General features: G+C 42.6%; 48 protein-coding genes, 4 tRNA genes and 2 riboswitches (1 of these 54 running past the window's edge). Of the genes, 44 read left to right on the top strand and 8 right to left on the bottom strand.

The window, feature by feature from the left end; genetic code table 11:
- Positions 1–175: 175 nt before the first annotated feature.
- The gene (locus P8629_RS03975; protein WP_278164669.1) at positions 176–787 is read right to left on the bottom strand and encodes a superoxide dismutase; all 612 of its coding nucleotides are present in this window, start codon (positions 785–787) and stop codon (positions 176–178) included.
- Positions 788–915: 128 nt separating this feature from the next.
- Positions 916–1,209 (bottom strand): YcgL domain-containing protein, encoded by a 294-nt coding sequence (locus P8629_RS03970; RefSeq protein WP_278164668.1) that lies wholly within the window; start codon positions 1,207–1,209, stop codon positions 916–918.
- Positions 1,210–1,363: 154 nt separating this feature from the next.
- On the opposite strand from P8629_RS03970, the gene P8629_RS03965 reads away from it, so the two are divergent.
- The 10 genes from P8629_RS03965 (at position 1,364) to fba (ending at position 16,879) form a co-directional block, all read left to right on the top strand.
- Positions 1,364–2,335 (top strand): NAD(P)H-binding protein, encoded by a 972-nt coding sequence (locus P8629_RS03965; protein ID WP_278164667.1) that lies wholly within the window; start codon positions 1,364–1,366, stop codon positions 2,333–2,335.
- 93 nt (positions 2,336–2,428) lie between these two features.
- Entirely contained in the window at positions 2,429–3,688 is a 1,260-nt protein-coding gene (locus tag P8629_RS03960) for a multifunctional CCA addition/repair protein (protein ID WP_278164665.1), read from the top strand.
- 61 nt (positions 3,689–3,749) lie between these two features.
- A complete protein-coding gene (locus tag P8629_RS03955) occupies positions 3,750–4,658 on the top strand; it encodes a cation diffusion facilitator family transporter (RefSeq protein WP_278164662.1) in 909 nt (302 codons plus the stop codon).
- A gap of 182 nt (positions 4,659–4,840) precedes the next feature.
- Complete coding sequence (locus P8629_RS03950) at positions 4,841–6,085, top strand: efflux RND transporter periplasmic adaptor subunit (protein WP_278164661.1); 1,245 nt, start codon at positions 4,841–4,843, stop codon at positions 6,083–6,085.
- A gap of 4 nt (positions 6,086–6,089) precedes the next feature.
- Positions 6,090–9,254: an efflux RND transporter permease subunit gene (locus tag P8629_RS03945; protein WP_278164659.1), complete on the top strand. Its 3,165-nt coding sequence runs from the start codon at positions 6,090–6,092 to the stop codon at positions 9,252–9,254.
- A gap of 412 nt (positions 9,255–9,666) precedes the next feature.
- Entirely contained in the window at positions 9,667–11,655 is a 1,989-nt protein-coding gene (gene tkt, locus P8629_RS03940) for a transketolase (RefSeq protein WP_278164657.1), read from the top strand.
- Positions 11,656–11,718: 63 nt separating this feature from the next.
- Positions 11,719–12,720: a type I glyceraldehyde-3-phosphate dehydrogenase gene (gap, locus tag P8629_RS03935; protein ID WP_278164654.1), complete on the top strand. Its 1,002-nt coding sequence runs from the start codon at positions 11,719–11,721 to the stop codon at positions 12,718–12,720.
- A gap of 164 nt (positions 12,721–12,884) precedes the next feature.
- Entirely contained in the window at positions 12,885–14,066 is a 1,182-nt protein-coding gene (locus tag P8629_RS03930) for a phosphoglycerate kinase (protein ID WP_278164652.1), read from the top strand.
- Between the two features lie 205 nt (positions 14,067–14,271).
- Positions 14,272–15,714: a pyruvate kinase gene (gene pyk / locus P8629_RS03925; protein WP_278164650.1), complete on the top strand. Its 1,443-nt coding sequence runs from the start codon at positions 14,272–14,274 to the stop codon at positions 15,712–15,714.
- Between the two features lie 100 nt (positions 15,715–15,814).
- The gene (gene fba, locus P8629_RS03920; RefSeq protein WP_278164648.1) at positions 15,815–16,879 is read left to right on the top strand and encodes a class II fructose-bisphosphate aldolase; all 1,065 of its coding nucleotides are present in this window, start codon (positions 15,815–15,817) and stop codon (positions 16,877–16,879) included.
- A gap of 269 nt (positions 16,880–17,148) precedes the next feature.
- Here fba and bioD read toward each other — a convergent pair whose 3' ends face one another.
- Genes bioD through P8629_RS03905 form a run of 3 tightly spaced genes read right to left on the bottom strand, consistent with a single transcriptional unit; the run spans position 17,149 to position 19,132 of the window.
- Positions 17,149–17,808, bottom strand: a complete 660-nt coding sequence (bioD, locus tag P8629_RS03915) for a dethiobiotin synthase (RefSeq protein WP_278164646.1) — start codon at positions 17,806–17,808, stop codon at positions 17,149–17,151.
- A complete protein-coding gene (locus P8629_RS03910) occupies positions 17,808–18,695 on the bottom strand; it encodes a phosphoribosylaminoimidazolesuccinocarboxamide synthase (RefSeq protein WP_278164644.1) in 888 nt (295 codons plus the stop codon). Before P8629_RS03910 ends, bioD begins: the two co-directional genes overlap by 1 nt.
- Positions 18,696–18,709: 14 nt before the next feature.
- Positions 18,710–19,132 (bottom strand): phosphate-starvation-inducible PsiE family protein, encoded by a 423-nt coding sequence (locus P8629_RS03905; RefSeq protein WP_278164642.1) that lies wholly within the window; start codon positions 19,130–19,132, stop codon positions 18,710–18,712.
- Positions 19,133–19,409: 277 nt separating this feature from the next.
- Between P8629_RS03905 and rpe the strand changes: the two genes are divergently transcribed.
- From rpe to P8629_RS03840, 13 genes are all read left to right on the top strand, one after another.
- Complete coding sequence (gene rpe, locus P8629_RS03900; RefSeq protein WP_278164641.1) at positions 19,410–20,114, top strand: ribulose-phosphate 3-epimerase; 705 nt, start codon at positions 19,410–19,412, stop codon at positions 20,112–20,114.
- A gap of 118 nt (positions 20,115–20,232) precedes the next feature.
- Positions 20,233–20,916: a phosphoglycolate phosphatase gene (locus P8629_RS03895; protein WP_278164639.1), complete on the top strand. Its 684-nt coding sequence runs from the start codon at positions 20,233–20,235 to the stop codon at positions 20,914–20,916.
- A gap of 27 nt (positions 20,917–20,943) precedes the next feature.
- Complete coding sequence (locus P8629_RS03890; protein WP_278164637.1) at positions 20,944–21,090, top strand: hypothetical protein; 147 nt, start codon at positions 20,944–20,946, stop codon at positions 21,088–21,090.
- On the top strand, positions 21,083–22,588 hold the full coding sequence (gene trpE, locus P8629_RS03885; protein WP_278164635.1) for an anthranilate synthase component I: 1,506 nt from the start codon (positions 21,083–21,085) through the stop codon (positions 22,586–22,588). Before P8629_RS03890 ends, trpE begins: the two co-directional genes overlap by 8 nt.
- 20 nt (positions 22,589–22,608) lie before the next feature.
- Entirely contained in the window at positions 22,609–23,202 is a 594-nt protein-coding gene (locus tag P8629_RS03880; protein ID WP_278164633.1) for an anthranilate synthase component II, read from the top strand.
- An 18-nt stretch (positions 23,203–23,220) separates the two neighbouring features.
- Positions 23,221–24,243, top strand: coding sequence for an anthranilate phosphoribosyltransferase (gene trpD, locus P8629_RS03875; RefSeq protein WP_278164631.1), 1,023 nt, complete (start codon positions 23,221–23,223; stop codon positions 24,241–24,243).
- A 79-nt stretch (positions 24,244–24,322) separates the two neighbouring features.
- Positions 24,323–25,135: an indole-3-glycerol phosphate synthase TrpC gene (trpC, locus tag P8629_RS03870; RefSeq protein ID WP_278164629.1), complete on the top strand. Its 813-nt coding sequence runs from the start codon at positions 24,323–24,325 to the stop codon at positions 25,133–25,135.
- Positions 25,136–25,227: 92 nt separating this feature from the next.
- Entirely contained in the window at positions 25,228–25,605 is a 378-nt protein-coding gene (locus P8629_RS03865) for a DUF6627 family protein (RefSeq protein ID WP_278164627.1), read from the top strand.
- Positions 25,606–25,740: 135 nt separating this feature from the next.
- On the top strand, positions 25,741–26,628 hold the full coding sequence (locus P8629_RS03860; RefSeq protein WP_278164625.1) for a PA2778 family cysteine peptidase: 888 nt from the start codon (positions 25,741–25,743) through the stop codon (positions 26,626–26,628).
- Positions 26,629–26,947: 319 nt separating this feature from the next.
- Positions 26,948–27,451 carry an adenosylmethionine decarboxylase gene (gene speD, locus P8629_RS03855; protein ID WP_278164623.1) on the top strand — a complete coding sequence of 168 codons (504 nt, stop codon included), beginning with the start codon at positions 26,948–26,950 and terminating at the stop codon, positions 27,449–27,451.
- The gene (gene speE / locus P8629_RS03850) at positions 27,435–28,304 is read left to right on the top strand and encodes a polyamine aminopropyltransferase (RefSeq protein WP_278164621.1); all 870 of its coding nucleotides are present in this window, start codon (positions 27,435–27,437) and stop codon (positions 28,302–28,304) included. The genes speD and speE overlap by 17 nt, the downstream gene beginning before the upstream one ends.
- 49 nt (positions 28,305–28,353) lie before the next feature.
- The gene (locus tag P8629_RS03845) at positions 28,354–29,550 is read left to right on the top strand and encodes a type III PLP-dependent enzyme (RefSeq protein WP_278164619.1); all 1,197 of its coding nucleotides are present in this window, start codon (positions 28,354–28,356) and stop codon (positions 29,548–29,550) included.
- A gap of 11 nt (positions 29,551–29,561) precedes the next feature.
- Positions 29,562–29,978 carry an OsmC family protein gene (locus P8629_RS03840; RefSeq protein ID WP_278164617.1) on the top strand — a complete coding sequence of 139 codons (417 nt, stop codon included), beginning with the start codon at positions 29,562–29,564 and terminating at the stop codon, positions 29,976–29,978.
- A 99-nt stretch (positions 29,979–30,077) separates the two neighbouring features.
- Here the strand turns inward: P8629_RS03840 and P8629_RS03835 are convergent, their stop codons facing one another.
- Together P8629_RS03835 and P8629_RS03830 are read right to left on the bottom strand one after the other, a co-directional pair.
- Positions 30,078–31,133 (bottom strand): peptidase M42, encoded by a 1,056-nt coding sequence (locus P8629_RS03835; protein WP_278164615.1) that lies wholly within the window; start codon positions 31,131–31,133, stop codon positions 30,078–30,080.
- A gap of 103 nt (positions 31,134–31,236) precedes the next feature.
- A complete protein-coding gene (locus P8629_RS03830; RefSeq protein WP_278164613.1) occupies positions 31,237–32,529 on the bottom strand; it encodes an adenosylmethionine--8-amino-7-oxononanoate transaminase in 1,293 nt (430 codons plus the stop codon).
- 262 nt (positions 32,530–32,791) lie between these two features.
- A riboswitch (cyclic di-GMP riboswitch) is annotated at positions 32,792–32,870 on the top strand.
- A 101-nt stretch (positions 32,871–32,971) separates the two neighbouring features.
- A riboswitch (cyclic di-GMP riboswitch) is annotated at positions 32,972–33,050 on the top strand.
- Positions 33,051–33,109: 59 nt separating this feature from the next.
- Here P8629_RS03830 and P8629_RS03825 point away from each other — a divergent pair.
- On the top strand, positions 33,110–33,559 hold the full coding sequence (locus P8629_RS03825; RefSeq protein WP_278164611.1) for a hypothetical protein: 450 nt from the start codon (positions 33,110–33,112) through the stop codon (positions 33,557–33,559).
- 55 nt (positions 33,560–33,614) lie between these two features.
- On the opposite strand, the gene P8629_RS03820 is transcribed toward P8629_RS03825, so the two are convergent.
- Positions 33,615–34,382: a pseudouridine synthase gene (locus P8629_RS03820; RefSeq protein WP_278164609.1), complete on the bottom strand. Its 768-nt coding sequence runs from the start codon at positions 34,380–34,382 to the stop codon at positions 33,615–33,617.
- 113 nt (positions 34,383–34,495) lie between these two features.
- Here P8629_RS03820 and P8629_RS03815 point away from each other — a divergent pair, with 113 nt between their 5' ends.
- The 20 genes from P8629_RS03815 to rplC form a co-directional block, all read left to right on the top strand.
- Positions 34,496–34,987: a GlcG/HbpS family heme-binding protein gene (locus P8629_RS03815; RefSeq protein ID WP_278164607.1), complete on the top strand. Its 492-nt coding sequence runs from the start codon at positions 34,496–34,498 to the stop codon at positions 34,985–34,987.
- Between the two features lie 329 nt (positions 34,988–35,316).
- Positions 35,317–35,401: transfer RNA gene (locus tag P8629_RS03810), tRNA-Tyr, on the top strand.
- A gap of 20 nt (positions 35,402–35,421) precedes the next feature.
- Positions 35,422–35,496, top strand: a tRNA-Gly gene (locus P8629_RS03805).
- A gap of 75 nt (positions 35,497–35,571) precedes the next feature.
- Positions 35,572–35,647 (top strand) — tRNA-Thr (locus P8629_RS03800).
- Positions 35,648–35,713: 66 nt separating this feature from the next.
- A complete protein-coding gene (gene tuf / locus P8629_RS03795) occupies positions 35,714–36,904 on the top strand; it encodes an elongation factor Tu (protein WP_278164585.1) in 1,191 nt (396 codons plus the stop codon).
- A gap of 81 nt (positions 36,905–36,985) precedes the next feature.
- Positions 36,986–37,062: transfer RNA gene (locus tag P8629_RS03790), tRNA-Trp, on the top strand.
- A 60-nt stretch (positions 37,063–37,122) separates the two neighbouring features.
- Positions 37,123–37,506, top strand: a complete 384-nt coding sequence (secE, locus tag P8629_RS03785; RefSeq protein WP_278164605.1) for a preprotein translocase subunit SecE — start codon at positions 37,123–37,125, stop codon at positions 37,504–37,506.
- A gap of 2 nt (positions 37,507–37,508) precedes the next feature.
- Positions 37,509–38,042, top strand: coding sequence for a transcription termination/antitermination protein NusG (gene nusG / locus P8629_RS03780; RefSeq protein ID WP_278164603.1), 534 nt, complete (start codon positions 37,509–37,511; stop codon positions 38,040–38,042).
- Between the two features lie 72 nt (positions 38,043–38,114).
- Complete coding sequence (rplK, locus tag P8629_RS03775) at positions 38,115–38,543, top strand: 50S ribosomal protein L11 (RefSeq protein WP_278164601.1); 429 nt, start codon at positions 38,115–38,117, stop codon at positions 38,541–38,543.
- Positions 38,544–38,548: 5 nt separating this feature from the next.
- Positions 38,549–39,238, top strand: a complete 690-nt coding sequence (gene rplA / locus P8629_RS03770; protein ID WP_278164599.1) for a 50S ribosomal protein L1 — start codon at positions 38,549–38,551, stop codon at positions 39,236–39,238.
- Positions 39,239–39,410: 172 nt separating this feature from the next.
- Positions 39,411–39,911, top strand: coding sequence for a 50S ribosomal protein L10 (rplJ, locus tag P8629_RS03765; protein ID WP_278164598.1), 501 nt, complete (start codon positions 39,411–39,413; stop codon positions 39,909–39,911).
- Positions 39,912–39,950: 39 nt separating this feature from the next.
- Entirely contained in the window at positions 39,951–40,322 is a 372-nt protein-coding gene (gene rplL, locus P8629_RS03760) for a 50S ribosomal protein L7/L12 (RefSeq protein ID WP_278164596.1), read from the top strand.
- 185 nt (positions 40,323–40,507) lie between these two features.
- Positions 40,508–44,566 carry a DNA-directed RNA polymerase subunit beta gene (gene rpoB, locus P8629_RS03755; protein ID WP_278164594.1) on the top strand — a complete coding sequence of 1,353 codons (4,059 nt, stop codon included), beginning with the start codon at positions 40,508–40,510 and terminating at the stop codon, positions 44,564–44,566.
- Positions 44,566–48,792, top strand: coding sequence for a DNA-directed RNA polymerase subunit beta' (gene rpoC / locus P8629_RS03750; RefSeq protein ID WP_278164592.1), 4,227 nt, complete (start codon positions 44,566–44,568; stop codon positions 48,790–48,792). Before rpoB ends, rpoC begins: the two co-directional genes overlap by 1 nt.
- A 138-nt stretch (positions 48,793–48,930) precedes the next feature.
- Positions 48,931–49,305 carry a 30S ribosomal protein S12 gene (rpsL, locus tag P8629_RS03745; RefSeq protein WP_011369712.1) on the top strand — a complete coding sequence of 125 codons (375 nt, stop codon included), beginning with the start codon at positions 48,931–48,933 and terminating at the stop codon, positions 49,303–49,305.
- 58 nt (positions 49,306–49,363) lie between these two features.
- Complete coding sequence (gene rpsG, locus P8629_RS03740) at positions 49,364–49,837, top strand: 30S ribosomal protein S7 (RefSeq protein WP_278164589.1); 474 nt, start codon at positions 49,364–49,366, stop codon at positions 49,835–49,837.
- Between the two features lie 61 nt (positions 49,838–49,898).
- The gene (fusA, locus tag P8629_RS03735) at positions 49,899–52,001 is read left to right on the top strand and encodes an elongation factor G (protein ID WP_278164587.1); all 2,103 of its coding nucleotides are present in this window, start codon (positions 49,899–49,901) and stop codon (positions 51,999–52,001) included.
- Between the two features lie 34 nt (positions 52,002–52,035).
- On the top strand, positions 52,036–53,226 hold the full coding sequence (tuf, locus tag P8629_RS03730) for an elongation factor Tu (protein ID WP_278164585.1): 1,191 nt from the start codon (positions 52,036–52,038) through the stop codon (positions 53,224–53,226).
- A gap of 133 nt (positions 53,227–53,359) precedes the next feature.
- Positions 53,360–53,671 carry a 30S ribosomal protein S10 gene (gene rpsJ, locus P8629_RS03725; protein ID WP_011369715.1) on the top strand — a complete coding sequence of 104 codons (312 nt, stop codon included), beginning with the start codon at positions 53,360–53,362 and terminating at the stop codon, positions 53,669–53,671.
- A gap of 61 nt (positions 53,672–53,732) precedes the next feature.
- Positions 53,733–54,230, top strand: partial view of a 50S ribosomal protein L3 gene (rplC, locus tag P8629_RS03720; protein ID WP_278164582.1) — the 5' portion only. Its footprint extends 141 nt past the window's final position; the window shows 498 of its 639 coding nt (coding positions 1–498); the start codon lies at positions 53,733–53,735; its stop codon lies off the right edge, out of view.

The following is a 54,230-nucleotide window of genomic DNA, read 5'->3' as shown; positions in this document are numbered from 1 at the left end:
GTCTCTCAGTTGGAAATAGATACGGTTGTTGAACAACTCAACAACCGTCCCAGAAAGTGTTTAGGATACAAAACACCAAATGAGGTGTTTTGGAATAAGAACGTTGCACTTACGAGTTGAATGTATGATATAAAAAAACCCCGCAGTGCGAGGTTTTTTCTGAAAACAAGAGCGATTATGCTTTTGCAGCTTGATATAGTTCTGAAACTTTGTTCCAGTTGACGACGTCCCACCACGCTTGCATGTAAGCTGGGCGTAGGTTTTGGTAACGCAGGTAATAAGCATGTTCCCAAACATCCAGACCTAAAATAGGCGTTCCTTTCACTTCTGCAATGTCCATTAACGGGTTGTCTTGGTTTGGCGTTGAAGAGATTTGCAGTTTGCCGTCGGCAGAAACGGTTAACCATGCCCAACCTGAGCCGAATTGTGTTGCACCGGCTGTATTGAATTTTTCTTTCATCGCATCAAGGCTACCGAAAGTGGCGTTGATGTCATTTTCTAATGCACCCGTTGGAGCGCCCATGCTGTCACCTGTCATCACTTCCCAGAAGAAAGAATGGTTCCAGTGTCCACCACCATTGTTACGCACAGCAGGAGAAATAGACCCTGCATTCGCAATCAAATCTTCCAAAGACTTATCGGCATTTTCCGTGTCTGCAATGGCATCGTTTAGTTTGGTTACATAAGTGTTATGGTGTTTTGTATGGTGAATTTCCATCGTGCGAGCATCGATAGAAACTTCCAGTGCATCATAATCGTAAGGTAAATCAGGAAGAGTAAAAGCCATATTGCATTTCCTTTTTGTGTAATTGAATTGAACGTCCATTTTAACGACAAACAACGAATTATCAATACCCGACCGAAATAATCGGGTATTCATTTTAAAACAGCTTGCCGAACTTTGCTTGGATTCGTTTAAAAAATGTTATCAAGATGTTCCGGCGGTGGCGGCATGTCACCCATTTTTTCAATTTCCGAAGACGGCATTTGCATGAAGTAGCCTTTGGTTTCGAGGGCTTTCTTTACTTCTTCGGCGTCTACGCGTGCCAGCTTACGTTTTTCCGTCAGATCAAAATCAATGACATGTTGTGGTTCTCCGAACATGACTAACAGTTCATCGGATAATTTGTCCAAACCATCTTCTTTAGGCACAAATAAATAGAGTTCGTCTTTTTTTGCACTTTTATAGGCTGAAACCAATAAAGCCATAATGTCTTCCTTTTAAATTTGAGATGGGAAGTATTTTATCAAATTGAGACCAAACACTTTAAGGAGAATCTTCGGCAATTTCTTGACCTTGTGACCGATTTTCTTTATTCTTACGGGCTGTTTAAATTCCAATCAAATAAAAGCGGGAAGGGTTATGACGGGCAATAAAGTAGTTGTATTAGGCGGAACGGGGTTTATTGGTCGTTCGGTTGTCAATGAGTTGTCAAAAAGTGGCTATGAGATTTCGGTCGTTGTACGTCGCCCAGAAAGATTTCGTGACTATATGTTGTACAAAAACACGAAATTGGTTCAAATCGATAGTTTGCTAGACTCAGAAGGGCTGAAAAAAGCTTTTATGGGAACGGATGTTGTGGTGAACCTAACCGCTGATCTGACCGCGAAAACAGAAGCGGTTTCGGAAAAAGACATTGTTGCGGTCAATCAACAAATTAAGAAAGCGGTTGAGTCAGCGGGCATCAAGCGGGTTGTGGCCTTGTCTCAAATTGGTGCCGATGCCAATAATGCGCGTAACAACTGGTTGTATAACTTAGGCGAGTCCGATGCCATCATGCATACGATTTCTTGTGCTCAAGTGACGATTCTAAGAGCCGGATTATTGTTGGGCGAGGGAGATGAAGTGGCGACTCGATTTAAAAATCAGTTGAACCTGTTCCCTGTACTTCCGGTGGCCAATGCCAGTGTTGCGGTTCAGCCATTGTCCGTGAAAGATTTTGCAAAAGCGTTGGTGCTAAGCATTAAAGACACGACGTTATTCGGTAAGAAAATCGAAGTGGTGGGTGAAGAGCGCATGGTGTTGAAAGACTTGGCGAGTCTGATCAGAGACATGATGCAAAAAGACGATGCCTTGGTGATTCCAATGTGTTCTTTGAATGCAAAATTCATGAGTTTTTTAAATGCATTTGCGCCAATTCGTTCGGTCTCTAAAGTGCAGTTAAGTCTTTTAAAATCCGATTTGATTTCAGATCAAGATTTTTCAAGTCGTTTTGGGTTTGTGCCAATGAGTGTGGAACAAACGTTGGCCAGTTATGTGTTGCCGACCAATATACGAGAGCGTTACAATTTCTATCGACAGGAAGCCGGTCGAAATGAAGATGAATTGGTTTAATTTTGAACCCGTTACTCGATTAAAAGCCGTCATATGACGGCTTTTTTAGTTTATGATGGCCGAAAAAGCAAAAAGACGTTTTAAGGTGAAATGATGAAAACCTATCTTGTTGGCGGGGCAGTGCGAGATGCCTTATTGAATATTCCGGTGTATGACCATGACTGGGTTGTGGTGGGGGCGACGTCGCACGATATGCTGGAACAAGGGTTTTCACAAGTCGGGAAAGATTTCCCGGTGTTTTTGCACCCTAAGACAAAAGAAGAATATGCTTTGGCGCGCACAGAGCGAAAGAGTGGTCAGGGGTATCATGGTTTTGAGGTCTCTTTTGACCCAACGGTTACGTTGGAAGACGATCTCATTCGCCGTGACTTGACCATCAATGCGATGGCGCAAGATGCCGAGGGGCAAGTCGTTGACCCTTATGGTGGTCAGCAGGACTTGGCGGATAAGGTGTTGCGTCATGTTTCTGAGGCCTTCGCTGAAGACCCTTTACGGGTGCTGAGAGTGGCGCGTTTTGCCGCTAAACTGTCGGCCTTTGGGTTTACGCTGGCACCGGAAACGACCGCTTTAATGAAGTCGATGTCGGCGTCTGGCGAATTGTCGGCCTTAACACCTGAACGTGTTTGGCAGGAAGTGGTGAAGGCACTCAATACGCAAACCCCCAGTGTCTTCTTTGAGGTGTTGGATCACGTCAATGCGTTGTCGATTTTGTTTCCCGCGTTAGACGCTTTAAAGGGGGTTCAGCAACCTGAAAAACATCACCCGGAAGGCGATGCTTGGGTGCATACAATGATGGTTTTAGATGCGTCGGCCGCTTTGTCGAATGATGTGTCTGTACGGTTTGCGGCTTTGGTGCATGATTTAGGAAAAGGCTTGACCCCTAAAGCGCTTTGGCCAAAACATCATGGCCATGAAAAAGCAGGCGTTCCTCTGGTTACTGATCTTTGTCAGCAGTATCGTGTGCCGAAGAAAACGCAGATTTTTGCGGAAAAAGTAACGGAATATCATGGTTTGATTCATCGTGGATTGGATTCGGAAGGCCGCCCACATCTTAAAACGGCGACCTTTTTAAAGGTTTTGTCCGCTTGTCAGGCGTTTAAAGAGATGGCTCAATTTGAATCTTTATTGATTGCGTGTGAAGCGGATGCCCGAGGACGGCTTGGTTTTGAAAGTCGTCCTTATCCTCAAAAGGATTTTTGGTTAGAATTGGCTAAGCGAGCAAATGCCGTCGATAATCAAGCTATTTTGGCGACTGGGGTAAAAGGCGCTGAGATTGGTGAAGCGATAGTGCAGGAAAGAATGCGTTTGATTGATGCGTTCACCAAGCAGTATTCAGGTGTTAAGAGCGTTTAAATTTAGCCAGGCCTGGTTATTATTTTAAGCGTTAATGAGTGTGTAGCAGAAAGGAAATCGTTTGAAATTGTTAAGATTAACGCGCATTGCGACGTATGCTTCTGTCATGGTGGCGCTGACATTATTGGTTGTTAAAGCATATGCCTGGTGGGAAACCCGTTCGGTAGGTGTGCTGGCATCATTACTGGATTCAGGACTGGATTTAGTGGCCTCGATTATGATTTTATTTGCGGTGCGTTTAGCGCAAGTTCCGGCAGATAATGAGCACCGTTTGGGGCATGGAAAAGCAGAGCCGTTAGCTTCGTTGGCGCAAAGTGTCTTTATTGTCGGGTCGGCTTTGTATTTGATTTTGCATGCTATTGATCGCCTGCTGTTTCCTCAAGCCATTCAGACACCGGAAATCGGGATTTGGGTCATGTTGTTTTCAATGTTGCTGACGCTTGCATTGGTCGGGTTTCAACGTTATGTCATTCGTCGCACTGGCTCAACAGCGATTACATCGGATAGTTTGCACTATGTCTCGGATTTAGGCGCTAACTCTGCCGTTTTGATTGGGTTGTTGTTGGTTTCCTGGCTTTGGGTGGATGCTTTATTAGGGCTGTTAATAGGTATATGGATTGCTTGGCAAGCCTTAAAATTAGCCTATGTTTCATCCAATCAACTATTAGATCATGAATTACCAAATGATATGCGAAAGCAAATTCAAACAATTGTGTTAAGTCATTCTGATGTTCGAGGGTTCAATGATTTGAGAACTTTCCGCTCCGGGCCGACGATTTTTATCCAGCTGGATTTGGAATTGGATGATGACATTAGTCTGGTAGAAGCGCATGCTATTTCTGAAGAAGTGACCGCTCGCTTGTTAAAGCAATTCGATAATGCGGATGTGTTGATTCATCAAGAACCGGTCAGTCTGCGAGACGATCCAGATCATCACCAATGGAAAGGGAAGCCCAATTCATCGTTGTAAGTGATTGTTCAGGTTTTTGTCAGCATAACTTGCTATTATCTTGAGTTGTGTCTGATAAAATGAACAATTAAGCGTTTTCTAATCCTTATCGTGGGCAATTCGCAAGCAACAGAAACTGGAGTAAGGTGGTTGTTTTGAGGGGTGCCGTTCATAATTAAACAGTTTAAATTAAGTAGGTAACAATGGCTTTAACTGGCTTTAAAAATCGTTTGAAAGCAGCGATGGTGCCTTTGCTGATTTTAGCGGGCGTGATTGGCATTTTTGTTTTTTTAAAAGCGACCAAACCGACCCAGCCACCTGTAGAGATTCAACAAAAGGTTTGGCCTATTCAGGCGATGACCGTTCAAGTACAGTCCTTATCCCGTGTTCAAACCCTTTATGGCAAAGTCGAGTCCTTCCGGCTAGTGGAAGTGTCTGCTCCTGTTACTGGGATTGTGGCTGAGTTTCCGGTCAAGGCAGGAGATGATTTTCAGAAAGGGATGAAGTTAGTCGCTTTGGCAGACTCTGACTTAGATCTTCCGTATCAAATAGCAAAAGCCGATGTCGCAGATACTCAGGCGCAGTTGAATCTTGAAAAGTTAGCTTATGATGCAAACCAAAAACGTTTGGAGTTTGAGAAAAAAGTCTTAGCGCTTAAAGAGAAAGATGTTGACCGTAACGCCAAGCTGTTAAAAAAAGATTTGGCCTCCAAGTCGGTGTTGGATAAATCAAAAGAAGCACTGGTTCGCCAACAATATGTGGTGGTGGGAGCCAAGCTGTCTGTACAGGAACATAAGGTCAAGGTTTCACAGCTGCAAGCTCGGTTGAAAAAGTCCCAAGCCAATTATGAGCAGGCCAAAATTAACTTGGAGCGAGGGCGTGTCATTGCACCTTATGATGGTCGGGTTGCTCAGGTATCAGTGGCACAAGGCAATCGCGTCAATGCAGGGACTAAATTATTAAGTTATTACGCGTTAGATAGCTTGGAGTTGCGCGCTAAAATTCCTGCTGAGCAGTTGAAGAGCGTATACGAAGGGCTGCAATCGGGTGAAACCTTATCTGCTCAGTTGGAAATGAATAATCAACAATTTGAGTTACCGCTAAAACGGTTAGCGGGGGAAGCTGAAACCAGTGGTGTGGATGCATTTTTTGCATTGCCGGATGCGTTGAAGATTCTTCGCCCGGGCGAATTACTGCAGGTTGATTTCTATGGTGAGCATTTAAAAGATGTTTTTGCCGTGCCTTATTCGGCATTGTATGGCGCAGACCGTATTTATGTGATTGAACAGGGTGTCTTACAGGTTAAACATGTTAAAAACCTGGGAGAAACCCGTATCAATGGTCAGTCGATGGTGCTTTTACGAGGCGAGATTGCTGAAGGTGCGCAGGTGATGACGACGCATTTGCCAAATGCGATTAGCGGGTTAAAAGTATCGGTGATGGAGTAATTGAATGTCAGACCATGATGAACTCTTTCGACCGGAAGCGCACAGTCAAGACTTTCCTGGTTATCATCCTCATGAAGGCCAATTTAAATCCCGCGGATTTATTGGGATGTTCGCACGCCACAAGGTTGCTCCGAATTTATTGATGATGATTATGATTTTGGCAGGGGTTGTCGCGCTGCTGAAATTGAATGTGCAGTTTTTCCCCAATTTTGATCTGGACTATGCCACGGTGAAAGTGGTGTGGCCTGGCGCGAATGCGGAAGACGTTGAAACGTCTATTACCGAGCCGGTTGAACGCGTTCTGCGTAACCTTGATAATTTAGATGAAATGACTTCAACCTCTTCTTTAGGGGCTTCGATGGTGACCCTGAAATTTGAAGAGGGCACGAATATGATCGAGGCACTGGATCAAGTGAATCAGCGGGTCGGAGAGCTCCGGAATCTGCCGCAAGATTCTGAAAAGCCTATCATTGAGCGGGTTGTTCGTTATGAACCGATTGCTCGTTTGTTGTTGATTAGCGATCACGGCTCAGTTGAAGAGATGCGCCCCATTGCACGTCGTTTTGAGCGAGATCTGTTGGATGCCGGGATTGATAAGGTTGAATTTAAGGGGTTACCGTTAGAAGAAATGGCTTTGGAAGTGCCTCAATCGAAGTTGGAGCATTATCAGCTAACCTTGGAAGATATCGCCAATAAAGTGGCTGGTATGAGTCGTGATTTACCCGCTGGGTCAGTGGGTGATGATCAAAGCGTGAGAGATATCCGAGCCATTCAGCAAGGGCGCAGTGAAAGCGATTTTGAACAGCTTACAGTGTTGGTGTCGGATACGGAAAAAGTGCGTTTGGGAGATATTGCCCATGTCGAGCGCCGGGCCAAAAAGGACTCTCCGTTATTAGACGTGGATGGTCATCCCGCTATTGAGATGCGGTTGATGCGCTCTGAGTCGGGAGATACTTTAAAGTCCTCCAAAATCATGCAGGAATGGTTGGCTAAAACAGAACCGACCTTGCCAAAAGGCATGCATTTTCAAGTCTATGACGAAACCTGGTCTTTAGTAAATCAACGGATTATGTTGCTGGTGAATAACGGGGTGGGCGGCTTGATTCTGGTTGTCTTGATTTTATATATTTTTATGAATGGTCGGGTGGCTTTTTGGGTGGCTGTCGGGATTCCAGTTTCCTTTATGGCGACTTTGATGATTATGTATTTGGCCGGTGGCAGTATCAATATGGTCAGCCTGTTCGGCTTGATCATGGCGCTGGGGATTATTGTCGATGATGCCATCGTAGTGGGTGAAGATGCTTTGGCGCATCATGAAATGGGTGAGCCCGCCTTGCAAGCTGCAGAAGGGGGCGCGCACAGAATGCTTGCACCTGTCACTGCTTCGTCTATTACGACGGTTGGTGCTTTTTTGCCGTTAATGATGATTGGGGCAGAAATGGGGAATATTTTGTTTGCGATTCCTCTTGTTATTATTTCGGTGATTTTCGCTTCCTTGATTGAAAGTTTTGTCATTCTGCCCGGGCATTTACGCCATGCTTTGAAAAAGGTCAAGCCGGCTGAATCCGGATCACTTCGTTATCGACTGGATAACGCGATTGATCACTGGCGTAATGTGCAATTCAGAAGCATTATTAAATGGGCTTTGTCGCACCGAGCCATTACGATTACCTCTACCGTGGCGATGATGATTTTTGTGGTTGGTTTATTGGCGGGGGGGCGTATGGCTTTTGTATTTTTCCCTTCACCTGAATCGACAAAATTATCAGCCGATGCACGATTTGTTGCTGGAACACCAACCGAAGTCAGTTCAAAGTATGTAGATCACTTATATCAGGCGTTATTGGAAACGGAAAAAGAATTAGAACCAGGCATTGTCAAAGTTGCGGTGGTGCACTATAACGAAACATCAAAACAGCAAGGCGCAAACTTCAGCGGGATTAATATTGAGTTGGCGGAGCCGGATGAACGTGAAACACGTAATGATGAATTTATCCGGGTTTGGCAGAAAAAGGCTGGCGTGGTTCCCGGCTTGGATGTATTGACAATTGAGGCGCCTAGAATGGGGCCGCCTGGTAGTGATATTGATGTTCGTTTATGGGGTGCGGAGCCTAGAAAACTCAAGCAAGCCGCGTTAGATTTACAGCAAGTGTTGTCTCAAATTCCTGGGGTTTCGGGGGTGCGAGATGATTTGCCTTTTGGTCGAGATCAAATGGTGTATCAATTAACACCGGAAGGGCAAGCTCTCGGGTTAACGTATGCCTCTTTAGGCCAGCAGTTGTCAGACGCTTTTTCAGGCCGGTTGGTGCAAATTTTTACCGATGGGGAAGATGAAGTCGAAGTGCGGGTTCAGTTCCCAAGATCCGAGCAAGCGACGCTGGCGAGTATTGATAAGATGAAAATAGAGACGCCTTCGGGGGATCGTGTCGCATTAAGCTCAGTTGCCTCTTGGACAACTCAACGAGGATTTGATGTGATGCGTCATGTTGATGGGCGTTTAGCGGTGACGGTTTTAGGCGAAGTCGATAAAAGTGTGAACAATGCTAACCGAATTTTAAGCCAGCTTGAAGAAACGACGTTAAAATCGCTTTCGGAAACCTATGGGTTGCGCTATTCATTAGAAGGACAAAATGCTCAGCAGGCGGAAACGATGGCGGATATGAAAATCGGTTTGTTGATTGGTCTGTCGATTATTTACATCGTTTTGGCTTGGGTGTTTGCTTCTTATACTTGGCCGATTGTCGTGATGATGGCGATTCCTTTTGGCTTGATAGGGGCGATTCTCGGTCATTGGTGGCTGGGGATAGATATGACGATTTTATCGTTGTTCGGTTTCTTCGGTTTAGCGGGGATTGTAGTGAATGACTCAATTATTTTAGTGAGTTTTTATAAACGCTTACGTGAAGAAGGGATGGCCGTGAATCAAGCGCTTGAAGAAGCTTCTGTTCAGCGTGTTAGAGCAGTATTGCTGACATCATTGACCACTATAGCAGGGTTGACGCCTTTATTATTTGAGACCTCTTTACAAGCTCAGTTCTTGATTCCGATGGCGGTTTCAATTGCCTTTGGGTTGGCTTTTTCGACCATGTTGATTTTGTTGGTTATTCCCGCCGCCTTGTCAGTCTATGAAAACTGGTTGGAGAAACGACAAGCAACGAAAATTGTTTAAGTCGTTTTCTGCCAAATGTAAAAAAAGCCTTTTCTTTCATTGAACGAGCAATACCCAATTAAAGTTAGGTGAATTAAATCTTGTTGCCTGGCAAAGGTGAAGTTGCACTGTATTATTCTATTTCTCTGTTAATTTTTGTTGAATGATTTTGATAAAAAGATCTTTAATTTCATAAGGCTGTCATCTTTACTGAATAAGCTGGGTTGAGAGAAATAAGGCAGGGGTTTGAGAGGAAAAATTAACCTAATTCAAATAAATAAAGACTGATGAAATGATAAGAAAACTTGATGATTTTGTCATTTTAAGAGAGAATGTTCGTCCAAATTTATACTTGCCGATTTTTGTAAGAGGTCAAAAGGCCAAAAAAATTGGATAAGATTACCGAATTTTTATAACTTGAGGGAAGTTGCCGATGTCAACTCGTAGAGAACTTGCTAATGCGATCCGTGTCTTGAGCATGGACGCAGTACAAAAAGCTAAATCTGGTCATCCTGGTGCGCCGATGGGTATGGCTGATATTGCCGAAGTCTTGTGGAATGACCACATGAAGTATAACCCAACAAATGCAAATTGGGCTGATCGTGACCGTTTCGTTTTGTCAAACGGACATGGTTCGATGCTGCTTTATTCTTTGTTGCATTTAACGGGCTTTGATCTAAGTATTGACGACATTAAAAACTTCCGTCAATTACACGCTAAAACAGCGGGTCACCCTGAGTATGGTTATGCAGAGGGTATCGAAACAACGACTGGTCCATTAGGGCAAGGGCTGACCAACGCTGTTGGTATGGCGATTGCAGAGCGTACTTTAGGGGCTCAGTTTAATAAGCCTGGTCACAATATCGTTGATCACAACACTTATGTCTTCATGGGTGATGGTTGTTTAATGGAAGGTCTGTCTCATGAGTCCGCTGCGATGGCAGGAACATTAGGTCTAGGGAAATTGATTGCTTTCTGGGACGATAATGATATTTCTATCGATGGTCATATCGGTGACTGGATGGAAAAAGGGGTTCCTGGACGTTTCAAATCTTATGATTGGCATGTTATTCCAAATGTTGATGGTCATGATGCTGATGCAATTGATGCTGCAATTCGTGAAGCGAAATCAGTTAACGATAAGCCAACATTAATCTGTACTCGTACAACCATCGGTTTCGGTTCGCCAAACCTATGTGGTTCTCATGATTGTCATGGTGCGCCATTAGGGGATGAAGAAATTAAGCTGACGCGTGAAAACCTAGATTGGGATTATGAACCTTTCGTGATTCCTGAAAACGTTTATAACGGTTGGGATCATAAAGAGAAAGGGACTTCTGAAGAAACGGAGTGGAATACTAAGTTTGAAGCTTACCGCGCTGAGTACCCAGAAGAAGCGGCTGAATTTGAACGTCGTATGGCAGGTGATTTACCTGCAAACTTTGAAGTTGAAATGGATAACTTTATTGCGAAAACGCAAGAAGAAATGCCTAACATCGCTTCTCGTAAAGCGTCTCAAAATGCAATCGAAGCAATGGGACCTCTTTTACCAGAAATGTTTGGTGGGTCTGCTGACTTAACTGGGTCTAACCTAACAAACTGGTCAGGGACGGTCAAAGTTAACTCAACCGTAGCGGATGGTAACTACCTGTCTTGGGGTGTTCGTGAATTTGGTATGGCGCATATGATGAACGGTATGGTTCTTCATGGTGGGTTCAAGGTTTACGGCGGAACTTTCTTTATGTTTATGGAATTCATGCGTAATGCATTACGTATGTCTGCTCTAATGAAAATCGGTACGATTTATGTGTATACACATGACTCTATCGGTTTGGGTGAAGATGGTCCGACGCATCAACCGGTTGAGCAGTTAGCAACGATGCGTGTGATTCCGGACTTCCAAACTTGGCGCGGATGTGATGCCGTTGAGTCAGCTGTGTCATGGAAAGTCGCTATGATGCGTGGTGATGCGCCGACAGCATTAGTATTCTCTCGTCAGGCGTTAACGCCAATGGAGCGTACTGCTGAGCAAGTTAAGAATATCGAGAAGGGTGGGTACGTTCTGAAAGATTGTGACGGAACGCCAGATATTATCTTTATCGCAACAGGTTCTGAAGTTGGTCTGGCTGTTGAAGCAGCTGAAGCAATGAATGAAAAAGTACGTGTTGTTTCTATGCCATCTACTTGTGCATTTGATACTCAAGATCAAGCTTACAAAGATTCTGTCTTAACGCCAGGTGTGAAGCGCGTTGCGATTGAAGCAGGTGTTGCACAGTCTTGGTACAAATATGTGGGTCTTGATGGCGGTATGGTTTGCATGTCAACATTCGGTGAATCTGCACCTGCAGGCGAGCTATTCAAAGAGTTCGGTTTCACGGTAGAAAATGTTGTTGCAACAGCAAACAAGGTTCTTGGTAAATAATTATTTGTTTAAAACTGGGCTTGGATAATAGCCAGGCCTGGTCGTTTTTAGGAGTTTAAAATAATGACTATTAAAGTTGGTATTAACGGTTTTGGCCGTATCGGTCGTATGGCTTTCCGTGCAGCAGCAAAAGATTTTGCAAACATCGAAGTTGTTGCAATCAATGATTTATTGGACCCAGAATACTTAGCTTATATGCTTAAGTATGACTCAGTTCACGGTCGTTTTGATGGGACTGTTGAAGTTAAAGACGGTAACCTAGTCGTTAACGGTAAAACAATCCGTATCACTGCTGAGCGCAACCCTGCTGACTTAGCATGGTCTGATGTAGGTGCTGACCTAGTCATCGAATGTACTGGTTTCTTCTTGACTGAAGAATCTTGTCAAGCACACATTGAAGCGGGCGCGAAAAAAGTCGTTCAGTCTGCTCCTTCTAAAGACCATACGCCAATGTTCGTTTATGGTGTTAACCATTCTGAATATGCTGGTCAGGCAATTGTTTCTGCAGCGTCTTGTACTACAAATGGTTTAGCGCCTGTTGCTAAAGTATTGAATGATAACTTCGGTATCAAGCGTGGTCTAATGACGACTGTTCACGCTGCAACAGCAACTCAAAAAACGGTTGATGGTCCTTCTATGAAAGATTGGCGTGGTGGTCGTGGTATTCTTGAGAATATCATCCCATCTTCTACTGGTGCGGCTAAAGCAGTAGGTAAAGTATTGCCTGCTCTTAACGGTAAGCTGACTGGTATGGCTTTCCGTGTACCAACTTCAGATGTTTCTGTTGTTGACCTAACGGTTGAGCTTGAAAAAGATGCGTCTTATGACGACATTTGTGCAGCAATGAAGAAAGCTTCTGAAGGCGAAATGGCGGGTGTTCTTGGTTATACTGAAGAAGCAAACGTTTCAACTGACTTCCGTGGTGATTCTCACCCATCTATCTTTGACGCTAAAGCTGGGATCGCGCTAGATCCTACTTTCGTTAAGGTAGTTGCATGGTATGACAATGAGTATGGTTATACTTGTAACATGATGCGTGTTGTTGAGCACGTAGGAAATAACTAAGTTATTGCTTAGTTGATTAAAAGGGGAGGCAATTTGCCTTCCTTTTTAATTAATTTTTCTTGTCTGTATTGATGACGAGTACAGAAAAGAAAACTTAATTATTATGTAAATCTAATGCGCTCTCCTTCGGGAAGCGCTTTTAAACTTTAAAAAGAGGACTCAATATGTCTGTAATTAAGATGTCTGATCTGAACTTAGCCGGTAAGCGTGTATTAATTCGTGAAGATTTAAACGTGCCAGTTAAAGACGGTAAAGTAACTTCTGATGCGCGTATCCGTGCTTCATTGCCAACGATTAAGATGGCTTCTGAAGCAGGTGCGAAAGTAATGCTAATGTCTCACTTAGGCCGACCAACGGAAGGTGAGTACGCAGAAGAGTTCTCTCTAGCCCCTGTTGCTGCTGACTTATCAACTAAGTTAGGGAAGGAAGTTCGCATTATTAAAGATTACCTTGGTGGTGATTTTGAAGTAGCGGAAGGCGAAGTGGTTCTTCTAGAAAACGTACGTTTCAACGTCGGTGAAAAGAAGAATGATGAAGCTCTTTCTAAGCAATATGCTGCTCTTTGTGATGTTTATGTCATGGATGCATTCGGAACAGCTCACCGTGCGCAAGCTTCAACACACGGTGCTGGCGCCTTCGCTGAAACAGCTTGTGCAGGTCCTTTATTGGCGGCAGAGTTAGAAGCATTAGGTAAAGCATTAAACAACCCAGCGCGTCCAATGGTTGCGATTGTCGGTGGGTCTAAGGTTTCAACGAAATTGACGGTTCTTGAGTCTCTTTCTGAAAAAGTTGATCAGTTAGTTGTGGGTGGCGGTATTGCGAATACTTTCATCGAAGCAGCGGGTCACAATGTTGGTAAATCACTTTCTGAGTCAGATCTTATTCCGACTTGTAAAAAGCTAAATGAAATCATGGAAGCACGTGGTGCAGGGATTCCATTAGCTTCAGATGTGGTTTGCGGTAAAGAATTCTCTGAATCTGCAGCAGCAGAAACAAAAAATGTTTCAGAAGTAGCAGATGATGACATGATCTTTGATATCGGTCCTGATTCAGCGGCTGAATTGGCTGAAATCATTAAAAATGCTGGGACGGTTGTTTGGAATGGCCCTGTCGGTGTATTTGAGTTTGACCAGTTTGGGGAAGGGACCAAAGCTATTTCTATGGCAATTGCTGAGTCTTCAGCGTTCTCTATCGCAGGTGGTGGTGATACTTTAGCGGCAATTGATAAGTATGATATTGCTGATAAAGTTTCTTACATCTCAACCGGTGGAGGGGCTTTCTTGGAATTCCTAGAAGGTAAAAAGTTACCTGCAGTTGAAATGCTAGAAAAAGCAGCTGCTAAGTAATTATTAGATAAAGGTCAGGTGAGTTGGTTTGCCTGACCTTTATATTCATTTGTAAACATACTTCACGACGGATTTGCTGTAAAAGACGAGAGGATGCCTCGGTAAATGAATTCAAGGATAATGCACCCGATCAGGGAGTTTATTTCGCGAGTCATCTTGCTTTCAGTTAAATCGAAATGAAGGTTATTTAAAGGTAAAAAATCTTATGCCATCTGCTTTAAGAAGAACAAAAATTGTTGCAACGTTAGGTCCAGCAACGGACAGAGACGGTGAATTAGAAAAAATGATTAAAGAAGGGGTCGATGTTGTTCGTATCAACATGTCTCACGGTAATCCTTCTGAGCACATTGAAAGAGCACAAAATGTGCGTGAAATTGCTGCACGGCTAGATCGTGAAGTGGGGGTTTTAGTTGATCTTCAAGGTCCTAAAATCCGAATTGCTCGTTTTTCAGAAGGCAGTATTTTTCTAGAGCAAGGGGATAAGTTTTCATTAGATAACAATGTAGATCCTCTAGCAGGAAATCAAAAAGAAGTCGGGCTAACTTATAAAAGTTTGCCGTATGATGTTAAAGCTGGCGATCGCCTTTTATTAGATGATGGTCGTGTGGTTTTAGACGTAGATAATGTTGAAGGCGAACGTGTTAACTGTACTGTCGTTGTTGGCGGTAAGTTATCAAACAATAAAGGCATTAACTTGCATGGTGGTGGCTTGTCTGCAGCGGCTTTAACCGAAAAAGATAAAGAAGACATCTTAACGGCGGCCGAAATTCAATGTGATTATTTAGCATTGTCTTTCCCGAGAAGTGCAGAAGATGTAGAGTATTGCCGTTCACTTGCAGAAAAAGCGGGTTTGGTTTGTAGTATCGTTTCAAAAATTGAACGTGCAGAAGCAGTGAATGATGACTTTACGTTAGATGGTATTATCCTTGCCTCGGACGTGATTATGATTGCACGTGGTGATTTAGGGGTTGAAGTCGGTGATGCACAGCTCCCTGCGCTTCAAAAGAAAATGATTAAGCGCGCGCGTCAGTTGAATCGTATTACGATTACAGCAACGCAGATGATGGAAACGATGATTGAAAATGCGATTCCAACGCGAGCAGAAGTATTTGACGTCGCCAATGCGGTTATGGATGGTACGGATGCTGTGATGTTGTCAGGTGAAACGGCAACGGGTCATTCTCCGAGCTTGGTTATCAAGACAATGTCTGAAATTGCGCATGAAGCTGAAAAATCAAGAAGCACCCGTGAATCAACTCACCGTATTGATGAGTCTTTTACAGCGGTTGATGAAACAATTGCCATGGCGGCGATGTATGCCGCGAACCATTTCGGCGTGCAATGTATTGCAGCGTTAACAGAGTCTGGTAATACGCCATTGTTGATGTCGCGTATTAGTTCGGGTATTCCGATTATCGCCCTGACACCACACTTGGATACACGTCGCAAGGTTACGTTATATCGTGGGGTTTATCCTACCAGCGTTGATTATACAGGGCTGAATGATGATGAAGTGCAAGCTGGTATTCTGGAAGAGTTAAAAGAAAAAGGTGTGGCTAAATCAGGAGATCTGATTGTTGTGACACGTGGTAAAGCACGTGGTGCAATGGGCGGCACTAATCAAATGGAAATTGTTAAAGTCCCTTAGAAAAACAAGGACTTTCCGTATGATTTTTAAGCTTTTTTATCGTAAAAAAGCTTGTTAAAATGAACTGATTTATTTTTAAACTAATAGAGGAGTCTCGCATATGGCGATGATTACACTTCGTGAATTAATGGACTACGCAGCAGAAAACGGTTTTGGTATGCCTGCGTTTAACGTAAACAACATGGAACAGGTTCGCGCAATCATGCGTGCAGCTGATGCATGTAACTCTCCAGTTATTCTTCAGGGGTCTGCTGGCGCGCGTAAATATGCGGGTGAGCCAATGCTACGTCACCTAATCGAAGGTGCGGTTGAAATGTTCCCACATATTCCTGTGGTTATGCACCAAGACCATGGTTCGGATGAAGGTGTATGTCTTCGCGCGATTCAGTCTGGTTTCACATCAGTAATGATGGACGGTTCTTTACAGTCTGACATGAAGACGCCTGCTTCTTACGAATATAACCGTGATATCACAGCGGCTGTTGTAAAAATGGCTCACGCTGGTGGTGTAACGGTTGAAGGTGAGCTAGGATGTCTAGGTTCTCTTGAGACGGGGATGATGGGTGAAGAAGATGGTCACGGTTCTGATGAGAAGCTTGACGCGGATGCACTATTAACTGACCCAGAAGAAGCGGCGCAGTTTGTAAGAGAAACAAACGTTGACTGTCTAGCGGTTGCTGTTGGTACTTCTCACGGTGCTTACAAGTTTACTTCTAAGCCTTCTGACGATGTACTACGTATTGACCGTATCCGTGAAATCCATGAGCGTATTCCTGATACTCACATAGTTATGCACGGTTCTTCTTCTGTTCCAGAAGAATGGTTGGAAACAATCAACAACTTCGGTGGTGACATGGGTCAAACTTATGGTGTACCTGTTGATGCAATCGTTGAAGGGATTAAATACGGTGTGCGTAAAGTTAACATCGATACTGACTTACGTATGGCTTCTACGGGTGCGGTTCGTCAGCACTTAGAAGAAAACAAGTCTAACTTCGACCCTCGTAAGTTCTTGAAAGCAGCTGAAGATGCAATGATGGGTGTTTGTAAAGCACGTTTCGAAGCATTTGGTTGTGCAGGTCATGCTGACAAGATCAAATCACTAGGTCTTGAAACAATGCAAGCTCGTTACGCCAATGGTTCATTGGATCAAAAAGTAAACTAAGTTCTTAGTTACTTTTGATTGAATTAAAAAGCCCGATTTTATCGGGCTTTTTTTTTGTTTTAAAATCTTATGTTCCCCATTTATTGTTAAAATTAAAGGGTAGAGTTTACATTTTGAATAAATGGCTAGAATATAAGGCATACTGTATTTATGACTCTGTTTGATGCTATTTAGCCTGAATGGTGATACAAAAAACTGCGCCGAATAAAGCTGTCTTAAAAAACGCTGGTCGCTGGTAGAACTTATTAGTTTTTGGCTTGTTGGTTTTGTTAAGCTTGATATGGAATCAAGCTGACGGGATGGTCAGTTAAGGACTGTAGTTCTTTCAGATTCTCAAAGTCGGCATCTTCCGAAAGGTTATTGATAAAAATATGGGCAACGTCTAGCCCAGATTTTTCAATCGCATCAATGCTAAGCAGGGCATGATTTAAGCAACCCAGTTTATTCCCCACTACGAGAATCACCGGATACCCTAGCTGTTTGGCAAGATCGATATTCAGGCCATCAGACGCTAGAGGAGAGTATATGCCTCCTGCACCTTCGACTAGCGCTAAAGTGTGCTGAGGCACCATACAGGCTAGCGCTAAGTCTTGAATGGTAATGGTTTGTTCCGCTTGTTGAATCGCCCTAGCAGGGGAAATGGCGGGTTCCAGTAAATAAGGGCACACCGTTTTAAGAGGTGCTTGACTTTGACATGCTTGGTGTAGCTGTACGGCATCCTCCGAGTACAGTTCTCCATAAGCATCTTTTAATGCGCCCGAGGCAATGGGTTTGCGTGGAGAAATGACCAGGCCTGGCTGTTTTTGAAGCAGTGAGCGTGCGATTGCACAGCTGACGAAAGTCTTGCCAATGTCAGTATCGGTACCGGTTATAAAAAAACCACCGGGTTGGGTGGTTTTGAAGTATTGAAACAGCTCCGCAAAAGGCATTATGGGTTTTCCATTAACCGGGCTTGCGCTTCCTGGTACTTCTGGAACGTCATATCAACTACGTCTTCTGGAAGCTCTGGTCCTGGTGCCGTTTTGTTCCAGTCCAGTGTTTCTAAATAGTCACGAATATATTGTTTATCGAAACTATCAGGGTTTTTGCCAACTTGATAGGTTTTCGCAGGCCAGAAACGAGAACTGTCTGGTGTCAGGGCTTCATCGATTAAGTGAATCACGCCGTTCTCATCTTCACCGAATTCAAACTTGGTGTCGGCAATAATAATGCCGCGTTCTGCCGCAAAATCGGCTGCCATTTTATATAACGCTAAGCTGTACTCTTTAATTTTTTGAGCTTTTTCTTCGCCAATTAATGTAACCACTTCTTCAAATGAAATGTTTTCATCGTGATCTCCGATCTCAGCCTTGGTTGATGGCGTAAAAAGCGGTTCAGGAAGTTGTTGGGCTTTCTTTAAGCCTTTAGGCAGTTCAATGCCACATACGGTTTGTGTTTTTTTGTATTCTTTCCAGCCCGACCCAACCAGGTAACCACGAACAATGGCTTCAACTGGAAGGGGGGTCAGTTTGCGCACGATCATACCGCGCCCATCCAGTTGCAACAGCTCTTCTGGAGTTAACACATCGGCCAACTGCATGTCATCAGCCAATTGGTTTGGCAGAATGTGACTGGCTTTTTTCATCCAGAATTGTGCGGTTTCAGTGAGAATGCGCCCTTTTCCTGGGATTGGGGTTGGCAAAACCACATCAAATGCGGAAATTCGATCCGTAGTGACAATAAGCAGGTGATTTTCATCAATGTCATACAAATCGCGTACTTTGCCTTTGTTAATCAAAGGTAAGCTGGTTAAATCTGATTCGAAAAGTGGTTGCATACAATCTCTTCCAGTTATTTCTTTAAATTGTCTTCAAGCTGCTTTCGGTCTGTGTACGGCAGTTTTAAATGCCCATAACGTAAAATAATTACCGCTGCGGCAATCATCAGCATGGTGGCAGCTACGGCAATCATCTGCCACTCCGTGAGGTTTTTCATATCCAAAATCAAATAACGGGCGAGGGCAATAATGGCGATGTACATCGGGAATCGTATCGGCAGTTTTCCTGAATCCATGTAGATGGCAACCATTGCCAAGACTTCAAGATAAAGAAAAAGCAAAAGCAAATCACCCAGGGTAACTTTCATGTTGTCTACCATGACTAAGACTTCCTGGATACCGGCAATCACAGTGGCAATGGCAATAATGATGAGACCGATAATCTCAGATATGCGAATACTTCGTTTGATTCCTCTCACTGCAGGGTATTGATCCATGCCGAACCTCTTTGTTTAACAGACAAACTTAAAAGTAGAAACTCTAGTGCTTAACCCATTTAATTTAAACGGGTACTTACGAACGAATTCTATCTCAAAATAAACCGCTTGGGAGAGAGTTTTGTAAACTTTGTCTTTTGTTCAAAATCAGACTTTTAATGTCAGTCGAAAAAGCTGGTGGCGTATAAGGGGCTAAAATGATGTTTTCTTTTTAAAAAAACAAGGAGTCTGGTAAAATGCCTGCAATTTAATTTATTTCTTAAAAAGGATTCTAAAAATGGCTAAAAAAGAAAACTGGATTGCGCCGTCAATTTTATCAGCAGATTTCGCTCAACTAGGGACGGATGTAAAAGACGTTATTGCGGCCGGTGCGGATGTGGTTCACTTTGATGTAATGGATAATCATTATGTGCCAAACCTAACCATTGGGCCATTGGTGTGCGAATCTTTGAAAAACTTTATGGTTAAAGAAGATGTAAAAGCACCGATTGATGTGCATTTAATGGTTAAACCCGTAGACCGTTTGATCGGTGATTTTGCGTCTGCTGGTGCAGACATTATTACCTTTCACCCAGAAGCATCGGAGCATATTGATCGCTCTTTACAGTTAATTAAGGGAGAAGGGTGTCAAGCCGGGCTGGTTTTTAACCCTGGAACGTCTCTAAGTTATCTTGAGCATGTGATGGATAAAATTGACATGATTTTGATTATGTCTGTAAACCCTGGTTTTGGTGGGCAAGCCTTTATCCCTCAAGCGTTAGAAAAGCTAAAAGCGGCACGTAAGATGATTGATGAGTCTGGTCGTGATATCCGTTTAGAAATTGATGGCGGTGTGAAAGTTGAAAATATCGCAGAAGTCGCTGCGGCAGGTTGTGATACTTTCGTTTCTGGTTCAGGTATCTTCGGTAAAGCAAATGCCAGCGATGCAAACCGTTACGATACGGTCATCCAGCAAATGCGTGATGAGCTTTCTAAGGCCTAATCTTATTGGTCTAAAGCGTTGAAAGATTGAATAAACGCCAGTAACCGCTGGCGTTTTGTCGTTCTAATAAAAGTAAAAGCGTTTATTAGATCGATTGTATTAATTAATTGGAAAAACTATGTCGCAAGAAAAAATAAAACCTGGGTTCATCTTAATTGATTTGGATGGGACCTTAATTGACAGTGTACCGGACTTGGCTTATTGCGTTGATGAAATGATGAAGCAGCTTGATATGCCGGTTCGGGGTGAAACTGCGGTACGTAATTGGGTTGGAAATGGGGTTCAGCGTCTCGTCGAAAGAGCGTTGGTTAACTCTGTTGATGGCATGCCAGATCAAGATCTGATGGATAAGGCTTACCCTATTTATCTTGACCTTTATAAAGACAATAACTCTAAGCGTAGCTGCGTTTATGAAGGTGTTGTTGAAGGGATTGAATGGATGAAAGCACAAGGGTACCGTGTTGGATGTGTGACCAATAAGGCAGAAGCGTTTACGATGCCTATTTTGAAGAATAAAGGTCTGTACGATTATTTTGAAGTCATTGTATCTGGTGATACTTGTGAAGAGAAGAAACCGCACCCAATGCCGTTACTTTATGCTGCGGAACAACTAGGCGTTGCACCGGAAAATGCTTTGATGATTGGGGATTCAAAATCTGATGTGAAGGCCGCTCGTGCTGCTAGCTTCCATATTTTCTGTATGAGCTATGGGTATAATCATGGTGAAGACATTCGAAACTATGAACCAGATGCCGTCATGGATTCCTTTATGGAATTGCCAAACTACTTAGCCGCTAAGTAATCATTAAGCAAGGGAGATTGACCTGAAATGAAATCGTTTTTAAAAGCCTTTTTTATGGTGCTGACGAAGCCTTTTTGGTGTTCCTTTTCAGGTCTTTATCAATTGATCCAGCTTAAAAAATTTGAACGCAAAGCGGCGCTATCTCATGCTGCAAAAGGAAGTGAAGATGAATGATACACATTTTGCTGCCTTATATAAGCAAGGGTATAAAACAGCGCCGGTCATGCGCACCATTTTGTCCGATTATGATACGCCATTGAGTGTTTATCATAAGGTAGCAAATCAACCGCAAAGTTATTTGTTTGAATCAGTTCAAGGCGGCGATAAATGGGGACGTTATTCTATTATTGGTTTGCCTTGTTCAAAGCGCTTAATCGTTGAAGGGCAACAAATTACCGTATTAGATGGTGAGCAAGTACTGGAACAGCAAGTCTCTGACGACCCGTTAGCATGGATTGAAGCTTATCAAACGCGCTTTAAGGTTTTTCCTCAACCAGGTTTGCCGGCATTCACTGGTGGGTTGGTGGGATACTTCGGCTATGACGCGGTTCGCTATGTTGAGAGTCGTTTGCAGACATCCGAGCCGGAAAACGATGATATTCAAGCGCCGGATATTCAGCTGCTGGTATCTGAAGAAATCGTGGTGTTTGATAACTTAAGTGGTCAGGTTCATGTCATTGTGCATGCAGATTTAAGCCAGAAAAACGCGTTTTCAAAAGCTGAAGGACGCGTGGCTGAAATCGCTGATATGATTAATCAACCCATGTCTGTTCCGAATGATTTGCCAAAAGAGACATTGTTAACCGAGCAAGATTTTGTCTCTAGCTTTGGAGAGGAAGCGTTTAAGCAAGCGGTTGCCAAAATTAAAGACTATATTCTGGCTGGGGATGCCATGCAGGTGGTGATTTCACAACAAATGTCTGTGGATTTTGATGCGGCACCGATTGATTTATATCGCGCACTACGCTACTTAAATCCGTCTCCTTATATGTTCTTTTTGGATTTAGGCGACTTGCAGATTGTCGGTTCTTCTCCAGAAATCCTAGTACGTCTTGAAGACAATACGGTAACGGTTCGTCCGATCGCTGGTACACGTCGCCGAGGGCTGACGCCGGAAAAAGATAATGCGATGGAAAAAGATTTATTGTCTGATCCAAAAGAGCTGGCAGAACATTTAATGTTGATTGATCTAGGTCGAAATGATGTTGGGCGTATCGCCAATGTGGGCTCGGTCGAGTTGACTGAAAAAATGATTGTCGAACGCTATTCTCATGTGATGCATATTGTGTCGAATGTTAATGGTCAAGTGAAACCAGGAATGTCCCCTATTGATGTATTGCGCGCCACTTTCCCAGCCGGGACCGTTTCGGGCGCGCCTAAAATTCGGGCGATGGAAATTATCGACGAATTGGAACCTGTTAAGCGTGGGGTTTATGCCGGTGCCGTTGGTTACTTAGGTTGGCATGGTAATATGGATACTGCGATTGCCATTCGTACAGCGGTGATTAAGGATGGGCGCTTGTTTGTGCAAGCAGGTGCAGGTGTGGTCGCTGATTCCGTGCCACAGTCAGAGTGGGATGAAACCATGAACAAGGGACGCGCGATCTTTAAAGCGGCAGAATTTGTGACCAATGGTCTTAAAACCGATAATCCAGATGCTGGACATCGTTAATAGGAAAAGGATAAAAAATTATGTTGTTAATGATTGATAATTACGATTCTTTTACCTATAACCTAGTGCAATATTTTGGTGAATTGGGGCAAGATGTTGAAGTATATCGTAATGACCAAATTACAGTTGAAGCCATCGAAAAAATGAACCCGGATTACTTGGTCATTTCTCCTGGCCCTTGTACCCCAAATGAAGCAGGTATTTCGATTGCTGCGATTCAACACTTCGCTGGCAAAATTCCTATTTTGGGCGTGTGTTTAGGTCATCAAAGTATTGGGCAGGCATTTGGTGCCAAAGTGATTCGTGCAAAAGAAGTCATGCATGGCAAAACTTCGCCCGTTTATCATCATGATATGGGGGTGTTTAAAGGGCTACCAAACCCAGTTGAAACGACTCGTTATCATTCGTTAGTGCTTGAGCAAGAAACGTTACCGGAATGTTTAGAGGTAACGGCTTGGACACAATGTGAACAAGCTGGAGTAGATGAGATTATGGGTGTGCGTCATATTTCTTTGCCGATTGAAGGGGTTCAATTTCATCCGGAGTCTATTTTGACCGAACAAGGTCATGCCATGTTAAAGAATTTTTTAGAACAAAAAGACCAACGACCATAATTGAAACTAGGATCGCTTATGCAATTACGAGATGCACTGGAACAGCTTTTAAATAAACAAGATTTAACTGCCGAACAAATGGAATGGGTGATGCAAATGCTGATGTCCGGGCAAGCCACTTCCGCGCAGATTGCTGCAATCCTAGTTGCGTTAAGAGCAAAAGGTGAAACCGTAGAGGAAATCACTGCCGCTGCATCTGTGATGCGTTCTCTGGCAACGCAGGTCGACCTAGCTGATAAGACCCATATGGTAGATACCTGCGGCACGGGGGGGGATGGTGCCAATACCTTTAATATCTCAACCGCATCCGCTTTCGTGGCTGCTGCTGCTGGCGCAAAAGTGGCAAAACATGGTAGTCGATCTGTTTCTAGCCAATCAGGCAGTGCTGATTTATTGGAAAAAGCTGGCGTCAATTTAAACCTGACACCAGAACAGGTGGCCGAATGTGTAGAAACAGTCGGCGTTGGTTTTATGTATGCACCGGCTCATCATAGCGCCATGAAACATGTCATTGGGGTGCGCAAAGAAATTGGCGTTCGCACGCTTTTTAATATTCTTGGCCCTTTAACGAATCCGGCACAAGCGCCCGCACAAGTGTTAGGTGTGTATGATTCGAACTTATTAATGCCTTTTGCACAGGTGTTGCGAGAGTTGGGATCAAAGCATGTGATGATTGTTCATGCGCAAGATGGGTTGGATGAAATTAGTATTGCCAGTTTAACCGAAGTGGCTGAACTAAAAGAGGGTGCCATTACGCAATGGACGTTAGATCCTTCTGAATATGATGCGGATCATCCTGATTTGAGTGATCTGAAAATTGATTCAGCCCAAGACAGTTTAAATATCATTCATGCTGTGTTAGCAAATGACCATAGTGCGGCGGCAGATATTGTCTGTTTGAATGCCGGGGCATCCATTTATGTATCAGGGGTGGCAACCTCTTATGCAGAAGGCGTACAAATGGCTAAAAATGTGATTGCCAATGGTCAAGCTCGAGAATTGTTTAACCAGTTTATCCAGAAAACGCAAAGTTTCGCATAAGCATGCCACATACTAAACAGCCAGGCCTGGCTGTTTTTAATACATTAGTGCATCTATTGATTGAATTGAGAATAAGAACATGAAGCAAACGCCCGATATTTTAAAAAAAATTATTTTCCGTAAACTGGAAGAAATTCAAGCTGGCTGTGAACGCATTCCGCTTAGAGAAATGAAACAAAAGGCATTGATGATGACAACGTCGCCCACACGTGGGTTTGCCGATGCCATGCAAGCGAAGTTAGATGCAGGAGAGTCGGCGGTGATCGCTGAAATTAAGAAAGCCTCGCCAAGCAAAGGTGTGTTACGTGACCCTTTTGATCCGGTGGATATTGCCAAAAGCTATGAAGCCAATGGCGCGGCTTGTTTGTCGGTGCTGACAGATCAAGATTTTTTTCAAGGATCAAATGAGTACTTGAAACAGGTTCACGACGCGGTGGATTTACCGATTATCCGGAAAGATTTTATCGTGGATGATTATCAGGTGTACGAAGCGCGAGTCATTGGTGCAGACTGCATTTTATTGATCGCTGCAGCCATCGGTGATGCGCAATTGTATGAATTGACAGAAACGGCCTTGCAATTGGGTATGGATGTCTTGGTTGAAGTGCATAATGAAGAAGAAATGGAACGAGCATTGAGGTTACCTTTACCGATGATAGGTATCAATAATCGCGACTTACATTCTTTTGAAGTATCGTTGGAAACCACTATTCGTATGCTGGATATGATTGAGGATGACCGTATTGTGATTACCGAAAGTGGTATTCTTGGGCCGGAAGACGTTGCAAAAATGCGTCAGCATAAGGTCAATAGTTTTTTGGTAGGAGAGGCGTTTATGCGAGCTGAGAATCCTGGAGAAAAACTGGCTGAATTATTCGGAGTATCATCCTGACTAAATCTTTGAGCCCGATTAAGTGTAATTGCTTAAGTTGACTTTGTTTGATAACCTTGTACACGAGTAGGTTAATAAAAGGAGTCAGGAAAATGAGAAAGACAATCGCAATGAGTGTGTTACTGTCGTTATTCAGTCTAATTACGCTCCCCGTTCAAGCGGCAATGGTAAATACCAAACAGTTAGTGCAAGAACAATCAATGGCTGCAGAGCGCGCAAAGTTGAGCTCAATGATGCAGCGTGAAGACGTGCAAGCACAGTTCGTTCAAATGGGCGTTTCGCCAGATGACGTTCAGCAACGTGTAGCTTCTCTAACGGATGCAGAAGTTGCTCAGTTAAATCACCAGATGGAACAGATTCCTGCAGGGGGTGATGTCTTAGGTGTTGTCGTGTTGATTTTTCTGGTATTCATCGTGACCGATATTATTGGGGCGACAGACATCTTCCCGTTTGTTCACCCAGTAGATTAAATCATCACAAAAATGCATTTAAATCTATATCAAAACACCCGGCCTTGGCTGGGTGTTTTGTTTCTACTCTTTTTTTTATTGCTATCAGGCTGTGCTACGGCCCCTCAAACCAAAGAGCTGTTTGAAGGTTCTTCAATGCCTGTCAAGCCAACGGTTGAATTGACAGATGTTCCTTTTTTTCCCCAAGAAAAATATCAATGTGGTCCCGCTGCGCTGGCAACGGTTCTGAATTATGAGAAAATAAAAGTTTCTCCCGAATCATTAGTGCCCTCTATTTATGTGCCTGAACGTCAAGGTAGTTTCCAACTGGAAATTCTGGCTGCAACCCGACAGTATGGTCAGGTTGCTTATGTCATGGATCCGAGTCTAGAAAGTTTATTAAAAGAAATTGAGGCTGGAAACCCGGTATTGGTGTTGCAGAACCTGGGCTTGGACAGTTATCCCATGTGGCATTTCTCGGTGGTGGTCGGTTATGATTTGAAAAAATCGCAAATTTTATTGCGTTCTGGTACCACTCGTCGCTGGGAAACCTCGTTTGCAAACTTTGAACAAACTTGGCTTCGTGCAAATTATTGGGGGGTTGTGATTACAGATCCAACGCATTTACCAGCAACAGCTGTTCCTGCAAAATGGTTGCAAGCCGCTTATGATCTAGAGAGTGTCCAGCAACTGAAAGCAGCAGAAAAAGCGTATCAAACGGCGACCCAATATTGGCCTGAGCAAAAAAATGCATGGTTGGCTTTGACTAATTTATATTATCAGCATGGACGAACGGCTCAAGCATTAGCGCTTTTTAATCAGGTGATGCCGGATTTTTCAACTTCAACGGAAATGTGGAATAATTATGCCTATGTCCTACAGGCTGAAGGATGTCATAAAGCTGCATCAAAAGCAGCCCAGTGCGGTTTGAGCCTTGCACCCGATGATATTAACCTGCAAGCGACGGTTGCTGAAATGGATCAGAATTCAAAACAAAATTCTGCTCAATCTCATTGTCCTCGTATTGATTGCAAGAAAAAATAACGTCTTTATTATTTTCCTTTAAGCCGCTAAAAATGGCTTGGTTAATAGCGTTTTAACCATTTGATTGTTGGTGCCTTTTTAATAAAATTCCCGCCGTTTAAAAAAGATGCAAATCGCATGAAAAAATTGCTTGCAAAGAATTAAAAAAGGAGAATAATACGCTCTCCTTTTTTCCAAAAGAAAAATGGTTATACCTCACGTGATGACTTGAAAGCATGCGTGGCTGGGGTTCATCAAACTACGCCTTTGTTTGTGGACTAATATTAATCATTCATCCGTATACATATCTTTTTGCGGGTGTTTTATAAGGTACTCCTTAATGCCAAATTCAGAAAACGTCCTGGTCACGGGTAACGACCACTTTGAAGTGATTGAAAAAACGACCGTGATTGACGATACCTGGCCGACACACGACCAGGCGATTGATGATCAAACGTTAGACCATTTTATCTGCCGAGATGGCAAAACCTTTGCAGGAACGCATTTAATTGCTGATTTCTGGGGCGCATCACATTTAGATGACCTTGCTTTGATGGAAAAAGCGTTGCGTGAAGCGGTAGAAAAAGCGAAAGCAACTTTGCTTCACATCCACTTGCATCACTTTACGCCTAATGGCGGGATTTCAGGGGTCGCTGTTTTGGCCGAATCACATATCAGTGTGCATAGCTGGCCAGAACGGAATTATGCCGCGTTTGATGTGTTTATGTGCGGTGACTCTGAGCCAGCTAAAGCGATTGACGTTTTAAAAGCCGCTTTTACGCCGTCGAATGTCGGCGTGGAAAATATTTTGCGAGGGGAAGTCACCGATGGCAATCAACTTTAATAAACCGAAGCCTTATTTAGAAACGCTTTATCCGACTTGGGGACAGCAATTTTTGATGGACGAAGTGCTATTTGAAGTGGATACCGAACATCAACACTTGATCATTTTCAATAATGAGCAGTGGGGCACGGTGATGGCACTAGACGGTGTGATACAGACAACAGAAAAAGATGAGTTTATCTATCATGAAATGATGACGCATGTGCCGATGTTGGCCCATGGCAGCGCCAAAAAGGTGTTGATTATCGGTGGCGGAGATGGTGGCATTTTGCGTGAGGTTTTAAAGCATCATGGTGTTGAGTCGGTAACTCAGGTAGAGATTGATCAACAAGTGATCGATATGTGTCAGCAATATTTGCCTAAGCATTCTGCTGGTGCCTTTGATCACCCCAAAACCTCAATTGTGATTGCAGATGGTATGGATTTCGTAAAGGAGTGCACGGACAAATTTGATGTGATTATTTCCGATTCAACCGATCCGATTGGCCCGGGGGAAGTTTTGTTTACCTCTCAGTTTTATCAGGGCATTCAGTCATGTTTGAACGATGGCGGCGTTTTCGTGGCGCAAAACGGGGTCAGCTTTATGCAGACGGATGAGGTCACGACCACTTTTAAACGACTGTCGCCTTTGTTTAAAGAATCGAGTTTTTATTCGGCAGCTGTCCCCACTTATGTCGGCGGGATTATGACATTTGCTTGGGCCACAGATGATCTGAGTTTAAAACAGCAAACCGTAGAAGTAATTCGATCTCGTTATGAAGCCGCAGGAATACCAACGCGCTTTTATACGCCCGAATTGCATGTAGGGGCCTTTGCTTTACCCAAGTATGTACAACAAGCAATACAATCGTAAATTAGATAGTCATTACAGGCTAATTCAGCCTTTTGGAGAAAAACATAAATTGAATACAGCAGAACTCGTCCAACATTTTGCAGAACAGACGCACCCGGATGAACTTGAGCAGTTTGATCGCTCTACCTTAAGGGACTTGCTGACACAGCATGACACGCCTTTTCTGGTTTTGGATTTGCAAGAAGTGGAATACCAGTACAGTGCGTTGCAAAAAGCGTTACCAGGGGTAGAGTTATTTTATGCCATTAAATCACTCGCACACCCTGCGGTGATTCGTCGCTTGAAGAAATTAGGTGGCAGTTTTGACTTGGCAACGGCTGGAGAAGTCGATTTGGTTAAAGGGTTGGGCATTGAAGGACAACAATGTATTCATACCCATCCGATTAAAAAAGACCGCGAAATTCGACATGCATTGGATTTTGGGTGTACGCGGTTTGTGGTGGATAATCCAGATGAGGTTTTGAAATTCATTCCGTATAAAGATGAAGTGGAATTGATGATTCGGGTTAGTTTCCGTAGTCAAGATGCCATTGTGGATTTATCTCGCAAGTTTGGCTCGGCTTTGGAAGAATTGCCAGGCCTGGTCAATTTAGCGATGGAAAGTGGCTTAACCGTGTCGGGTTTGTCATTCCATGTCGGGTCGCAGTCTTTGTCGCCTTTTGCGCAAGTGAATGCCGTGCAGGCATCGATTTCAGCCATGAAAGAGATGTCGCATGTTCACTGGAAATGGCTTGATATTGGCGGGAGTTTTCCTGTTTCTTATCAAGGGCCGGTGATGCCGATTGAAGATTTTTGCGCGCCGATTATGGAGGCGTTGGCAGAACTACCCGCATCGGTTAAAGTTTTTGCGGAACCGGGTCGATTTATTTCAGCCCCCAGTATGATTGAAGTCATTCGAGTGGTGGGCAAGGCAAAACGAGGTGCGCGAACTTGGTACTATATGGATGACGGGGTTTATGGTGCTTTAAGTGGCCAAATGTATGATCATGCTAAATATCCGATTTCTCCTCTAAAACCGATAGATCCGACAGGGGATTTCTATCCGAGCGTTTTGGCGGGGCCGACGTGTGACAGTGTAGATGTAGTGGATGAAGATATTGAATTGCCTGAATTAGCGGTCGGTGATATTTTGATTGCGAAACAAATGGGCGCTTATACCATTGCGTCTGCCTCAGAATTTAACTATTATCCTAAACCTACGATAGTGGTGGTCGAAGATTTGATTGATCATACAGATGATGAATAGAGGATAACAACATGGCAACAATCATTAAATGGCAAGGTGGAATGGCTTTTGAAGGCACAACAGAGAGTGGGCACTCCGTATTAATGGATGCGGCACCTGAAGTCGGTGGTGAAAACAAAGGCGCTCGCCCCATGGAAATGGTGTTGTTGGGATTAGGTGGCTGTACCAGCATTGATGTGATTATGATGTTGCAAAAGAGTAAGCAGGCAGTAGAGGATTGTCAGGTTGAAATCAGCGCCGAGCGCTCCGACAGTATTCCCAAAGTGTTTACGAAAATTCATGTGCATTTCAAAGTGGTGGGACAAGGCTTGAATCCTAAAAAAGTGGAAAGAGCGGTAAACCTGTCTGCTGAAAAATATTGTTCTGTATCCAAAATGCTAGAACAGTCTGTTGAAATGTCACATGATTTCGAAATTATTGAAGTGTAATCCTTTTTCCATCAACCTTCGTTCGATTGGATAGGATATGTCGTTACAAGGTAGAATGGATTCAGAACAAAAAACGACCAGGCCTGGTCGTTTTTTGGTTTAAGGCTTCGCAAGATGCATAAGCACGTTTAAAAATGCCTCGCAAGCTTCGATCGAAGCGGTTTCATTCATGGTGTGATAGCCCGTGGTTGGAATTTGAAGTGTTGTGCCATGCACCAATCCATTGGCATTGGCGGTGATTCGTCCTAATTCAGTGCGCCCAATGCCCATTCTAGGTTGCTCTGACCCTAAAGTCTGTTGGTTCAGGTGTTCAATATACTGATCTTTAAAACTAAACGGAATGTCGAGATCAAAGCAAAGTCGGCTGAGTTCTTGTGTGGTTTCCAAATGAAACTCTGCGTGTTCATCCTTGTTTCTAAGCACTACGAGTTGCTTATCAGCTTCTTCACGATTTCGGTAAGGGCTCGTGTCCAGCACATATAAATTATTGATTGGGTCACCAAAACGACGGTACCATTCCAGTAAATAACGCCAGCTCCCTCCGGATTCTTCTTCAGCGGTAAAGAAAGCCGTTCCTTGGTAACCTAAGCTAAATAAGTGCACCAGCATCGCTGCGGTTAAAACATTGTCGAGTTGTCCAGAAAGTAATCCTTCATCAATCTTCAATTTGTCTTGAAAGCCGACGGGGGTTCCGGCAACTAAGTGCTCTAAGCCATCGACTTCAAAAATCAAGTTGTTACGAAATTCGCAAATATAAGCATTGTTAATCGTGCCGGAACCTCGGTAGGCGCCAGACCAAGGTTCATAGGCTAAAACAGGGGTGCTTTCAAAACGATTCATTAAAGTCATCTTTAGCTCATTACTGACATCATTGCCCAGTAGATCGGTCATTTTCCCTGCAATAAAAGCGGCAAACTGGAATTCATTCGGCCCCGTGCACATTAATCCGTGTCGATCAATATGACTGGAAAAGTGACAGCTTTCTGGGGCATCTCCCTGAGCAACCAGCAGGCCTTCATACCAAGTCACCTTAGCGCCACGCTCTTCTAATTCTCGCTGTAACACTCTAAAAAAAGCATGCTCTGCGCCGACGACACTGGGTTGTCGGATTAACGCTTTTAATAAATCTAGAAATTCGTCGAAGTTGTTGTCCATGCTAGGCCTATATCCAGAAGAGTAGGGGGTGATAGACTTCAATTTTAAATGAAGTCACTTAAAAAGAAAGTATTCTTTTAACGCGTTGGTTCGTCTTGTTGATCTAGGGTTGCAAGGCTTGCATAATGGCCGTTTTCAACCCTTCTGTTAACTGATTCAGCTGAGGAGTAGGGATGTTGTAAGCGGGCATGGTATAAATGAGTTTGCCAAAAGGGCGAATCCAGACACCGTTTGCAACCGCAATATTTTGGATGGTTTCGCCTAAATCACTCCGCTCTAGCTCAATGACCCCAATAGCCCCTAATACACGGGTATCAGCAACACCTTGCAAATCTTTTAACGGGTGTAATTCATTGATGAAGTGGGTTTCAATCCGTTGAATATTGTCTTGCCAAGGAGAATTTAACAATACGTCAATATTGGCTGATGCTGCTCGGCAAGCCAAAGGGTTTGCCATAAAAGTTGGGCCATGCATCAGTAGTCCCGGCTGGCCTTGGCTGATGGTATCGCTAATCTTTTCAGTTGCCAGTGTTGCTGCAAGGGTAATGTTTCCACCAGTTAATGTTTTTCCGAGCGCCATGATATCAGGGCAAATATTTGCCCATTCACAGGCAAAAAGTTTCCCTGTTCGACCAAATCCGGTAGCGATTTCATCTGCAATAAGCAATACATTAAACGAATCACATAATTCATGCACTTGGCGTAAATAGTCTGGGCGATAGAATCGCATGCCGCCAGCTCCTTGCACAATTGGTTCTAGGGTGACAGCAGCAATTTCAGTATGATGCTTTTCAAGCAGGGATTTGAACTCGGCAATGTCTTGGTTGTCTGAGTCTATATCAAACCCCATTTGAGGTGCGGGTGCAAAAAAATGTTGGGTTAAAGTGCTGGTAAATAAACGGTGCATGCCATTATCAGGGTCGCATACCGCCATAGTCGCGAAGGTGTCGCCGTGGTAACCATTTTTCAGCGCTAACAATTTGTTTTTATTGGGTTGGCCTAAGCTTATCCAGTATTGCAGGGCCATCTTAATGGCCACTTCCATTGCCACAGAGCCTGAGTCGGTAAAAAAGACTTTTTGTAAAGGTTCAGGAGTCAGTTTGATGAGTCTCTTGGCCAGTTCGATTGCTGGCTCATGGGTTAATCCCCCAAACATGATGTGTGGCATGGTTTCGATTTGATCAATCATGGCTTTTTGAATGACGGGGTGATTGTAGCCATGTAAAGCCGCCCACCACGAACTCATACCATCCACGAGCTCTTTTCCGTCAGATAAGGTGATGATGGAGCCTTGGGTTTTTGAAATTCCGATTACAGCGGAGTCAGCGGGCATTTTAGCGTAAGGGTGCCAAATGTGCTCTTGATCAAATTGTAGGAGTGCTTGCCAGTTAGTCATATTTATATTTCAGTCATTTATCGTTTGAGTATGATAACGAAAACATAACAGAGTTTCATTATCCTAAAATTAAGTTTCAAAAAAAGAGACTGACATAATGATCAAGGAAGCTTTACTGTAGCGGCCTCAATGGTTCCTTAAAAGTTTATTAATGACTCCTATAAAAAAATAAAATATCTAAGTAGTTGATGTTACTTTAAAAATAGGTAGAATTAATCCTGGGTAACAACCCAATGCTTAATTGTTGTTACCTGTATTAGATAGAAAATTTTGCTAAACTTGTTGTGAAGCAAGGACGGAAAGCCATGGGTCTCAATGTTTGAGATCGCCAGGTTGCCAAGTTAAGTTTGAAATGTATTTCTTTGCATTTCTATTTTAATTTGTTTTCCTTTTTTCCGACTCGCTTTACCTTTTTTGGCACTCCTTTTCTTTCTAGTGAAAGTTTTTTAATCGCCAAACTTGTTGTGAAGCAGGGACGGAAAGCCATGGGTCTCAATGTTTGAGATCGCCAGGTTGCAAACCAGTACTTTCTACCACTCTTCAACACACGTTTCGCTTGAGTTCTCTCAAGGAGATGAAGATGTTGTATGTAAAAAAAATCAGCAGTCAGGCTCGACTGACGGTTGCGTGTATTAGTCTTATGCTATTGGGTACGCCCGATGCATTGGCTGATACGAAAAATAACTTTGGAACTCAATTGTTTCAAACGTTTAATGCTGTAAGCGGTTCTTTAAAAAGCATGTTTGAAATGGAAGCAGAGGTCAGCTTTCGTTCTTTGAATGAATATTCTTATTCAGTGAAAGATTCTGGCTGTTGTCATAAACCGAAATCTATAACTATTATTGATTTTTTGCGTTTCGGACGTGATAAATCTAACCTTGTTTTAGGGCTTAATTTAATGGATAGCAATTTATTAATTTCTAAAGGCGATCAATGGCAAATGTCGTTGGGTGTGCTGGAGGGAAAGAAAGAGGTTTATGGGCCAGATAATATGGGGGTGATTTTCAGTTTTCAAGCCTCTCTTCATTAAAGAAGACAGGGGTGATGTTGCAGATTGCTCTTATTCCAACCAAGCGGCTGGCTATTTATGAATCATGTATGTAATCGGCCGCTTCTTTTTCCCAGCTAAGATTTTGTATTGCGATTTGATAGCTTGCTTCAAGCGGCGCATTCAATGTTATTCTTTGATCTGTTTGTGGGTGGTTGAACGTTAAGCCTGTTGCGGCTAGATAAAGTCGGTGTTGTTTCAGCCAAGTATTGAAAAAATGGTTATGGTGGCGGTCACCATATTTGACATCTCCGATAATCGGGTAGCTGATGTGGTTCAGGTGACGACGCAGTTGGTGTTTGCGACCCGTTTTAGGCATGAGATTGAGTAATGAGTAACGCTGTGATTCGTACTTTCCGATTTTTTGCATGACTTCAGTGGTTGCTAAGCGCTCAAAATCTGTTATGGCTTCTTGAGGGGGTTTGTTTGTTTGTGTATGGCGATCTGCCAACTTGTCTAGCTTATGCTTTAAAGCATGGTTAATCTCACCGTATTCCGGAGTCCAGCCTCGGCATATTGCTAAATAATTCTTTTGAATCGAATGGGTTTCAAATTGTTTCCCCATTAGTCGAGCTGTTTCTGGATCTAGCGCAAAAAGTAATAAGCCAGAGGTTGCTTTGTCTAAGCGATGCAAAGGATATACCTTTTGGTTGATTTGATCTCGAGTCATTTGAACAGCAAATTGTGTTTCGTGGCGGTCAATTGGTGATCGGTGAACAAGTAATCCCGCAGGTTTGTGAATAGCGACTAAGACATCATCCTGATATAACACTTTAAATTGATCTAGCTGGCAGTGTGTTTCCATATTGAATACCGTTTATTTCATAGTGATTGCACATTTTAAACAAAACAGTATGCTCAAATGTAAAAAAGCGTTCTCGCTTTCTGATGGTATTTAATAATAAAAAGGATGTTAGCGTGCAAAAACGAATGATGTTGGGGTTGGTTTTGTTTTTGATGGTGCAGAATGCTTCAGCAAATGATGTGATCACCACCAAAAATGTTGGGCTTGAAATAGCGAATGACATTGCATCAGCCTGTATAGATGCTTGTCGAAAGCAAGGTTACCAAGTCAGCGCGGTCGTAGTTGATCGTAATGGGTTGTTACGAACTGCAATGAGAGATGATTTAGCGCCAAGGTTTACTTTGCAAATCGCTCAGGAAAAAGCCAATATGGTTGTGATGTCAGGTCTGAAATCTGGGCAGTTTCGTAAACTGAGGGCAGATATCCGCCCAGAGCTAAATCACATTGAAGGGTTGATTGTGATGGAAGGCGGTGTTCCTATAAACGCAGCGGGTATTAAAATAGGTGCTGTTGGGGTAAGTGGCGCACCAGGCGGAGATAAAGATGAGGTTTGTGCTCTTAAAGGCGTTTCCTCTGTGCAGGAACGATTAGATTTTGCAGAATAAAGAACTTTAGTCTATTTTTTAACTGACTAAAGTGGTGAAGAGGAAGCCGAAACTAAGCATGATTTACAGTTGTTAAAATACAAAATCTTCAGTAAGGTCTTGAATATTATCTGCTTATCGATTTAATATACGGTCTGTAGTGCAACAAAGTGAAGGTATTGTTCTAGCCATAAAAGGTGGGAAATGGGTACTTTTGGTTATGTGAAATCCTTTAAAGTAAGGCTTTAGACGGGTCAAAAACGGGTAGATTTGAATAAAATGGAAAAATTCTGGTTTTTCTCTTGACACTAACCCGTTTTGCTTTAAAATACGCCCCATCAATTTGATTGGGAGGGTTTCCCGAGCGGCCAAAGGGGGCAGACTGTAAATCTGCTGGCTATGCCTTCAGTAGTTCGAATCTACTACCCTCCACCATTTTAAATTGTTTACATTATGCGGGTATCGTATATCGGCTATTACCTCGGCCTTCCAAGCCGATGAGGGGGGTTCGATTCCCCCTACCCGCTCCAATTTATAAGGCTCTCTTTGTTGGTCTGCATTTATGTATAAAATGTGGGTTGATGGTGAGGGCCTTTTTAATATTTGCTCTCATAGCTCAGTAGGTAGAGCGCATCCATGGTAAGGATGAGGTCACCAGTTCGATTCTGGTTGAGAGCTCCAGTTTTTTTCACTAGGCGGGCGTGGCTTTATATAAAAGTCTGTCGCTGTTTTAACGGAGTTTGCATCATGGCAAAAGAAAAGTTTGAACGTAGTAAGCCGCACGTAAACGTTGGTACGATTGGTCACGTTGACCATGGTAAAACAACTCTTACAGCGGCCCTAACAATTGTACAAGGTAAGAAGTTTGGTGGTGATTCAAAAGACTACGCGTCAATTGATAACGCACCAGAAGAGCGTGAGCGTGGTATCACAATCTCAACAGCACACGTTGAGTATGAATCAGACACACGTCACTATGCACACGTAGACTGCCCAGGTCACGCCGACTATGTTAAAAACATGATCACTGGTGCGGCACAGATGGATGGCGCAATCCTAGTATGTTCTGCAGCTGATGGCCCAATGCCACAGACTCGTGAGCACATCCTTCTATCTCGTCAGGTAGGTGTACCATACATTGTTGTTTATCTAAACAAAGCTGACATGGTTGATGATGAAGAGCTACTAGAATTAGTAGAAATGGAAGTTCGTGAACTTCTAGATACCTATGACTTCCCTGGTGATGATACGCCAGTAATCATGGGGTCTGCTCTTAAAGCAATCGAAGGTGATCAATCAGAAATTGGTGAACCATCAATCGGTCGTCTAGTTGACGCATTGGATTCATACATTCCAGAGCCAACACGTGAAACTGACAAGCCATTCCTAATGCCTGTAGAAGATATCTTCTCAATCCAAGGTCGTGGAACGGTAGCAACAGGTCGTGTTGAAACAGGTGTTGTAAAAGTTGGTGAAGAAATCGAAATCGTTGGTATTCGCCCAACAACAACAACAACTGTTACTGGTGTTGAAATGTTCCGTAAATTGCTTGACCAGGGTGAAGCAGGGGATAACGTAGGTATTCTATTACGTGGTACTAAGCGTGAAGATATCGAACGTGGACAAGTACTAGCGCATAAAGGTACGGTAACACCACATACTAAGTTCGAAGCAGAAGTGTATGTATTATCAAAAGATGAAGGTGGTCGTCATACACCATTCTTCCAAGGATATCGTCCACAGTTCTACTTCCGTACAACTGATGTAACAGGTGCATGTGAACTACCAGCAGGAACAGAAATGGTAATGCCTGGTGATAACGTGCAAATGACTGTAGAGTTGATCAACCCAATCGCAATGAACGAAGGTTTACGTTTTGCGATTCGTGAAGGTGGACGTACAGTTGGTGCGGGTGTTGTTGCTAAAATTATTGATTAATAATTAGCACTTGCTAAAAGAAAAAGGGGGTTGTATAATCCCCTTTTTTTTTCGAATGCTGAAACTGAAAGGTTTCATTACAGGGGTATAGCTCCAATTGGTAGAGCACCGGATTCCAAATCCGGGTGTTGGGGGTTCGAATCCCTCTACCCCTGCCATATTTTATAACGGCCTGTTTGAATGACGGGTCGTTTTTATTTCAGAATATTAGATTACTTATGAGTCAAAAAGCAGAAAATCCATCGGCAGCTAAATCGCTGGAGACATTGAAAGTTGTTGTCTCAGCTACATTGCTTCTATTAAGTTTGATTGGTTATTACTATTACTCCGATGCGCATGCTGTTGTTAGGGTGCTGGGGTTGATTAGTGGTATTGCCTTGTCAGGAATGGTTTTTTATCGGTCTGATAAAGGGCGGTCTTGGTTTGGGTATCTTTCGCATGCTCAAAAAGAAGTGAAGCAAGTTATTTGGCCAACAAGACAAGAAACCGTTCAGATGACGTTAATAGTGTTTGCTGTTGTTATTGTTATGAGTATTTTCTTGTGGTTGGTGGATATGTTCTTTTTATGGGCTGTTCAGGTGTTAACAGGACAAGGTGGATAGTTATGGCTCAAAGATGGTATGTCGTTCATGCGTATTCAGGGTATGAAAACAAAGTGAAAAAAGCGTTGTCCGAGTACATTGAACGCGCGGGTCTGGAAGATAAATTCGGCCAAGTGTTGGTGCCTTCAGAAGAAGTGGTTGAAATTCGCGAAGGGAAAAAGAGAACTTCAGAGAGAAAGTTTTTCCCTGGGTATGTCTTGGTTCAAATGGAAATGAATGAAGATACATGGCACTTAGTTAAAAGTGTCCCTCAGGTGATGGGCTTTATTGGAGGGACATCTGATCGTCCAGCGCCAATTACTCAAAAAGAAGTTGATCGTATTCTTCAGAAGGTTGAAGAAGGTGTTGATAAGCCTAAGCCGAAAGTTATTTACGAGCCGGGCGAAATGGTTCGTGTTATTGATGGTCCGTTTAACGACTTTGAAGCTGTTGTTGAAGGTGTGGATTATGATAAAAATAAGTTACAGGTTTCTGTACTTATTTTTGGGCGCTCAACGCCGGTTGAACTTGAGTTTACTCAGGTAGAAAAGAATTAAATTACCGCTTACGTTGTAAGCTTTTAGTAACCCTGGGAAGTCGAGAGACGTTATACCCACAAGGAGAAAGAAATGGCTAAGAAAATTGAAGCCTATATCAAGTTGCAAGTTCCAGCAGGAAATGCAAACCCTAGTCCACCGGTTGGGCCTGCTCTAGGTCAGCACGGTGTGAATATTATGGAGTTCTGTAAGGCGTTTAATGCCCAGACCCAGTCTGTAGAAAAGAATCTTCCTATTCCTGTTGTTATTACTGTTTTTAACGATCGCAGTTTTACGTTTGTTACAAAAACACCTCCTGCATCTGTTTTATTGAAAAAAGCTGCTGGTGTCCAAAAAGGTTCTGGTGTTCCGAACATGGATAAAGTTGGAACGGTAACACGTGCGCAATTAGAAGAAATTGCAAACACAAAAATGGCAGACCTTAATGCTAACGATCTAGATGCAGCAGTAAAAATTATTGCTGGTTCAGCTCGTAGCATGGGCTTGAATGTAGAGGGGTAATGAGAATGACTAAGTTAACTAAAAAACAAAAGATGTTTGCTGAGAAGGTTGATTCTCTAAAGTCTTATGACGTTCTTGAAGGTTTTTCTCTGGTTTCAGAGTTAGCAACAGCTAAATTCTCTGAGTCGGTAGATGTTGCCATTAAGCTTGGAATTGATCCACGTAAATCTGATCAGGTTGTCCGTGGTGCGACTGTTATGCCTAACGGAACTGGTAAAGATGTTCGAGTTGCAGTGTTTACGGGTGAAGCAAATGCAGCTGCAGCAAAAGAAGCAGGTGCTGATTTTGTTGGGATGGATGAGCTTGCTGCCGAAATAAAAGGTGGCATGATGGATTTCGACGTCGTTATTGCGTCTCCAGATGCGATGAGAGTTGTTGGTATGTTGGGTCAGGTTTTGGGGCCACGTGGTTTAATGCCAAACCCTAAGACTGGTACTGTTACGCCAAACGTTGTTGACGCAATCAATAATGCGAAGTCTGGTCAAGTAAGATTCCGTGCAGATAAGGCTGGGATTGTCCATGCTTCTATCGGAAAAGTAGATTTTGCACCAGAAAAATTGAAAGAAAATTTAAATGCATTGATTGAGGATTTATACAAGGCCAAACCAGCTGCTGCTAAAGGTACTTACATGAAAAAAGTATCTATTTCTAGCACGATGGGTCCTGGTCTGGTTGTTGATCAATCATCATTGTAAGAATTTCTCATTTTTAATGAGAATGCGAGTTGGGACTCCTTAAGTTAAGTACTGCTTAGATTGAGAGAGCGCCCATCGCAGACCGTAGGTGAATGTTGATGTTACATTCTTAATAGATTTAAACCTACGTAGATGGAGGGGCCTGATTTTATCAGGCTGTTTTGGAGGTTATATGGCACTCAAAATCGAAGATAAAAAAGCCGTTGTTGATGAAGTTGCTGCAATTATTGCAGAAGCGGGTTCAATGGTTGCGGCTGAATATCGTGGGTTGACTGTAGCGCAATTAACAGAGCTTCGTTCTAAAGCACGTGAAGCAAACGTATCCATTCGTGTTGTTAAAAACACACTGGTTCGTCGAGCAGTTGCTGGGTCGAAGTTTGAAGATATGGCAGAAACATTTTCTGGCCCATTAATCTTTGCATTTTCAGGAGAAGAGTTAGGGAACGCCGCGCGTGTCTTTAAAGACTTTTCAAAAGATAATGAAGCTTTAGTTGTTAAGTCGCTTTCGATTGGTGAAGGTGTTATGGATGCTAGTAACTTGGCATCAATCGCAGCTCTACCGACCTACGATGAAGCATTAAGTAAGCTACTTTATGTAATGAAAGAACCAGTCGCTAAAGTGGCGCGTGGTCTTGTTGCAATTAAAGATCAAAAAGAAGCTGAAGCAGCTTAAGCTTACATATTAAAAATATTTAATTTAAGGAAAATTAAAATGGCAATTACAAAAGACGATATTTTAGAAGCAGTTGCTAACATGTCAGTAATGGAAGTTGTTGAACTTGTTGAAGCAATGGAAGAAAAGTTCGGTGTTTCTGCTGCTGCAGTTGCAGTTGCAGGTCCTGGCGGTGATGCTGGTGCTGCTGCTGAAGAGCAAACTGAGTTTGATGTTATCCTAACGGGTGCTGGTGACAATAAAGTTGCGGCAATCAAAGCAGTGCGTGGCGCAACAGGTCTTGGGCTTAAAGAAGCTAAATCAGCTGTTGAAAGTGCACCTTTCACTCTTAAAGAAGCTGTGTCTAAAGAAGAAGCTGAAACGCTTGCAAATGAGCTTAAAGAAGCAGGTATTGAAGTCGAAGTTAAATAATACTTCTTCTTTTGCTCTCGTAGCATAATAATGGCTGACGTTTTTGCGTCGGCCTTTTGTTGTTTATAGTAGTGTGTAAAAGTGTAATCAATAGCATTAAGATATTTATTCTGTTATTACAGTTTTATGCATTTTCTGGAAAGAAATTTTTTCTTTCTTTTATTTAGTCGAATGTTGGGGTAATGATGGCCTATTCTTTAACTGAAAAGAAACGTATTCGTAAAGATTTTGCGACACGATCTTCAATTCTTGAAGTTCCTTATCTTCTTTCTCTCCAGAAAGAATCTTTCAAAGAGTTTTTGCAAAAAGATAAAAAACCACTTGAGCGCGATCCGATTGGGTTGCATTCAGCATTTTCATCAGTCTTTCCAATTCATGGTGTTGCTGGTACAGCAGATCTTGAATACGTTAGCTATACGATGGGGCAACCAGAGTTTGATGTTAAAGAGTGTAAGCAGCGAGGCGTAACTTATTCTTCGCCTTTACGTGTCAAGATGCGTCTTGTTTTATTTGATAAAGATGCCCCAGCAGGAAAACGTCCTGTTAAGGATGTTAAAGAACAAGAAGTGTATCTGGGTGATGTACCTCTGATGACGGAAAATGGTACTTTTGTTATTAACGGGACTGAGCGTGTAATCGTGACTCAGTTGCACCGTTCACCAGGTGTGATTTTTGATAGTGATAAAGGGAAATCGCATTCGTCCGGTAAAGTGTTGTTTAACGCTAGAATTATCCCTTACCGTGGCTCATGGTTAGATTTTGAGTTTGACCATAATGACTGTGTGTTTGTTCGTATTGACCGTCGTCGTAAGCTTCCGGTTTCGATTATTTTTAGAGCAATGGGTTATAGTTCGGAAGAGATTCTGGATACATTTTTTGACCACACTCATGTTGCCTATAAAAAAGGCGCATTTGTCATGGATTTGGTTCCAAGTCAATTAAAAGGTCAGACGGCTGCATTTGATATTTCAGATGGCGATAAGGTGCTGATTAAAGCGGGCAAGAAAATTACGGCTCGTAATATTAAGCAATTACAAGAAGCTAAAGTAAAGAATGTTGTTGTACCAGAAGAATATCTGTTAGGTAAAGTGTTGTCTTCAGGGATTACTAACGAAGAGACAGGTGAGTTAGTCGCGCGTTCAAATGAAGTAATTGCCAGCGATTTGATTGAGACAATGAAATCAATCAAAGACCTGTCTTTCCGTGTCTTATTTATTGATGATTTAGAAAATGGATCATATATTTCTGATACGTTGAATTTAGATACAACCACTTCACAGCTCGAAGCTCAAATTGAAATCTACCGAATGATGCGTCCTGGTGAGCCACCGACTAAAGAATCATCGGAAGCTTTATTTAATAGCTTATTCTTTGATGAAGCGCGTTACGATCTTTCCTCTGTTGGGCGTATGAAGTTAAACAGACGCTTAGGTCGAAAAGACAACGAAGGTAGTTTGGTTTTAGAAAACCAAGATGTTGTTGATGTGGTTACAGAGCTACTTAATATTCGTAACGGTTTAAGTACGATTGATGATATTGATACTTTGGGCAATAGACGTATTCGTGCTGTTGGAGAGATGGCTGAAAATGCTTTCCGAGTCGGTTTGGTTCGTGTGGAAAGAGCTGTTAAAGAACGTCTAAACCAAGCAGAAACTGATGGGCTGTTACCACAGGATTTGATCAATGCTAAGCCTGTGTCAGCTGCAATCAAAGAGTTTTTTGGTTCAAGTCAATTATCACAATTTATGGACCAGGTTAACCCTTTATCTGAGGTTACGCATAAGCGACGCGTTTCTGCTTTAGGGCCTGGTGGTTTAACGCGTGAACGTGCTGGCTTTGAGGTGCGTGATGTGCATCCAACGCATTATGGTCGTGTTTGTCCAATTGAAACGCCTGAAGGGCCAAACATCGGTTTGATCAATACATTAGCCATTTATGCAAAAACTAATAAATATGGTTTCTTAGAGACGCCTTATCGCAAAGTTATTGATGGTCAAGTAACCGATGAAGTTGAATATGTTTCTGCCATTGACGAAGCTCAGTTTGTGATTGCACAGGCTAGTGCTGCTATGGATGCAGATAATAAGTTACTTGATGAACTTGTTACTGCGAGACACAAAAATGAAACGATCCTGGCTTCTTCCAATGATATTGATTATATGGACGTTTCACCAAAGCAGATTGTTTCTGTAGCGGCTTCTTTGATTCCGTTCCTTGAGCATGATGATGCTAACCGTGCCTTAATGGGGTCAAACATGCAGCGTCAAGCAGTCCCAACTTTACGTGCTGATAAGCCTTTAGTTGGAACAGGAATTGAAAAAACAGTAGCAATCGATTCTGGTGTGACGGTTGTCGCTCTCCGTGGTGGTGAAATTGTTTCTTCTGATTCTGCTCGAATTGTTGTGAGAGCGAATCAAGAAGAGATTGCAGAAGGTGAAACAGGGGTCGATATTTATAATTTGATTAAATATCAACGTTCAAACCAGAACACTTGTATCAATCAAAAGCCAATCGTTAAAGCTGGTGATGTTATTTCACGAGGTGATGTACTTGCAGATGGACCTTCAACTGATCTAGGTGAGTTGGCAATCGGTCAAAATATGCGCATTGCCTTTATGCCTTGGAATGGTTACAACTTTGAAGACTCGATTTTAGTTTCTGAAAGAGTTGTTCAAGAAGACCGTTATACGACAATTCATATTGAAGAGTTAACTTGTCTTGCGCGTGACACAAAACTAGGACCTGAAGAAGTAACTGCAGATATCCCAAATGTTGGTGAAGCTGCGCTCTCTAGATTGGATGAATCTGGGATCGTCTATGTTGGTGCTGAAGTTAAACAAGGTGATATCCTCGTTGGTAAAGTAACTCCGAAAGGTGAAACGCAATTAACGCCTGAAGAAAAGCTTCTACGTGCTATTTTTGGTGAAAAAGCCTCGGATGTAAAAGACACGTCTTTACGAGTGAGTAAAGGGGTGGAAGGGACTGTTATTGATGTGCAAGTCTTTACGCGTGAAGGTGTTAAGAAAGATGAGCGTGCTTTAGCAATTCAAGAAGATGAGTTACAAAAAGTAAGAAAAGACATTGATGAACAGTATACGATTCTTGAAGAAGATACGATTGATCGTATTCAACCTATGTTGATTGGTCAAAAACTGGTAGATGGAACAGAAGTTACAGCCGATTATCTTGCTTCTTTAGATTCAACTAAGTGGTTTGGTTTGAATGTTACAGACGATGCTTTATCTTCACATTTAGAAGCCTTAGAAAAACAATTGGTTGCTAAAAAAGAAGAGTTAAATGGTGTCTTTGAAGAGAAGAGAAAGAAGTTAACTCAAGGAGATGATCTTCAGCCTGGTGTTTCTAAAATGGTTAAGGTTTATGTTGCCGTGAAACGTCGTATCCAGCCTGGTGATAAAATGGCGGGTCGTCATGGTAACAAAGGTGTTATCTCGCGCATTTGTCCAGTTGAAGATATGCCATATGATGAAACGGGTCGTCCAGTTGATATTTGTTTGAATCCTTTAGGGGTTCCATCTCGTATGAACGTCGGGCAAATTTTAGAGACTCATCTTGGTCTAGCTGCTGAAGGTCTTGGGGCGAAGATTAATACCATGCTTGAACAACAAGCAGACATTAAAGAACTAAAAGCTTTCTTACATAAGATCTATAACGATACTCAAGGTCAGAAAGTGGACTTTGATTCATTGACTGATGCAGAAATTATTGAGTTAGCTGGTAACCTTCGTAAGGGGGTTCCTATGGCTTCACCAGTATTTGATGGTGCTTCAGAAGGTGAGATTAAAGCTCTGTTAAGACTTGCAGATTTACCTGAATCAGGTCAGATGACTCTTTATGATGGTATCAGTGGGGAAGAGTTTGATCGCCCAGTGACGGTCGGTTATATGTATTACTTGAAGTTGAACCATTTGGTTGACGACAAAATGCATGCTCGTTCAACTGGGCCTTACAGCTTGGTTACGCAGCAGCCATTAGGTGGTAAGGCACAATTCGGTGGTCAGCGATTCGGTGAGATGGAAGTATGGGCACTTGAAGCTTATGGTGCCGCATTTACATTACAAGAAATGCTGACAGTTAAATCTGATGATTTGAATGGTCGTACACGTATGTATAAAAATATTGTCGACGGCAATGAATACATGGAACCAGGTATTCCTGAGTCGTTCAGTGTGTTACGTAAAGAAATTCGTGCCTTGGGTATTGATATTGAGTTGGAGCAAGAATAATGAAAGATTTATTAGGATTTCTAAAAAAACAAAATGTATCAAATGATTTCGATACGATAAAAGTTACTCTTGCTTCCCCAGAAAAGATTCGCTCATGGTCTTTTGGTGAGGTTAAAAAGCCTGAGACGATAAATTATCGTACCTTTAAGCCAGAGCGTGATGGATTGTTCTGTGCAAAAATATTTGGTCCTATTCGTGATTATGAGTGCTTATGTGGTAAGTATAAGCGGCTCAAGCATCGTGGTGTTATTTGTGAGAAGTGTGGCGTAGAAGTCACGCAATCTAAAGTACGTCGTGAGCGTATGGGGCATATTGATCTAGCAACGTCAGTTGCACATATCTGGTTCTTAAAATCACTGCCTTCCAGAATCGGTTTGATGTTAGATATGACATTGAAAGAAATTGAAGCAGTGCTTTATTTTGAAGCCTTTATGGTTGTTGATCCAGGTCTAACGCCGCTTGAACCATGGCAGTTGTTAAGTGAAGAAGAATACTTGGATGCCATGGATGAATACGGTGACGAGTTTGAAGCTCAAATGGGTGCCGAAGCCATTAAGAAAATGCTTCAGTCTATTGATCTTGATGCTGAATCAACTCGACTACGTGAAGAAATGGAAGCGACGAGTTCTGAAACAAAACAGAAGAAGCTTTCTAAGCGATTAAAATTGATTGATTCCTTTGTTCAATCAGGGAATAAACCTGAATGGATGATTTTGGACGTGCTTCCTGTTTTACCACCAGAATTAAGACCATTGGTGCCATTAGACGGAGGTCGTTTTGCGACATCTGATCTTAACGATTTATATCGTCGAGTTATTAACCGTAACAATCGTTTAAAAAGATTGTTAGATCTTATGGCGCCTGACATTATTGTTCGTAACGAAAAACGTATGCTGCAAGAATCTGTTGATTCGATGCTGGATAACGGGCGTCGTGGAAGAGCTGTTACGGGAACAAACAAGCGCCAGTTAAAATCATTAGCTGATATGATCAAAGGTAAGCAAGGGCGCTTTCGTCAGAACTTACTTGGTAAGCGTGTGGACTACTCTGGTCGTTCCGTTATCGTTGTTGGTCCATCATTGCGTTTGCATCAGTGTGGTCTACCTAAGAAGATGGCTTTGGAATTATTCAAGCCTTTTATTTTTAGTAAGCTTCAAAAGCGTGGTTTAGCTACGACAATTAAAGCTGCTAAAAAAATGGTTGAACAAGGCTTACCAGAAGTATGGGATGTTTTAGATGAAGTTATTCGTGAGCACCCTGTTCTGTTGAACCGTGCTCCAACACTCCATAGACTTGGGATTCAAGCGTTCGAGCCAGTACTGATTGAAGGGAAAGCAATTAACTTGCATCCTTTGGTATGTTCAGCCTTTAACGCCGATTTCGATGGTGATCAGATGGCTGTTCACGTACCGTTGTCTTTAGAAGCGCAGCTTGAAGCCAGAACCTTAATGATGTCAACCAATAACTTGTTATCACCTGCAAACGGTGATCCTATTATTGTTCCATCACAAGATGTTGTTCTAGGGCTTTATTATATTACGCGTGAAAAAGTAAACTCTAAAGGTGAAGGAAAGGCTTTCTCTAACTGGATGGAAGTACAGCGCGCGTTGGATGCAAAAGCGGTTCATGTTCACACTAAAATTAAGTTAAAAATTGAAGAGACAATTATTGATGATGCTGGTGTTGAATCCGTTAAAAAAGGGATTGTCGACACAACCGTTGGTCGTGCTCTTCTATTGAGAATTCTTCCGAAAGGTTTAGGTTTTGATTTGTTGAATCTTAACTTAACGAAAAAGAATATTTCTATGGCATTAAATGCTTGTTATCGTATTCTTGGCCCTAAGGAAACCGTTATTTTTGCTGACCAATTAATGTATGCAGGTTTTAAGTGGTCAACCTTAGCTGGTTTGTCTTTCTGCTCCGATGATATGCTTATTCCAGATGATAAAGCACCAATTATTGAACGTGCAGATGAGCAGGTAACAGAGATTCAGAGACAGTTCGCACAAGGTTTGGTAACTGAAGGTGAGCGTTACAACAAAGTTGTTGATATTTGGTCTCATACCAATGAATTGGTCACAAAATCCATGATGGAAGAGCTTCAGTTTGAAATGGTGACGGATGCTGATGGTAATGAAGTCAAACAAACTTCCTTTAACTCTGTTTATATGATGGCTGATTCTGGTGCTCGTGGGTCTGTTGCTCAGATGCGTCAGTTAGGGGGTATGCGTGGTTTGATGGCTAAGCCGGATGGTTCTATCATTGAAACACCGATCACAGCAAACTTCCGTGAAGGGCTGAACGTCCTTCAGTACTTTATTTCAACGCATGGTGCACGTAAAGGTCTAGCGGATACGGCATTAAAAACAGCGAACTCAGGTTACTTGACACGTCGATTGGTCGATGTTGCACAAGATGTTGTTGTGACAGAACCTGATTGCGGCACAGATGCAAGTATTACAATGACACCGCATGTTGAAGGTGGTGAAGTTGTTGAAGAACTTAAAGAACGAATCTTGGGTCGTGTAGTTGCTGAAGATGTTGTTGGCTTAGATGGTGAGATTATCGTCGAGAAAGGGACGCTGCTGGATGAGCGTCTTGTGAACTTGATTGATGAGTCTGGTGTTGATGTCGTCAAAGCATACTCTCCAATTACTTGTGAGACAAAATTTGGTATTTGTCAGAAGTGTTATGGACGTGATTTAGCGCGTGGACATATGGTAAACCTTGGTGAAGCCGTTGGTGTTATGGCAGCTCAGTCCATTGGTGAGCCGGGTACTCAGTTAACCATGCGTACATTCCATATCGGGGGTACCGCTTCAGCATCAACCGCTCAGAGTCAGGTTGAAGTTAAGCATGAAGGTAAAGTTAAATTTGATAATTTAAAAACCATTAAAAACACTGAAAACCAGGTTGTTGTTACCTCTCGTTCTGGAGAAATTTCTATCCTAGATAGTCTAGGAAGAGAGAAAGAAAGATATAAGATTCCTTACGGTTCAATGCTGAACGTGAAAGATGGAATTGATGTTACGTCTGGTAATGTATTGGCAACATGGGATGCCCATACCCATCCAGTGATTACAGAAGCTGAAGGGATAATTCAGTTTGGTAATTTTGATGGTGCAGTAGAAGAGCATGTAGATGAATTGACAGGACTGACAACGCATGTTGTGAAAAGTTCAAAAGAACGTTCATCAGCGAGTAAGGAGTTAAGACCTTATATTCAGTTGGTTGATGATAAAGGTGAAGTCGTTCCTTTCCCTGGTACGAAGACGCCAGCGATATACTATTTACCTGAAAACTCGGTTGTCGTTGTTAACCAGTCCGATAAGGTTGGTGCAGGTGATATTTTGGCAAGAATTCCACAAGAATCTTCCAAGACCAAGGATATTACAGGGGGTCTTCCACGCGTGGCAGACTTATTCGAAGCCCGAGTACCAAAAGAGCCTGCAATTATGGCTGAAGTTTCAGGTGTAATTGGATTTGGTAAAGAAACCAAAGGTAAGCAACGTCTTGTCATTACACAAGATAGTGGCGAGCAGCATGAGACTTTGATTCCGAAATGGCGTTCAGTTGATGTCTTTGAGGGTGAGCGTGTTGAAAAAGGGGATGTTGTCGTTGATGGTAACCCTAACCCACATGATATTTTGAGACTACTGGGTGTTGAACGACTGACTAAATATGTTGTTGACGAGGTTCAAGATGTATATCGCTTACAAGGTGTAAGAATCAACGATAAGCATATTGAAACAGTTGTACGTCAGATGCTTAGAAAAGTTGAAGTTCGTTCAACAGGTGATACTAGCCTGATTAAAGGTGAGCAAGCTGAGTATGCAAGAGTTCTTGAAATGAATGAGAAAGTGTCCAATGAAGGGTCAGTAGAAGCAACTTATCAGCGTGTTCTACTAGGTATTACCAAAGCATCATTGGCAACTGAATCGTTTATTTCAGCTGCTTCTTTCCAAGAAACAACTCGTGTGTTAACGGAAGCCGCAGTCAGTGGTAAGGAAGATAAGCTAGTTGGGTTGAAAGAAAACGTTATTGTAGGTCGTTTGATTCCGGCTGGAACAGGCTTCGCTTATCATAAAGCTCGTAGGGAAGCGAGTGAAAAAACACAGCTCGAACTAGCCGCTTTCATGAGCTCTGATAATGAGAGTGCGGCTCAAGAAGAAGTCGTTGAAGAAACGGTTTCTTTAACAGAAAGTGTTGAGCATACAGCTGAATGAATCATTGAATAAATTCATAAACTTATGCTTGACAATGTGTTAGAGGGTCACTAAAATCCCTCAACCTTACCCATGAGCTTTTTTAGCTCATGGATTTTTAGTAATTAAGATTTAAATCTTAAGATGGAGTGAGAATTAATGGCTACTATTAACCAGTTGGTGCGTAAGCCGCGTAAAGATAAGATGAAAAAGTCAAATGTTCCTGCACTAGAGGCTTGTCCTCAACGTCGTGGAGTATGTACGCGTGTTTATACAACAACCCCTAAAAAGCCAAACTCTGCCCTACGTAAAGTTGCACGTGTACGTTTAACTAACGGATATGAAGTTTCTAGTTATATCGGTGGTGAAGGTCACAACTTGCAAGAACACTCCGTGATTTTAATTCGCGGTGGTCGTGTAAAAGATTTACCTGGTGTACGTTATCATACAGTTCGTGGTTCATTGGATTGCGCAGGTGTTGATGGACGTAAACAAGGTCGTTCTAAGTACGGTGCAAAGCGTCCTAAGGGGTAATAGTTCCTTAACATACGTTTTGCAATAATTAGTGTAAATTTATACCGGAAGAGTAAGAATGGCAAGAAGAAGAGAAATACCTAAAAGACAAGTTTTACCAGATCCAAAATTTGGTGACACAACTTTAACAAAGTTTGTAAACATGATTATGGTCAGTGGTAAGAAAGCTGTCGCTGAAAAAATTGTCTATGATGCGCTTGACGTTGTTGTAGATAGAAAGAAAGGCGGTGAGCATGCTGTGCTATTAAGAGAAGCTTTGGAGAATGTTGGCCCGATGGTTGAGGTTAAATCTCGCCGTGTGGGTGGTGCAACTTACCAAGTACCAGTAGAAGTGCGTTCAGAGCGTAAGACAGCTCTAGCGATGAGATGGATTGTAGAAGCTGCTCGTAAGCGTAGTGAGAAAGGCATGATGTTGCGCTTAGCTGGTGAATTATCAGATGCTCTTGATAACCGCGGTTCCGCGATTAAGAAGAAAGAAGATACTCATCGAATGGCGGAAGCGAACAAAGCGTTTTCACATTTCCGTTGGTAATCTAAATTGGGCCCGGTTAGGGCCTTTATTGTTTTAGAATTAAATTAAAAGGTTAATTAACGTGGCACGTAAGACCCCAATTGAAAGATACCGTAATATCGGTATCATGGCCCACATTGATGCGGGTAAAACCACAACAACAGAGCGCATATTGTTCTACACTGGTGTTTCTCACAAAATCGGTGAGGTGCATGATGGTGGTGCAACCATGGACTGGATGGAACAAGAGCAAGAGCGTGGTATTACAATTACTTCTGCAGCTACCACAACTCACTGGAGTGGTATGGCGCAGCAGTTTCCTGAGCATCGAATTAATATCATTGATACTCCAGGTCACGTTGACTTTACGATCGAAGTAGAGCGTTCATTGCGTGTTCTTGATGGTGCTGTAACGTGTTTTTGTTCAGTAAGTGGTGTTGAGCCTCAGTCTGAAACTGTATGGCGTCAAGCGGATAAGTATGGCGTGCCACGTATGGGGTTCGTTAACAAAATGGACCGTGCTGGCGCGGACTTCCTGAATGTAAACCAAATGGTTATTGATCGTTTGGGCGCTCTTCCTGTTCCTATGCAGTTACCAATTGGTGCAGAAGAAACTTTTCGTGGTGTTGTAGATCTTGTCAAAATGAAAGCAATCTACTGGGAAGAAGAAAACATGGGGATGAAATATACCTATGAAGACATTCCAGAAGATATGGTTGAGTTATGTCAGGAATGGCATGAGAAGATGGTTGAATCTGCAGCGGAAGCAACTGAAGAACTAATGGATAAGTACTTGGAAGAAGGTGAACTTTCTGAAGAGGAAATTAAAGCTGGTATTCGCCAGCGTTGTATTGATGTTGAAATCGTTCCTATGTTCTGTGGTTCTGCCTTTAAGAATAAAGGTGTTCAAGCATTATTGGATGCGGTTATTGAATATATGCCGGCACCATCAGATGTTCCAGCAATCCAAGGTGAATTGGAAGATGGAACAAAAGCAGAGCGCCATTCAACTGATGACGAACCTTTTGCCGCGCTAGCATTTAAAGTAATGACGGATCCTTATGTTGGGACGCTTACTTTCTTCCGAGTTTATTCTGGTGTTTTAGAAGCAGGTAGTCCTGTTTATAATTCAGTTAAGGATAAGCGTGAGCGTGTAGGTCGTATTTTGCAGATGCACTCCAATTCTCGTGAAGAGATTAAAGAAGTTCGTGCTGGCGAAATTGCTTGTGCGGCTGGTCTTAAGGATACAACTACAGGTGATACTCTGTGTGATCCTAATAATAAGATCATTCTTGAGCGTATGGAATTCCCTGATCCGGTAATCTCAATTGCAATTGAACCTAAGACGAAAGCTGACCAAGAGAAAATGGGGATTGCACTTCAGAAATTAGCCGCGGAAGATCCATCTTTCCGTGTTAAAACAGATGAAGAAACGAATCAAACCATTATTTCTGGTATGGGTGAGCTTCACTTGGATATCATTGTTGACCGTATGAAGCGTGAGTTCAATGTTGAAGCAAATATTGGAGCACCTCAGGTTTCATATCGTGAAACGATTAAAAAGCCAGTTGAAGCAGACGGAAAATTTGTACGTCAGTCTGGTGGTCGTGGTCAATATGGTCATGTTGTCTTTAAGATCTCACCGCGTGAAGCAGGTTCTGGTTTTGAGTTTATCAATAGTATTGTTGGTGGTGCTGTTCCTCGCGAGTACATTGGTGCTGTTGAGAAAGGTGCGAAGCAGCAATTGGAAAATGGTGTTATTGCCGGCTTCCCTATGGTTGATGTTTCTGTTGAGTTGGTTGATGGTTCTTACCATGATGTTGACTCTAACGAGATGGCGTTCAGTGTCGCAGCTGGAATGGGGATCAAGAATGGTGTTACCCAGGCAAATCCAGTGATTCTTGAGCCTGTTATGGCGGTTGAAGTTACTACTCCTGAAGAATATATGGGAGATATTATTGGTGACTTGAACAGACGTCGCGGAATGGTCTCAAGTATGGATGATATTGCTTCTGGTAAGTCTATTAAAGCAGAAGTGCCGCTTTCAGAAATGTTTGGTTATTCGAATCAAATGCGTTCATTAACTCAAGGCCGTGCTAACTATAGTATGACATTCTTGAAATATAATGATGCGCCTTCTAATATCCAAGAAGAGATTATTGCTAAAGCCCAAAAAGGCGAATAATTTAAGATTTAACGTTTAATTTAGGATTTTTAAAATGGCAAAAGAAAAGTTTGAACGTAGTAAGCCGCACGTAAACGTTGGTACGATTGGTCACGTTGACCATGGTAAAACAACTCTTACAGCGGCCCTAACAATTGTACAAGGTAAGAAGTTTGGTGGTGATTCAAAAGACTACGCGTCAATTGATAACGCACCAGAAGAGCGTGAGCGTGGTATCACAATCTCAACAGCACACGTTGAGTATGAATCAGACACACGTCACTATGCACACGTAGACTGCCCAGGTCACGCCGACTATGTTAAAAACATGATCACTGGTGCGGCACAGATGGATGGCGCAATCCTAGTATGTTCTGCAGCTGATGGCCCAATGCCACAGACTCGTGAGCACATCCTTCTATCTCGTCAGGTAGGTGTACCATACATTGTTGTTTATCTAAACAAAGCTGACATGGTTGATGATGAAGAGCTACTAGAATTAGTAGAAATGGAAGTTCGTGAACTTCTAGATACCTATGACTTCCCTGGTGATGATACGCCAGTAATCATGGGGTCTGCTCTTAAAGCAATCGAAGGTGATCAATCAGAAATTGGTGAACCATCAATCGGTCGTCTAGTTGACGCATTGGATTCATACATTCCAGAGCCAACACGTGAAACTGACAAGCCATTCCTAATGCCTGTAGAAGATATCTTCTCAATCCAAGGTCGTGGAACGGTAGCAACAGGTCGTGTTGAAACAGGTGTTGTAAAAGTTGGTGAAGAAATCGAAATCGTTGGTATTCGCCCAACAACAACAACAACTGTTACTGGTGTTGAAATGTTCCGTAAATTGCTTGACCAGGGTGAAGCAGGGGATAACGTAGGTATTCTATTACGTGGTACTAAGCGTGAAGATATCGAACGTGGACAAGTACTAGCGCATAAAGGTACGGTAACACCACATACTAAGTTCGAAGCAGAAGTGTATGTATTATCAAAAGATGAAGGTGGTCGTCATACACCATTCTTCCAAGGATATCGTCCACAGTTCTACTTCCGTACAACTGATGTAACAGGTGCATGTGAACTACCAGCAGGAACAGAAATGGTAATGCCTGGTGATAACGTGCAAATGACTGTAGAGTTGATCAACCCAATCGCAATGAACGAAGGTTTACGTTTTGCGATTCGTGAAGGTGGACGTACAGTTGGTGCGGGTGTTGTTGCTAAAATTATTGATTAAATAATGTTTAGAAAACAATAAATTAAATGCTTGAAAGTAATTAAGTTTATTGTTACAATCCGCAACCTTAGTGAGCAGTGGCACTATACATGTCACTGCTTTTCTTTTTTTGTAATATGAGAAAAAGATTATTATGGCGACTCAAAATATTCGTATTCGCTTGAAGGCGTTCGATCATCGTTTGATTGATCAGTCTGCTCGTGAGATTACGGAAACAGCTAAAAGAACAGGCGCTCAGGTAAAGGGCCCTATTCCAATGCCTACCCGTAAAGAGCGTTTTACAGTGTTGGTTTCACCGCATGTTAACAAAGATGCGCGTGACCAGTATGAAATTCGTACACATAAGCGTTTGTTGGATATCGTTGATCCGACAGATAAAACAGTTGATGCATTGATGAAATTAGATCTTGCAGCAGGTGTGGATGTACAGTTAGAGCTAAGATAATTAGCTTGGTGTTAACCATCAATCGAAATGGTTAATGTAGAAATAATAATGAGGTAACGATATGGGTATTGGTGTCATTGGTACCAAAGTTGGTATGACTCGTGTATTTAACGAGGATGGTGTATCGACTCCTGTGACGGTGGTGGAAGTTTCGCCAAACCGCATAACACAAATCAAAAATAATGAATCTGATGGTTATGATGCTATTCAGGTGACTTTTGGTTTGAAGCATGCTGGTCGTGTTTCAAAGCCGGAAGCGGGTCATTATGCAAAGGCTGGTGTTGAAGCTGGTCAAGGTTTGTGGGAGTTCAGATTAGATAATGTTTCAGATGCTGAAGGCTTAGAGCTGGGTTCTGAAATTACTGTTGAAAAATTTAATGATGTTGCAGTAGTTGATGTTACAGGCACAACTAAAGGTAAAGGTTTTCAAGGTGGTGTCAAAAGACATAACTTTAAAATGCAAGATGCAACACATGGTAACTCTGTTTCTCACCGTGCACCTGGTTCAATTGGTCAAAACCAAACTCCTGGACGAGTATTCAAAGGGAAGAAAATGGCC

The sequence above is a fragment of the Hydrogenovibrio sp. 3SP14C1 genome (assembly GCF_029625905.1).
Classification (GTDB): Bacteria; Pseudomonadota; Gammaproteobacteria; order Thiomicrospirales; family Thiomicrospiraceae; genus Hydrogenovibrio.
This window is presented reverse-complemented; position numbering and strand designations above follow the sequence as displayed.

Coding starts and splice junctions, on each gene's coding strand:
- P8629_RS03970 (WP_278164668.1), bottom strand. CDS start 1,209: ATGGCTTTATTGGTTTCAGCCTATAAAAGTGCAAAAAAAGACGAACTC.
- P8629_RS03905 (WP_278164642.1), bottom strand. CDS start 19,132: ATGGATCAATACCCTGCAGTGAGAGGAATCAAACGAAGTATTCGCATA.
- speE (WP_278164621.1), top strand. CDS start 27,435: ATGGCAATCAACTTTAATAAACCGAAGCCTTATTTAGAAACGCTTTAT.
- P8629_RS03950 (WP_278164661.1), top strand. CDS start 4,841: ATGGCTTTAACTGGCTTTAAAAATCGTTTGAAAGCAGCGATGGTGCCT.
- tkt (WP_278164657.1), top strand. CDS start 9,667: ATGTCAACTCGTAGAGAACTTGCTAATGCGATCCGTGTCTTGAGCATG.
- rpsG (WP_278164589.1), top strand. CDS start 49,364: ATGGCAAGAAGAAGAGAAATACCTAAAAGACAAGTTTTACCAGATCCA.
- speD (WP_278164623.1), top strand. CDS start 26,948: ATGCCAAATTCAGAAAACGTCCTGGTCACGGGTAACGACCACTTTGAA.
- rpe (WP_278164641.1), top strand. CDS start 19,410: ATGGCTAAAAAAGAAAACTGGATTGCGCCGTCAATTTTATCAGCAGAT.
- P8629_RS03820 (WP_278164609.1), bottom strand. CDS start 34,382: ATGGAAACACACTGCCAGCTAGATCAATTTAAAGTGTTATATCAGGAT.
- P8629_RS03825 (WP_278164611.1), top strand. CDS start 33,110: ATGTTGTATGTAAAAAAAATCAGCAGTCAGGCTCGACTGACGGTTGCG.
- rpsL (WP_011369712.1), top strand. CDS start 48,931: ATGGCTACTATTAACCAGTTGGTGCGTAAGCCGCGTAAAGATAAGATG.
- P8629_RS03965 (WP_278164667.1), top strand. CDS start 1,364: ATGACGGGCAATAAAGTAGTTGTATTAGGCGGAACGGGGTTTATTGGT.
- P8629_RS03910 (WP_278164644.1), bottom strand. CDS start 18,695: ATGCAACCACTTTTCGAATCAGATTTAACCAGCTTACCTTTGATTAAC.
- rplK (WP_278164601.1), top strand. CDS start 38,115: ATGGCTAAGAAAATTGAAGCCTATATCAAGTTGCAAGTTCCAGCAGGA.
- nusG (WP_278164603.1), top strand. CDS start 37,509: ATGGCTCAAAGATGGTATGTCGTTCATGCGTATTCAGGGTATGAAAAC.
- P8629_RS03945 (WP_278164659.1), top strand. CDS start 6,090: ATGTCAGACCATGATGAACTCTTTCGACCGGAAGCGCACAGTCAAGAC.
- tuf (WP_278164585.1), top strand. CDS start 52,036: ATGGCAAAAGAAAAGTTTGAACGTAGTAAGCCGCACGTAAACGTTGGT.
- rplL (WP_278164596.1), top strand. CDS start 39,951: ATGGCAATTACAAAAGACGATATTTTAGAAGCAGTTGCTAACATGTCA.
- P8629_RS03840 (WP_278164617.1), top strand. CDS start 29,562: ATGGCAACAATCATTAAATGGCAAGGTGGAATGGCTTTTGAAGGCACA.
- trpE (WP_278164635.1), top strand. CDS start 21,083: ATGAATGATACACATTTTGCTGCCTTATATAAGCAAGGGTATAAAACA.
- gap (WP_278164654.1), top strand. CDS start 11,719: ATGACTATTAAAGTTGGTATTAACGGTTTTGGCCGTATCGGTCGTATG.
- P8629_RS03835 (WP_278164615.1), bottom strand. CDS start 31,133: ATGGACAACAACTTCGACGAATTTCTAGATTTATTAAAAGCGTTAATC.
- P8629_RS03975 (WP_278164669.1), bottom strand. CDS start 787: ATGGCTTTTACTCTTCCTGATTTACCTTACGATTATGATGCACTGGAA.
- rpoB (WP_278164594.1), top strand. CDS start 40,508: ATGGCCTATTCTTTAACTGAAAAGAAACGTATTCGTAAAGATTTTGCG.
- secE (WP_278164605.1), top strand. CDS start 37,123: ATGAGTCAAAAAGCAGAAAATCCATCGGCAGCTAAATCGCTGGAGACA.
- P8629_RS03930 (WP_278164652.1), top strand. CDS start 12,885: ATGTCTGTAATTAAGATGTCTGATCTGAACTTAGCCGGTAAGCGTGTA.
- P8629_RS03880 (WP_278164633.1), top strand. CDS start 22,609: ATGTTGTTAATGATTGATAATTACGATTCTTTTACCTATAACCTAGTG.
- P8629_RS03830 (WP_278164613.1), bottom strand. CDS start 32,529: ATGACTAACTGGCAAGCACTCCTACAATTTGATCAAGAGCACATTTGG.
- trpC (WP_278164629.1), top strand. CDS start 24,323: ATGAAGCAAACGCCCGATATTTTAAAAAAAATTATTTTCCGTAAACTG.
- rplJ (WP_278164598.1), top strand. CDS start 39,411: ATGGCACTCAAAATCGAAGATAAAAAAGCCGTTGTTGATGAAGTTGCT.
- rplA (WP_278164599.1), top strand. CDS start 38,549: ATGACTAAGTTAACTAAAAAACAAAAGATGTTTGCTGAGAAGGTTGAT.
- bioD (WP_278164646.1), bottom strand. CDS start 17,808: ATGCCTTTTGCGGAGCTGTTTCAATACTTCAAAACCACCCAACCCGGT.
- P8629_RS03960 (WP_278164665.1), top strand. CDS start 2,429: ATGAAAACCTATCTTGTTGGCGGGGCAGTGCGAGATGCCTTATTGAAT.
- tuf (WP_278164585.1), top strand. CDS start 35,714: ATGGCAAAAGAAAAGTTTGAACGTAGTAAGCCGCACGTAAACGTTGGT.
- fba (WP_278164648.1), top strand. CDS start 15,815: ATGGCGATGATTACACTTCGTGAATTAATGGACTACGCAGCAGAAAAC.
- rpsJ (WP_011369715.1), top strand. CDS start 53,360: ATGGCGACTCAAAATATTCGTATTCGCTTGAAGGCGTTCGATCATCGT.
- P8629_RS03865 (WP_278164627.1), top strand. CDS start 25,228: ATGAGAAAGACAATCGCAATGAGTGTGTTACTGTCGTTATTCAGTCTA.
- P8629_RS03895 (WP_278164639.1), top strand. CDS start 20,233: ATGTCGCAAGAAAAAATAAAACCTGGGTTCATCTTAATTGATTTGGAT.
- P8629_RS03890 (WP_278164637.1), top strand. CDS start 20,944: ATGAAATCGTTTTTAAAAGCCTTTTTTATGGTGCTGACGAAGCCTTTT.
- pyk (WP_278164650.1), top strand. CDS start 14,272: ATGCCATCTGCTTTAAGAAGAACAAAAATTGTTGCAACGTTAGGTCCA.
- rpoC (WP_278164592.1), top strand. CDS start 44,566: ATGAAAGATTTATTAGGATTTCTAAAAAAACAAAATGTATCAAATGAT.
- trpD (WP_278164631.1), top strand. CDS start 23,221: ATGCAATTACGAGATGCACTGGAACAGCTTTTAAATAAACAAGATTTA.
- P8629_RS03860 (WP_278164625.1), top strand. CDS start 25,741: ATGCCTGTCAAGCCAACGGTTGAATTGACAGATGTTCCTTTTTTTCCC.